At 52.3% G+C, this 57,671-nt stretch carries 39 protein-coding genes, 10 tRNA genes, 3 rRNA genes, 1 pseudogene and 1 riboswitch (1 of these 54 running past the window's edge); of the genes and pseudogenes, 37 read left to right on the forward strand and 16 right to left on the reverse strand.

The window, feature by feature from the left end:
* From dnaA to gyrB, 4 genes are read left to right on the forward strand one after another with little or no spacing between them, the layout of a single operon-like run.
* Positions 1 to 1,395 carry a chromosomal replication initiator protein DnaA gene (dnaA, locus tag L4174_RS00005; protein ID WP_248144724.1) on the forward strand — a complete coding sequence of 465 codons (1,395 nt, stop codon included), beginning with the start codon at positions 1 to 3 and terminating at the stop codon, positions 1,393 to 1,395.
* A gap of 1 nt (position 1,396) precedes the next feature.
* Positions 1,397 to 2,497 carry a DNA polymerase III subunit beta gene (gene dnaN, locus L4174_RS00010; protein WP_248144723.1) on the forward strand — a complete coding sequence of 367 codons (1,101 nt, stop codon included), beginning with the start codon at positions 1,397 to 1,399 and terminating at the stop codon, positions 2,495 to 2,497.
* Positions 2,498 to 2,499: 2 nt separating this feature from the next.
* Positions 2,500 to 3,579 carry a DNA replication/repair protein RecF gene (gene recF / locus L4174_RS00015; protein WP_248144722.1) on the forward strand — a complete coding sequence of 360 codons (1,080 nt, stop codon included), beginning with the start codon at positions 2,500 to 2,502 and terminating at the stop codon, positions 3,577 to 3,579.
* A 19-nt stretch (positions 3,580 to 3,598) separates the two neighbouring features.
* Positions 3,599 to 6,010 carry a DNA topoisomerase (ATP-hydrolyzing) subunit B gene (gene gyrB, locus L4174_RS00020; protein WP_248144721.1) on the forward strand — a complete coding sequence of 804 codons (2,412 nt, stop codon included), beginning with the start codon at positions 3,599 to 3,601 and terminating at the stop codon, positions 6,008 to 6,010.
* A 111-nt stretch (positions 6,011 to 6,121) separates the two neighbouring features.
* On the opposite strand, the gene L4174_RS00025 is transcribed toward gyrB, so the two are convergent.
* Complete coding sequence (locus L4174_RS00025) at positions 6,122 to 7,786, reverse strand: acyl-CoA dehydrogenase family protein (RefSeq protein ID WP_254589105.1); 1,665 nt, start codon at positions 7,784 to 7,786, stop codon at positions 6,122 to 6,124.
* A gap of 162 nt (positions 7,787 to 7,948) precedes the next feature.
* Between L4174_RS00025 and L4174_RS00030 the strand changes: the two genes are divergently transcribed.
* The 3 genes from L4174_RS00030 to L4174_RS00040 all read left to right on the forward strand — a co-directional run bounded on the left by L4174_RS00030 (position 7,949) and on the right by L4174_RS00040 (position 10,527).
* Positions 7,949 to 9,013, forward strand: coding sequence for an AraC family transcriptional regulator (locus L4174_RS00030; protein ID WP_248144719.1), 1,065 nt, complete (start codon positions 7,949 to 7,951; stop codon positions 9,011 to 9,013).
* Between the two features lie 214 nt (positions 9,014 to 9,227).
* Positions 9,228 to 9,695, forward strand: coding sequence for a small heat shock chaperone IbpA (gene ibpA, locus L4174_RS00035; RefSeq protein WP_248144718.1), 468 nt, complete (start codon positions 9,228 to 9,230; stop codon positions 9,693 to 9,695).
* A 232-nt stretch (positions 9,696 to 9,927) separates the two neighbouring features.
* Positions 9,928 to 10,527: a GNAT family N-acetyltransferase gene (locus tag L4174_RS00040; protein WP_248144717.1), complete on the forward strand. Its 600-nt coding sequence runs from the start codon at positions 9,928 to 9,930 to the stop codon at positions 10,525 to 10,527.
* Positions 10,528 to 10,620: 93 nt separating this feature from the next.
* Here the strand turns inward: L4174_RS00040 and L4174_RS00045 are convergent, their stop codons facing one another.
* Entirely contained in the window at positions 10,621 to 11,871 is a 1,251-nt protein-coding gene (locus L4174_RS00045; RefSeq protein ID WP_248144716.1) for a valine--pyruvate transaminase, read from the reverse strand.
* A 433-nt stretch (positions 11,872 to 12,304) separates the two neighbouring features.
* On the opposite strand from L4174_RS00045, the gene L4174_RS00050 reads away from it, so the two are divergent.
* Positions 12,305 to 13,597, forward strand: a complete 1,293-nt coding sequence (locus L4174_RS00050) for a DUF1835 domain-containing protein (RefSeq protein ID WP_248144715.1) — start codon at positions 12,305 to 12,307, stop codon at positions 13,595 to 13,597.
* A gap of 307 nt (positions 13,598 to 13,904) precedes the next feature.
* On the opposite strand, the gene glyS is transcribed toward L4174_RS00050, so the two are convergent.
* Together glyS and glyQ are read right to left on the reverse strand one after the other, a co-directional pair.
* Positions 13,905 to 15,977, reverse strand: a complete 2,073-nt coding sequence (gene glyS / locus L4174_RS00055; RefSeq protein ID WP_248144714.1) for a glycine--tRNA ligase subunit beta — start codon at positions 15,975 to 15,977, stop codon at positions 13,905 to 13,907.
* 9 nt (positions 15,978 to 15,986) lie between these two features.
* Positions 15,987 to 16,898, reverse strand: coding sequence for a glycine--tRNA ligase subunit alpha (gene glyQ, locus L4174_RS00060; RefSeq protein ID WP_248144713.1), 912 nt, complete (start codon positions 16,896 to 16,898; stop codon positions 15,987 to 15,989).
* Positions 16,899 to 17,173: 275 nt separating this feature from the next.
* Between glyQ and L4174_RS00065 the strand changes: the two genes are divergently transcribed.
* Entirely contained in the window at positions 17,174 to 17,866 is a 693-nt protein-coding gene (locus L4174_RS00065) for an OmpA family protein (RefSeq protein ID WP_248144712.1), read from the forward strand.
* 94 nt (positions 17,867 to 17,960) lie between these two features.
* A riboswitch (yybP-ykoY riboswitch) is annotated at positions 17,961 to 18,125 on the forward strand.
* A gap of 27 nt (positions 18,126 to 18,152) precedes the next feature.
* The gene (locus tag L4174_RS00070; RefSeq protein WP_248144711.1) at positions 18,153 to 18,710 is read left to right on the forward strand and encodes a TMEM165/GDT1 family protein; all 558 of its coding nucleotides are present in this window, start codon (positions 18,153 to 18,155) and stop codon (positions 18,708 to 18,710) included.
* 82 nt (positions 18,711 to 18,792) lie between these two features.
* On the opposite strand, the gene tusA is transcribed toward L4174_RS00070, so the two are convergent.
* Positions 18,793 to 19,041, reverse strand: a complete 249-nt coding sequence (gene tusA / locus L4174_RS00075; RefSeq protein ID WP_248144710.1) for a sulfurtransferase TusA — start codon at positions 19,039 to 19,041, stop codon at positions 18,793 to 18,795.
* 149 nt (positions 19,042 to 19,190) lie between these two features.
* Here tusA and L4174_RS00080 point away from each other — a divergent pair, with 149 nt between their 5' ends.
* A complete protein-coding gene (locus L4174_RS00080; protein ID WP_371929360.1) occupies positions 19,191 to 19,361 on the forward strand; it encodes a hypothetical protein in 171 nt (56 codons plus the stop codon).
* A gap of 144 nt (positions 19,362 to 19,505) precedes the next feature.
* On the opposite strand, the gene L4174_RS00085 is transcribed toward L4174_RS00080, so the two are convergent.
* The 3 genes from L4174_RS00085 to fadB form a co-directional block, all read right to left on the reverse strand.
* Positions 19,506 to 20,489: an MDR family oxidoreductase gene (locus L4174_RS00085; protein ID WP_248144709.1), complete on the reverse strand. Its 984-nt coding sequence runs from the start codon at positions 20,487 to 20,489 to the stop codon at positions 19,506 to 19,508.
* A 146-nt stretch (positions 20,490 to 20,635) separates the two neighbouring features.
* Positions 20,636 to 21,805 (reverse strand): acetyl-CoA C-acyltransferase FadA, encoded by a 1,170-nt coding sequence (fadA, locus tag L4174_RS00090; protein ID WP_248144708.1) that lies wholly within the window; start codon positions 21,803 to 21,805, stop codon positions 20,636 to 20,638.
* Positions 21,806 to 21,821: 16 nt separating this feature from the next.
* Positions 21,822 to 23,984, reverse strand: a complete 2,163-nt coding sequence (fadB, locus tag L4174_RS00095; RefSeq protein WP_248144707.1) for a fatty acid oxidation complex subunit alpha FadB — start codon at positions 23,982 to 23,984, stop codon at positions 21,822 to 21,824.
* 560 nt (positions 23,985 to 24,544) lie between these two features.
* Here fadB and L4174_RS00100 point away from each other — a divergent pair.
* The 14 genes and pseudogenes from L4174_RS00100 to L4174_RS00165 form a co-directional block, all read left to right on the forward strand.
* Positions 24,545 to 25,543, forward strand: a pseudogene (locus L4174_RS00100) (S8 family serine peptidase); the annotation flags it as partial.
* Between the two features lie 153 nt (positions 25,544 to 25,696).
* Positions 25,697 to 26,191, forward strand: coding sequence for a proprotein convertase P-domain-containing protein (locus tag L4174_RS00105; protein ID WP_248144772.1), 495 nt, complete (start codon positions 25,697 to 25,699; stop codon positions 26,189 to 26,191).
* A 6-nt stretch (positions 26,192 to 26,197) separates the two neighbouring features.
* Positions 26,198 to 26,680, forward strand: coding sequence for a hypothetical protein (locus L4174_RS00110; RefSeq protein WP_248144706.1), 483 nt, complete (start codon positions 26,198 to 26,200; stop codon positions 26,678 to 26,680).
* A 114-nt stretch (positions 26,681 to 26,794) separates the two neighbouring features.
* Entirely contained in the window at positions 26,795 to 27,421 is a 627-nt protein-coding gene (locus L4174_RS00115) for a YigZ family protein (RefSeq protein ID WP_248144705.1), read from the forward strand.
* A gap of 32 nt (positions 27,422 to 27,453) precedes the next feature.
* Positions 27,454 to 28,911 carry a TrkH family potassium uptake protein gene (locus L4174_RS00120; protein ID WP_248144704.1) on the forward strand — a complete coding sequence of 486 codons (1,458 nt, stop codon included), beginning with the start codon at positions 27,454 to 27,456 and terminating at the stop codon, positions 28,909 to 28,911.
* Positions 28,912 to 28,921: 10 nt separating this feature from the next.
* Positions 28,922 to 29,446 (forward strand): menaquinone-dependent protoporphyrinogen IX dehydrogenase, encoded by a 525-nt coding sequence (gene hemG, locus L4174_RS00125; RefSeq protein WP_248144703.1) that lies wholly within the window; start codon positions 28,922 to 28,924, stop codon positions 29,444 to 29,446.
* A 428-nt stretch (positions 29,447 to 29,874) separates the two neighbouring features.
* A 16S ribosomal RNA gene (locus L4174_RS00130) occupies positions 29,875 to 31,426 on the forward strand.
* A gap of 98 nt (positions 31,427 to 31,524) precedes the next feature.
* A tRNA-Glu gene (locus L4174_RS00135) sits at positions 31,525 to 31,600 on the forward strand.
* Between the two features lies 1 nt (position 31,601).
* Positions 31,602 to 31,677: transfer RNA gene (locus tag L4174_RS00140), tRNA-Lys, on the forward strand.
* Positions 31,678 to 31,706: 29 nt separating this feature from the next.
* A tRNA-Val gene (locus L4174_RS00145) sits at positions 31,707 to 31,782 on the forward strand.
* Between the two features lie 31 nt (positions 31,783 to 31,813).
* Positions 31,814 to 31,889 (forward strand) — tRNA-Ala (locus tag L4174_RS00150).
* Positions 31,890 to 32,156: 267 nt separating this feature from the next.
* Positions 32,157 to 35,041, forward strand: a 23S ribosomal RNA gene (locus L4174_RS00155).
* Between the two features lie 98 nt (positions 35,042 to 35,139).
* A 5S ribosomal RNA gene (rrf, locus tag L4174_RS00160) occupies positions 35,140 to 35,255 on the forward strand.
* Together the 16S, 23S and 5S rRNA genes with 5 tRNA genes alongside form the textbook arrangement of a ribosomal RNA operon.
* A gap of 41 nt (positions 35,256 to 35,296) precedes the next feature.
* A tRNA-Asp gene (locus L4174_RS00165) sits at positions 35,297 to 35,373 on the forward strand.
* A gap of 422 nt (positions 35,374 to 35,795) precedes the next feature.
* On the opposite strand, the gene L4174_RS00170 is transcribed toward L4174_RS00165, so the two are convergent.
* Positions 35,796 to 37,004 carry an NAD(P)-binding domain-containing protein gene (locus tag L4174_RS00170; protein ID WP_248144606.1) on the reverse strand — a complete coding sequence of 403 codons (1,209 nt, stop codon included), beginning with the start codon at positions 37,002 to 37,004 and terminating at the stop codon, positions 35,796 to 35,798.
* A gap of 9 nt (positions 37,005 to 37,013) precedes the next feature.
* Positions 37,014 to 37,886, reverse strand: a complete 873-nt coding sequence (gene ilvY, locus L4174_RS00175) for an HTH-type transcriptional activator IlvY (protein WP_248144605.1) — start codon at positions 37,884 to 37,886, stop codon at positions 37,014 to 37,016.
* 130 nt (positions 37,887 to 38,016) lie between these two features.
* Between ilvY and ilvC the strand changes: the two genes are divergently transcribed.
* Positions 38,017 to 39,501, forward strand: a complete 1,485-nt coding sequence (ilvC, locus tag L4174_RS00180) for a ketol-acid reductoisomerase (protein WP_248144604.1) — start codon at positions 38,017 to 38,019, stop codon at positions 39,499 to 39,501.
* 92 nt (positions 39,502 to 39,593) lie between these two features.
* Here the strand turns inward: ilvC and L4174_RS00185 are convergent, their stop codons facing one another.
* The 4 genes from L4174_RS00185 to L4174_RS00200 form a co-directional block, all read right to left on the reverse strand.
* Entirely contained in the window at positions 39,594 to 39,851 is a 258-nt protein-coding gene (locus L4174_RS00185) for an accessory factor UbiK family protein (protein ID WP_248144610.1), read from the reverse strand.
* A 157-nt stretch (positions 39,852 to 40,008) separates the two neighbouring features.
* Positions 40,009 to 43,125: a multidrug efflux RND transporter permease subunit gene (locus L4174_RS00190; RefSeq protein ID WP_248144603.1), complete on the reverse strand. Its 3,117-nt coding sequence runs from the start codon at positions 43,123 to 43,125 to the stop codon at positions 40,009 to 40,011.
* Between the two features lie 12 nt (positions 43,126 to 43,137).
* Positions 43,138 to 44,253 (reverse strand): efflux RND transporter periplasmic adaptor subunit, encoded by a 1,116-nt coding sequence (locus tag L4174_RS00195; protein ID WP_248144602.1) that lies wholly within the window; start codon positions 44,251 to 44,253, stop codon positions 43,138 to 43,140.
* 33 nt (positions 44,254 to 44,286) lie between these two features.
* Entirely contained in the window at positions 44,287 to 44,853 is a 567-nt protein-coding gene (locus L4174_RS00200; protein WP_248144601.1) for a TetR/AcrR family transcriptional regulator, read from the reverse strand.
* 175 nt (positions 44,854 to 45,028) lie between these two features.
* On the opposite strand from L4174_RS00200, the gene rep reads away from it, so the two are divergent.
* Positions 45,029 to 47,047, forward strand: a complete 2,019-nt coding sequence (rep, locus tag L4174_RS00205) for a DNA helicase Rep (protein WP_248144600.1) — start codon at positions 45,029 to 45,031, stop codon at positions 47,045 to 47,047.
* Positions 47,048 to 47,119: 72 nt separating this feature from the next.
* Here rep and L4174_RS00210 read toward each other — a convergent pair whose 3' ends face one another.
* Positions 47,120 to 47,530, reverse strand: coding sequence for a cytochrome c5 family protein (locus L4174_RS00210; protein ID WP_248144599.1), 411 nt, complete (start codon positions 47,528 to 47,530; stop codon positions 47,120 to 47,122).
* A 293-nt stretch (positions 47,531 to 47,823) separates the two neighbouring features.
* On the opposite strand from L4174_RS00210, the gene L4174_RS00215 reads away from it, so the two are divergent.
* From L4174_RS00215 to L4174_RS00255, 9 genes are all read left to right on the forward strand, one after another.
* Positions 47,824 to 47,900: transfer RNA gene (locus L4174_RS00215), tRNA-Arg, on the forward strand.
* A 41-nt stretch (positions 47,901 to 47,941) separates the two neighbouring features.
* Positions 47,942 to 48,017 (forward strand) — tRNA-His (locus L4174_RS00220).
* Positions 48,018 to 48,069: 52 nt separating this feature from the next.
* A tRNA-Pro gene (locus tag L4174_RS00225) sits at positions 48,070 to 48,146 on the forward strand.
* Positions 48,147 to 48,193: 47 nt separating this feature from the next.
* Positions 48,194 to 48,269, forward strand: a tRNA-His gene (locus L4174_RS00230).
* 5 nt (positions 48,270 to 48,274) lie between these two features.
* Positions 48,275 to 48,351: transfer RNA gene (locus L4174_RS00235), tRNA-Pro, on the forward strand.
* A gap of 819 nt (positions 48,352 to 49,170) precedes the next feature.
* Positions 49,171 to 50,889: an ABC transporter ATP-binding protein gene (locus L4174_RS00240; protein ID WP_248144598.1), complete on the forward strand. Its 1,719-nt coding sequence runs from the start codon at positions 49,171 to 49,173 to the stop codon at positions 50,887 to 50,889.
* A 145-nt stretch (positions 50,890 to 51,034) separates the two neighbouring features.
* Entirely contained in the window at positions 51,035 to 52,588 is a 1,554-nt protein-coding gene (locus L4174_RS00245; protein ID WP_248144597.1) for an ABC transporter substrate-binding protein, read from the forward strand.
* A gap of 66 nt (positions 52,589 to 52,654) precedes the next feature.
* Complete coding sequence (locus L4174_RS00250; RefSeq protein WP_248144596.1) at positions 52,655 to 53,632, forward strand: ABC transporter permease; 978 nt, start codon at positions 52,655 to 52,657, stop codon at positions 53,630 to 53,632.
* Positions 53,633 to 53,634: 2 nt separating this feature from the next.
* A complete protein-coding gene (locus L4174_RS00255) occupies positions 53,635 to 54,576 on the forward strand; it encodes an ABC transporter permease (protein WP_248144595.1) in 942 nt (313 codons plus the stop codon).
* A 625-nt stretch (positions 54,577 to 55,201) separates the two neighbouring features.
* On the opposite strand, the gene L4174_RS00260 is transcribed toward L4174_RS00255, so the two are convergent.
* Positions 55,202 to 56,569 (reverse strand): YjiH family protein, encoded by a 1,368-nt coding sequence (locus L4174_RS00260; RefSeq protein ID WP_371929362.1) that lies wholly within the window; start codon positions 56,567 to 56,569, stop codon positions 55,202 to 55,204.
* Positions 56,570 to 56,928: 359 nt separating this feature from the next.
* Between L4174_RS00260 and traF the strand changes: the two genes are divergently transcribed.
* On the forward strand, positions 56,929 to 57,671 hold the 5' portion of the coding sequence (gene traF / locus L4174_RS00265; protein ID WP_248144594.1) for a conjugal transfer protein TraF. 502 nt of this gene lie beyond the right edge of the window; the window shows 743 of its 1,245 coding nt (coding positions 1–743); the start codon lies at positions 56,929 to 56,931; its stop codon lies off the right edge, out of view.

Raw genomic sequence — 57,671 nt, forward strand, 5'->3', positions numbered from 1 at the left:
TTGTCATCTTCGCTTTGGCTGCAGTGCCTTCAACGCCTTCAGGAAGAACTCCCTGCCACGGAATTCAGCATGTGGGTTCGTCCGCTACAGGCCGAGTTAAACGACAACACCTTGACCTTGTTCGCCCCTAACCGTTTTGTACTGGACTGGGTGCGGGACAAGTACCTCAACAGTATCAATCGCCTGCTGAATGAATTCTGCGGGGCGGATGCCCCGATGCTGCGATTTGAAGTCGGGAGTAAGCCGGTGACAGTGCCGCCTCCCCAACCCACCGCTGCCGTGGCCGCGGTGGCTGCAGACGACAGAATCGATCCGCCGTCACCGACCTGGGAACCGGCACCTTCACCGGTGCAGCCGGAGTCTGCCAAAGGCTACCGCTCAAATGTGAATCCGAAGCACAATTTCAACAACTTCGTTGAAGGTAAGTCGAACCAGCTGGGTCTGGCGGCTTGTCGTCAGGTTGCGGATAACCCGGGCGCTGCTTACAACCCGCTCTTTTTATACGGCGGCACGGGTCTGGGTAAAACGCACTTGCTGCATGCGGTGGGCAATGCGATTGCGGACCGTAAGCCGAACGCCAAAGTGGTGTACATGCATTCTGAGCGGTTTGTGCAGGACATGGTTAAAGCGCTCCAGAACAACGCGATTGAAGAGTTCAAACGCTACTACCGCAGTGTCGATGCGCTGCTGATCGATGATATTCAGTTTTTTGCCAATAAAGAGCGTTCTCAGGAAGAGTTCTTCCATACTTTCAATGCGCTGCTGGAAGGCAACCAGCAAATTATTCTGACCTCCGACCGCTACCCGAGGGAAATCAGCGGGGTGGAAGACCGCCTCAAATCCCGGTTTGGCTGGGGGCTGACGGTTGCGATTGAACCGCCCGAACTTGAAACCCGGGTGGCGATCCTGATGAAAAAAGCCGAGGACCACCATATTCGTCTGGCTGACGAAGTGGCTTTCTTTATTGCCAAGCGTCTGCGCTCGAATGTGCGGGAGCTGGAAGGGGCGCTGAACCGGGTGATTGCCAACGCGAACTTTACCGGTCGGGCGATCACCATCGACTTTGTCCGCGAAGCGCTGCGCGATCTGCTGGCGCTGCAGGAAAAGCTGGTGACGATTGATAACATTCAGAAGACCGTGGCTGAGTACTACAAAATCAAGATGGCGGATATGCTGTCCAAGCGTCGTTCACGTTCCGTTGCCCGTCCGCGCCAGATGGCGATGGCACTGGCCAAGGAGCTGACTAACCACAGCCTGCCGGAAATCGGTGATGCTTTTGGTGGCCGCGACCATACTACAGTGCTGCACGCCTGCCGGAAAATTGAGCAGCTGCGTGAAGAAAGCCACGATATTAAAGAAGATTACTCCAACCTGATCAGGACACTGTCGTCGTAATATGAAATTTACCGTTGAACGTGAACATCTCATTAAACCGCTGCAACAGGTCAACGGGGCACTGGGCGGCCGTCCGTCGCTGCCGATTCTCGGTAACCTGCTGCTGAAGGTTGAAGCCGGCAGCCTGTCCCTGACGGCCACCGATCTGGAAGTGGAGCTGGTGGCGAAACTGGCGCTGGATGGTGAGTGGGAACCCGGCGCAGTGACCGTGCCAGCCCGGAAGTTTCTGGATATCTGCCGCGGCCTGCCTGACAGCGCTCAGCTGAAGATTGAGCTGCAGGGCGACCGGTTGCTGCTGCGCTCCGGCCGGAGCCGTTACTCACTGACCACCTTGCCGGCCAATGATTTCCCGAATATTGAAGACTGGCAGAGTGAAGTGGAACTGCATCTGGCTCAGGGGCAGGTCCGTCAGCTGATCGAAAGCACCCAGTTCTCCATGGCTCATCAGGATGTCCGTTACTACCTGAACGGTATGCTGCTGGAAACCGACGGGAAACAGCTGCGCTCCGTGGCGACCGACGGTCACCGGATGGCGGTGTGCACCGTCGATACCGAAGGCGAGCTGCCAGGTAAACAGATCATCCTGCCGCGTAAAGGGGTGATGGAGCTCGTGCGTTTGCTCGACAGTCCGGATGCTGAAGTCGTGCTTCAGATTGGTGAGTCGAACCTGCGTGCCGTGGTCAACAATTTCATTTTCACTTCCAAGCTGGTGGATGGACGTTTTCCGGACTATCGCCGGGTATTGCCGCAAAACAGCAGCAAGATCCTGCAGGCGGGCTGTGATGAACTGCGTCAGGCGTTTTCGCGGGCGGCCATTTTGTCGAACGAGAAATTCCGCGGCGTACGGGTGAATCTGGCGAACAACGAAATGCGCATCACCGCCAACAACCCGGAACAGGAAGAAGCGGAAGAAGTGCTGGATGTGAATTACCAGGGCGGCGAACTGGAGATTGGCTTCAACGTCAGTTATATCCTGGATGTACTCAATACCCTGAAGTGCGATCAGGTCCGGATTTCGATGTCCGATGCCACCGCCAGTACGCTGATTGAAGATGTGGCGGACAGTGACGCCCTGTACGTGGTGATGCCAATCCGGCTGTAACCATGGCGCTGACGCGATTTATTGTCAAAGACTTCCGAAATCTGGAAGCCTGTGATCTCACCTTGTCTGATGGCTTTAACTTTCTGGTCGGTGCCAATGGCAGCGGTAAAACCAGTCTGCTGGAAGCAATTTATTTCCTTGGCCACGGCCGTTCCTTTCGCAGCCACCTGACCAGCCGGATTATCCGTCATGGTCAGGATGAGCTGGTATTACACGGCCGGGTACAGACGGAAAGTGATCTGGAGCGGCCGCTGGGCATCCAGAAGCAGCGCGACGGGACGACACAGGTTAAAATAGCCGGCCAGACAGGCCAGAAAGTTGCACAACTGGCACAGATTCTGCCACTGCAATTGATCACGCCGGAAGGGTTCGAACTGATGGTTGGCGGGCCGAAATTCCGCCGTGCCTTCATCGACTGGGGCGTGTTCCACGTGGAACCCCGTTTTTATCAGGCCTGGAGCCGGGTAAAACGGCTGACCAAACAGCGGAATGCGCTGCTGAAAACCGCACGCAGCTACCGCGAACTCAGCTACTGGGATCAGGAACTGGCGCAGCTGGCCGAAATGATTGACGGCTGGCGCAGTGACTATGTGACGGCGCTGCGGGCGCAGACTTCGGCTTTTTGTGCCGACTTTCTGCCGGAATATGAGATTCAGCTCGGATACTACCGCGGCTGGGAAAAATCGACCCCTTACGGAGAACTTCTGGCAGCCAGCTTTGAGCGTGATGTGCAACTGGGGTATACCGTCAGCGGACCGCACAAAGCCGATCTCCGGCTGAAGGTGGCGGCAATGCCGGTCGATGATGTGCTGTCCCGGGGGCAGCTGAAGCTGCTGATGTGTGCCCTCAGGCTGGCACAGGGTCAGCAGTTACGACAGGCCACAGGCAAACAATGTCTTTACCTGATCGATGATTTTGCTTCCGAGCTCGACAGTGGCAAGCGGGCTTTGCTGGCCAAAGGATTACAAGATACGCAGGCTCAGGTGGTCATCAGTGCCATCAGCGAGGAACAGCTGGGCGACATGAAGGACGAAAAGGGCAAGATGTTTCATGTCGAACAGGGTAAAATAACCGCAGGATAAATAAAGCGAGAGTAACTCAATGTCCAACAATTACGATTCATCAAGTATCAAGGTATTAAAGGGTCTTGATGCGGTACGTAAGCGTCCGGGGATGTACATCGGCGATACGGATGACGGTACAGGTTTGCACCACATGGTTTTTGAGGTCGTCGATAACTCTATCGATGAAGCTCTTGCTGGTCACTGTGAAGATATCGTGGTGACGATCCACGAAGATGGTTCGGTTTCAGTCAGCGATGACGGTCGGGGGATCCCGACAGACATGCACCCGGAAGAAGGGGTGTCTGCGGCGGAAGTGATCATGACCGTCCTGCATGCCGGCGGTAAGTTTGACGATAACTCCTACAAAGTTTCCGGGGGTCTGCACGGCGTGGGTGTTTCTGTGGTCAACGCCCTGTCTGACAAACTGGAGCTGACAATTCATCGCCACGGCCATGTTCACCAGCAGGTTTACCATCTGGGTGAACCTCAGGCACCACTGGGTGTGATTGGTGATTCGGATCGGACCGGTACCCGGATCCGTTTCTGGCCGAGCGACACCATTTTTACTGACACCACCTTCCATTATGAGATTCTGGCCAAGCGACTGCGCGAACTGTCGTTCCTGAACTCAGGTGTGTCAATTAAGCTGATTGATGAGCGCGACAACAAGCAGGACCACTTCATGTATGAAGGCGGGATCCGCGCGTTCGTTGAGCACCTGAACCGGAACAAAACCCCAATCCATCCGAAAGCGTTTCACTTTGCGTTTGAACGCGAAGACGGAATTTCCGTTGAAGTGGCGATGCAGTGGAACGACAGCTTCCAGGAAAACATTTACTGTTTTACCAACAACATTCCGCAGCGCGATGGCGGTACGCACCTGGCTGGTTTCCGTGCGGCACTAACCCGGACCCTGAATAACTTCATGGATGCGGAAGGCTATTCCAAGAAAGCTAAAGTTGCGACGTCGGGCGATGATGCCCGTGAAGGTCTGACAGCTGTGGTTTCCGTGAAGGTGCCGGATCCGAAATTCTCCAGCCAGACCAAAGACAAGCTGGTTTCCAGTGAAGTGAAACCTGCCGTTGAGTCGGCGATGGGCGAGAAGCTGAGTGAGTTCCTGCTGGAAAACCCGAGCGACGCCAAGATTGTCTGTACCAAAATCATTGATGCATCCCGTGCCCGTGAAGCGGCCCGTCGTGCCCGTGAAATGACTCGCCGTAAAGGCGCGCTGGATCTGGCAGGTCTGCCGGGCAAGCTGGCGGACTGTCAGGAAAAAGACCCGGCACTGTCTGAACTCTACATTGTGGAGGGTGACTCGGCCGGTGGTTCCGCCAAGCAAGGCCGAAACCGTAAGAATCAGGCTATCCTGCCGCTGAAAGGTAAGATCCTGAACGTTGAGAAAGCCCGTTTCGACAAAATGCTGTCGTCTCAGGAAGTCGCAACGCTGATCACTGCGATGGGTTGCGGGATTGGCCGTGATGAATACAACCCGGATAAACTGCGCTATCACAGCATCATCATCATGACCGATGCCGACGTCGATGGTTCGCACATCCGTACGCTGCTGCTGACGTTCTTCTACCGTCAGATGCCGGAGCTGATTGAGCGTGGTCATATCTATATTGCTCAGCCGCCTCTGTACAAAGTGAAGAAAGGCAAACAGGAGCAGTACATCAAAGATGATGAGGACATGAACCAGTTCCAGATTGCGCTGGCGCTGGAAAATGCCTCACTGTTTACCAGTGACAGCACTCCGGCGATTACCGGTCTGGCGCTGGAAAACCTGGTGAAGCAGTACAATGGTGTCGTGAAACTGATCGAGCGGATGAGCCGTCGTTATCCGACGCTGCTGCTGAACGAGCTGACTTACCAGCCGCGTCTGGGCGAAGCGCAACTGTCTGATCAGGCACAGGTGGAAGCCTGGGCGAAAGGTGTGGTCGATGCACTGAATGCCAAGCAATCAGGTGAGAGTCATTACGGTTACGAGCTGTTCCAGGACAGCGAGCATGATGCCTGGTTGCCGAAGATTGTTGTGCGCACCCATGGTGTCGATTACCAGTATCCGCTGAGCTACGATCTGCTGCACTCGAAAGAGTACGCGAAGCTGGCGGATCTGTCGGAAGCCTTGTGTGATTTGCTGGAAGAATCTGCGTATATCCAGCGTGGTGAGCGCAAGCAGCCGGTATCTAGCTTCAAGGATGCACTGGATTGGCTGATCAAAGAATCGACCCGTGGTCTGAGCCGCCAGCGTTATAAAGGACTGGGTGAGATGAACCCGGATCAGCTGTGGGAAACCACCATGGATCCGGAATCACGCCGGATGATGCAGGTTACGATCAATGATGCGGTGGCAGCGGATGAGCTGTTTACCACTCTGATGGGTGATCATGTAGAACCGCGTCGTCAGTTCATTGAAGAAAATGCCCTGAACGCAAATCTGGATGTGTAATTTTTCCCGGTAACGGAACACCAAACGCCGCTCAATGAGCGGCGTTTTTTTATCGCTTCTGTTAAGGGAGTTGGCGCAGTGATTGCGTCATACTCTGGTTTGGCCGAGGTGTCAGAGTTTGACCAATGCACGTTCGACAATGAATTTTGCATCGACAGCCGGGGGCAACGTCCCGAACTGGTGAGATGGTTGATTGGAAAGACGTGCCAGTGCAAAGGCTTCGGCAATCTGTGGTTCGCCATAGGTGAAGAGGGTGGCGGCCTGCCAGATCACAGCGAGTTGCTCCATCAGTCTTCTTGCCCGCACTTCAATATCCTGCGGGTTGGTGAACTCAGCCTTCAGTGCGGCCAGTTTTTGATCATAAAGCGGGTGCTTTCCTTTAGCTTTTTCGAATTCACTAAATAATGTATTGAAGGTTTCCGGCTCACGACGCAGGACGCGCAGCAGGTCGAGACACTGCACATTGCCTGAACCCTCCCAGATCGAGTTGACTGGCGCTTCCCGGTACAGGCGGCTGGCAATATTCTCTTCGACGTAGCCCACACCGCCAATACATTCCATTGCCTCAGCCGTCTGCTGAATGGCGCGTTTACAGATCCAGTATTTTCCGATGGCCGTTGCACTGCGGATCAGCGCCGCTTGCTGGTGGTCTTCGTGATGATCCAGTGCATGAGCGATTCGCATCGTAATGGCCAGTGCGGCTTCGGCTTCCAGCGCCAGATCGGCCAGCACATTGATCATCAGCGGCTGGTCATGGAGATTTTTGCCGAAAACGCTGCGCCCCGACGTATGCCAGATGGTTTCTTTTACCGCTTGGGCCATCAGGGCACTGGAACCAATCATGCAGTCATAGCGGGTCAGGGCGACCATGTCGATGATGGTGCGGATCCCCCGGCCTTCTTCGCCCAGGAGCCAGCCGTGGGCACCATAAAATTCAATCTCAGAACTGGCATTGGAGCGGTTGCCCAGTTTGTTTTTCAGACGCTGAATATGGATTGGATTTTTGCTGCCGTCTTCCCGCCAGCGGGGAACCAGAAAACAAGAGAGTTGCTCGCCGGTTTTGGCCAGCACCAGGAACGCATCGCACATCGGTGCCGAGCAGAACCATTTATGGCCAAGCAGGCTGTATTGCTGGCCCGGTCCGGGTTCCTCGATGGGGACGGCGATCGTGCTGTTGGCCCGGACATCGGAGCCCCCTTGTTTTTCTGTCATTGCCATGCCGATGGTGACCCCGTCTTTTTCGAAGTAGGGTTTGTTGCTGCCATCGTATTTGGCCGCGAAAATTTTCGGAAGCCACTTGTCGGCGACATCGGGCTGGTGTCTGAGGGCAGGCACAGCGGCAAACGTCATGGTCAGCGGGCAACCTGAGCCGGGATCAGCCTGATTGTGCAGAAATGCCATCGCCACACGGGCAACATGGGCGCCGGGTTGTGGTCGGGTCCATGGCAGACTGGTGTGCCCGGCTTTGACGGCATGCGCCATCAGCTGATGATAGGCCGGATGGTAGTCGACTTGATCGATACGTTCACCAAAGCGGTTGTGAGACTGAAACTCTGGCAGATGTCGATTGGCGAGGAAACCTGCTTCCAGAAGTTCATGGCCAATATGCTGGCCAAAGTCTGACAGCAGGTCATTGGCCCACTGGCCGGAGAACTGGGTGACCCAGTAGTTCAGCACAGCATCAGTTTCAAAGGCATTGTAGTTCTCCAGCGGTGCAGGCTGGTTGCTGACAACATGGGTGTCCAGATTGAATGGTGCGGTCGGCTTATCAGTCATGGTTTTCTCCCTTGTGTCATGATTGCGGTCGTTAATTGTGATGCCGGGCAGTTACATTGCATTAACAACAAACTTTAACTGGCTTAAGATATTTTTCTATCGCTGCCCATGCCAATTTGTTGTTCAATCGCGCAAAGCAGCTGCCAGAGAACGGAACCGGGCGTGAGCCCCAACAGTCAGGTGGAGTGGGCATCAATGGAAGGCTATTACTCAACGCTCAGCAGCTGGATGATCCCCATGACCCGGGCGATGCAGCATCAGGGACTGGATATTGAAAAGGCACTGTCGGCGTGCGAGCTCGATCTCCGCCAGTTGCAACATCAGGACGTCCGGGTGCCAATCCGAAAGTTATCTGCATTGATTGATTACTGTAATCAGCACTTTCCGGCACAGGATTTTACTGTTCAGATGGCCCGTTTTTTCCATCCTGGTGTATTTCATATTCTGGGGTATGCCATGATGTCGGCTGATACGCTGGAAGATGCACTGTTACAGCTGGTGGAATATAACAGTGTGGTGTGCGATATCAGTGACCTGCGCTTGGTTGAAACCGATGATTTGCTGATACTTGATGTCAGTCTGCGGACTGCGGGGGAAGATCCGCAATGGTTATTACGCCCGCAAGAACTGGAGGCGTTTCTCGCGATGGTGGTGAGTTTTGCGCGGGATGTTGTGGCCGCTGAATACAGACCGGCTTCTGTAGCGTTCCATAATTTGTCGCCGTCGCAAGGGGCAGGGTATCTCAATGAATTCTTCCGTTGTCCGGTTTTGTTTGATCAGCCACGGAATCATCTTGCTTTCGACAAGCGGAGTGCCAGACAGAAACTGCTCACCGGGAATGCCGTTATCCGGCAGGGGCACGAAAAAATTCTCAATGAGTTCCTGGCGCGCATTGATCGCCATGACCTGATTCATCAGGTGAAATGTAAAATTCTCGAGCGCTTGTCGTTGGGTACTCCGGCTCAGCGTGATGTGGCTGAAGCGCTGGGGATGAGTCTGCGTAATTTGCAGCGGAAACTCAGCGAACTGGGTACTTGTTATAAAACCCTCCTGGAAAACAGCCGAAAGCGTCTGGCTTTGCATTATGTGCAGCGTCAGGATCTGGCATTGGGTGAGATCAGCTATCTGGTTGGCTTTGCCAGCGAATCGAATTTTCATCGCGCATTCAAGCGCTGGACCGGCCAGTCCCCCGGACAATACCGACGGAGTCTTCAAGGGCAGGAGTGATGATCCGGAGTATTCGGAATCACAAGCCTTATGGAAAGTTTTGGAGACGCTGAAATTTTTTTTGTTGTCCCCTTGATTGTTATTTTTCCGGCCTTATATCTATCTGTGAAGCAGGAGGTGCCATAAGCATGGGCCTTCAATGGTTTGTCCAAGAGGAAAACCCGCTTCAGTTTTTTTCACCGTAATAGTATTGCTTCACAGAAGGATAATGATTATGCGTACCTTAGATTTTTCTCCCCTGTACCGTTCTGCCATTGGTTTTGACCGTCTGTTCAATCAGATGGAACAGAATCTGAATAACAGTAATGGCGGATATCCTCCGTACAACATTGAACAGCAAGATGAAAATCATTACCGCATTACAATGGCGGTTGCTGGTTTTGCCGAAGACCAGATGGAAATCAGTCAGCATCAGAATCGATTGATTGTGACAGGAAAGCGTGCAGATGCCAGTGCAGATGAAAAGCGTCATTACCTGTATCAGGGCATTGCTGAGCGAGATTTCGAACGTAAGTTCCAGCTGGCCGATCATGTGAAAGTGATTGGTGCTGCCATGGAAAATGGACTGCTGCATATTGAACTGGAGCGTGAAGTTCCGGAAGAAGAGAAACCGCGCAAGATTGCAATCAATGGACAGCGCCTGATTGGCAGTGATGAGACTGTGGTCAGCGACAACATTTAAGTGATTGTTTCAGTGTGTATGGAAGGTCAGCCTTAGGGCTGGCCTTTTTTATTGGCGCTGAACAGGGATATTCAAATGAAATGTTTCACGTGAAACATCAAGATGGAACAGGACATCCCGTTGTGTTGTGCGCTTGGTTGGTTTCACGTGAAACACTGCGGCTGAGTTTGTGGCTTCAAAGACTAATCTTGCAGAGGGTAATTGGGGATTTCACGGATTGGAAAACATCATCATGGATAGCAAAGCACAGCCAGTGCAAAAGACGGTCAGGACTCGAATCGACTTATCGGTGGATCACGTGTGTTTCAGCAGATGTCGCCAGAGGGGCATTGTCTTCAGTGAAGTGGATGAACAACATGAAGCATTCATCTTTGCTCTGAAGAAAGCGGCTGAGCGGAATGCTGTGACACGTGTATTTGGTTGGGATGACGACTTGCAGTACAGGTTACATCAGGCGGAGTGGCAAGCCTGTAAACCCAATTTAATGCTGTTCGAAGGCAAAGTGATCGGCAGTGTGCTGCTGGAAAGTATCGCAGTCGTTTCTGAGGATGGTAAAACCGTCGAACGTTTTTTGCATTTGAGCCGTTTCTTTTTGATGCCTGAATGGCAGGGAAGTGGAATTGGCAGTGCGGTCCTGGCCGGTATCACAACGCTGGCCGATCAATTCAAGCTGGACTGCCATCTTCAGTACTTGCAGGGGAATCCGGTCGCGGCACTGTATCATCGCTTTGGTTTTAGGATACTTGCTCAGGACTGCCAGTTTGTCACCATGACTCGTCCGCCTGTGTGCACCAGTGAAAGATTTGCAGCCTTTGAAAATATGATGGGCTGAGGTTTCAGAAATAGGGCACTGTGAAAACCAAATAAAAAACAGGGCGGAGATTGGCCCTGTTTTCGTCTGAACGTTTAGCCGCGCTGGTGCTGTTTAAGCTTCTTGGTAAGCCTTTGCAACTTCTTCGGCAATGATGTGAATGCCTCGTTGCATCTTTTCATCTTCCTGAACATAGTTCATGCGCAGACATTCGTGGCCATGGCTCCAGTCTTCTTCCAGTCCGATAAAGAAGTACTCTCCGGGGACGATTAAGACTCCGCGGGCTTTCAAGCGTGAGTAGAGTTCCATGGTGGTTATCGGCAAATCTTTCAGCCACAGCCACAGGAACATGGCACCTTCAGGTTTATGGACCCGGAAGCGTGGATCCGGGATCGCTTCCTGCAGCCATTTTACCGCTTGCTGAGATTTGGCCTGATAGAAAGGTTTGATGACGTCTTCACTCAGTCGTAATAAGTCTCCGCGTTCAATCATCTTATTGGCAATCGCCGGACCGACACTCCCTGGCGCCAGGCTGAGGACACCATTCATATTGGCAAGCGCTGTGGTAATTTCTTCACTGGCGATGACAATGCCGCAACGCACGCCCGGCAAACCGAGTTTCGACAGGCTCATACACAGAATCGTGTTGTGGTTCCAGAAAGGAGTCACGTCTTCAAAGATGATATCCGGGAAGGGCATACCATACGCATTGTCGATGATCAGTGGAATGCCATGTTGCTGGGCCAGTTGATCCAGATGGCGGATTTCTTCGTCTGTCAGCACATTCCCGGTAGGGTTGGTTGGTCGGGAAGCGCAAATTGCACCGACGTTGTCATCGACTTTCAGCGCTTTAAAGTCGACGTTGTATTTGAACAGTCCGTTATCGAGCAGGGTGATCTCCGGTTTATAGGAGATAAACATATCCGGGCTGACGCCGGCATCGGCATAACCGATGTACTCAGGGGCAAGCGGCAACAGGATTTTTTTGTGGCTGCCATCCGGGAAATCTCCGGCAAGCAGATTGAACAGACTGAAGAAAGCACTCTGGCTCCCGTTGGTCAGACTGATATTTCGGCTGCTGATTTCCCAGCCGTAACGTTCACGCAGCAGGTCGGCAAGGGCATTGATAAAAGTATTCTTGCCTTGCGGGCCATCGTAGTTTGTCATGGCTGCCGCCAGCTCGCCACTTTCGTTCAGGTGATGGTTGAGCTGGGTAAAATAGTCTACCATCGCCGGAATTTGAGCCGGGTTACCACCGCCTAACATAATGGCGTCCGGGTTGCGCAGGCCATCATTCAAATCGTCCATTAATTGGGTAATGCCTGAGTAGCGGGCAAACTTGTTACCGAATGTAGAAAACTCCATCTTGCTTCGACCTCAGCGTGTGTCTTGTTTGTGATTATTTATTGTGGGTGAGTCAAACAACATACATCAATGATACGAACAGTGAAAGTGACTTTACCGACCCAAAATTCACGATGTCTTTCAGTTAGGTTTCACGTGAAACACCGAAGAAACCATCACTGTTACCTCTAAGTTTAGATGAAGCACACTGTCTTGATTGCAGTGGCATTTGATGTTTCTCGGTTGCATCGCAAACTTTCGGGCAGGGTGTTCAGGACCTTGAATTTCCCTTGTGTTCTCTGGATCCTGGTGTAACCTTGTGATGCGTTGCCCGCGCCACCTGCTCGCGGAAAGGATTCAATCCAGGGTTAACAAAATTGCTGCCTTTGCAGCGGTCAAGATTTTTTACCTTCTCTTCTGTCTGGCGGGCGCAGGAATCATTGAGAATGGTGAAATGATGCCTCTACAAAATTCTTTCTCGCTTAATCTGAGCGTTCTCAAATCTCAGGCCAAGCAACGACTTAAAACTATCCGTCAAGGCAATGCCGAAGCGCTTCTTTCGATTCAGCGCCATCATCCCAAACCGCATTTACTCAGCTCCGAGACAATTCGTCTGTCTGATGTCCAACTCGGGATGGCGAGGGAATTTGGCCTTTCCAGTTGGAGCCGCCTGAAGCTGCATGTGGAATCGCTCGGAGAGCACAGACAATTGATTGAGCGGGGGAGTGAACCGCTGGATCGTGAAATGTGTACCCTTCATGTACGGTGTGGTCATGGTATTCAACACAAACTCAGGGGTGCTGGTTTTGCCGGGGATTTCCTGCCATTTATCGATCCGTATTGTATCGGTCCATTAACCTCAAGCCCTGAATTTGAGATGCGGCGTGCTGACTTTATTCAACGTACGTTATTGAGTGAGAGTTTTGAGACCCGATCTGTTGAGCAGTTGATGGCAGACACACAGTCGATGCTGGATCAGATCCGCAACGAGCATTATCAGCGTTTGGTCTTCTGGGTTGAACATGACAACTATGATCAGCTCATGCTGGTCCGGTTGTTGGCATTTCTGGCCGATTTACCGTCTTCAACACGACGTCAGATTGAACTGATAGAGGTTGATCGCTTTCCGGGGCGAGAGCGGTTTATTGGTCTCGGACAGCTTCCAGCGGAAGGGCTGCGGTTACTCTGGCAACAACGCCAGAATCTCAGCCTGGCCAAGTTGCATCAGGCGCGTCAGATCTGGCAGGCGTTCTGTGCGTCGACGCCGCAGCCGCTCGTGGCTTTGTTGCACGCTGCTCAGCTAGCCAGATTTCCGAATCTCAAGAACGTCATCATCAGACATTTGCAGGAGTTACCGCGCTGTGGTTCGGGTTTGAGTCTGACACAAACACTGGCGCTCGATGTCTTGCAGCAGGCTGACAAGCCACTGGCTTTTCCGGATTTGTTTTCAGTTTATCAGTCAACGGAACCGTTGCCGTTTTTGGGTGACCTGATGTTCTGGGCATTGATCAAACCGCTGACTTTGGGAACCGCTCCGTTGATGATTATTGAACCTGATGAAAAATCAGAAAGCTGGTTCAATCAAAGGCTGGTAATGACAGATCAGGGCCGTCGCTGTCTGGCACAACAGGTGAGAGCTGAGTTACCTGTGAGTTGGGTTGGCGGAATGGTGATTCGACCTGAACAATGCTGGTGCTGGGATCATCAGTCGCTGAATTCACTGCGTTTTATCGATGGCAGAAAGTAAGCGGGGACAGACTGGTTTGTGTTTCACGTGGAACAATACCGTTGCGATGTCCATCTGTTGTTGCGGTTGTTATTGAGCGTGCTGGATGAATTCGGTCTGGTTGTCGTCAGTTGCAAATGTCCTGGTTCGTCATTTGCTGCAGAGTGCAGAGTGCAGGGTAAGAGCCTGAAGGACAGGATTAGATGGGCAAGAATGTTTCACGTGAAACATCGGATGCTCCACTGAATGTGACGGAACTTCAGTTCGAAAAAAGCCCGCGAGTGCGGGCTTTTAATGTCATGCTTGTTTCTCTGAAAACAAACTGCGTTTAGTTTTGCAGCAGAGAGATATCTGCAACTTTCAGGAACTCATTACGCAGTTGGTTCAGCATGGTCAGACGGTTCACTTTCAGTGCTTCGTCATCGGCCATGACCATCACGTTATCAAAGAAAGCATCCACAGTTTCACGCAGGGTTGCCAGCTCAGACAGGGCTTGCTGGTAGTCACCGGCTGCAAAAACAGGTGCCAGCTTCGCGGTCACGGACTCAACATCGTTCGCCAGTGCTTTTTCGGCGTCTTCGACCAGCAGGCTGCTGTCAATGGAGGCAGACAGCTGACCATCAAACTTCGCCAGAATGTTACCGACACGTTTGTTGGCTGCAGCCAGAGATTCAGCTGCATCCAGCGAACGGAAATGACTGACGGCTTTCACGCGTTTGTCGAAGTCAGAAGGTGAGGTCGGGCGACGTGCCAGCACGGCCTGAATCACATCGACTGTGTGGCCTTCGTCCTGATACCAGGCGCGGAAACGGCCGAGCATGAAATCAATCACGTCAGCTTCAACATCGTGGTTTGTCAGCTTGTGACCAAACAGTTCTTTGGCTTTGCGGATCAGGTCAACCAGATCCAGCTGATATCCTTTCTCGACCATGATGCGCAGGGCACCCAGTGCTGCACGGCGAAGTGCGAACGGGTCGTTGGCACCTTTCGGATGCTGACCAATACCGAAGATACCGACCAGGGTATCCATTTTATCAGCCAGTGCGACTGCCGCCGCAACGTCAGAACCTGGCAGCTCATCGCCGGCAAAGCGCGGCATGTACTGCTCGTTCAGGGCAACGGCAACATCTTCATGTTCGCCATCCAGACGTGCGTAGTGCATGCCCATGACACCCTGTGTATCGGTAAACTCGAAAACCATTGAGGTCATCAGGTCACACTTCGACAGCAGGCCAGCGCGCTCTGCGTGTTCAACGTTGGCACCAATCTGCTGGGCAATGTAGCCAGACATGGAAGTGATCCGGTCGGTTTTGTCACGCAGCGTGCCCAGTTGTTTCTGGAACAGAACGCTGTCCAGCTCGTGCAGACGGTCAACCAGGGGACGCTTGCGGTCGGTGTTGAAGAAGAACTCGGCGTCGGCCAGGCGAGGGCGGACCACCTTCTCGTTCCCTTCGATAATATGGCGCGGTTCTTTCGATTCGATGTTGGAAACGAAGATGAACTTCGGCAGCAGTTTGCCGTTCGCATCATAGACCGGGAAGTATTTCTGGTCACCTTTCATGGTGTAAACCAGGGCTTCTGCCGGAACATTGAGGAACTCTTCCTCGAACGATGCAGTCAGCACTACCGGCCACTCAACCAGCGAGGTGACTTCTTCAACCAGCTCGTCTTCCAGATCGGCGATACCGCCAACAGCAATGGCTGCTTCTTTGGCACCGGCAATGATATGCGCTTTACGGGTTTCGTAATCTGCAATGACCTTGCCGCGTTCTTCCAGAATAGCCGGGTACTGATCGGCATGCTCGATGCTGAATTCTGGCTCACCCATGAAGCGGTGGCCACGAACTGTGCGCGCAGATTCCACGCCCAGAATGGTGCCCGGGATCAGCTCGTCGTTCAGCAGCATGACCAGGGTTTTCACCGGACGGATAAACTGAGTTTCTTTATCGCCCCAGCGCATTGGTTTCGGAATCGGCAGTTTTGCCAGTGCAGCTGCAGCCAGCTCACATAGCAGTTCGGTTGCCGGCTTGCCTTTGACGGCTTCTTTGAACAGCAGCCATTCACCTTTGTCGGTTTTCAGACGTTCGGCCTGATCAGCGGTAATGCCGTTCCCGCGTGCCCAGCCTTCGGCAGCTTTGGTTGGGTTTCCGTCTGCGTCGAACGCAACGCTCACGGCCGGTCCGCGTTTCTCTACGACTTTGTCGGCCTGACCTTCAGCCAGCGCCGTCACTTTCAGAGCCAGACGGCGGGGAGCCGCAAACCATTCAATGTTCCCGAAGGCCAGTTCCGCTGCATTCAGTTCGGCAGCAAAGTTATCGGCGAACGCTTCCGCCAGCGTACGCAGAGCTTTTGGTGGCAGCTCTTCGGTACCCAGTTCAATCAGAAAATTCTTGTCAGCCATGCGGGATCCTTACTTGTCTTTTTTACACATCGGGAAGCCCAGCGCTTCACGAGAGGCATAGTAGGCTTCAGCGACCTGCTTGGTCAGGTTGCGAATACGCAGGATGTAGCGCTGACGCTCCGTCACAGAGATTGCTTTACGGGCATCCAGCAGGTTGAAGGCATGGCCGGCTTTCAGGATACGTTCATAGGCTGGCAGCGGCAGGGGCTGTTCTAACTCCAGCAGGGTTTTACATTCTTTTTCACACTGGTCAAAGAAAGTAAACAGGAAGTCGACATCGGCATATTCGAAGTTGTAGGTCGACTGTTCTACTTCGTTCTGATGGAAGATGTCGCCGTAGGTGACTTTCCCCAGCGGGCCGTCAGTCCAGACCAGGTCATAGACAGAATCAACGCCCTGGATGTACATGGCCAGACGCTCGATACCGTAAGTGATTTCACCGGTCACCGGTTTACATTCCAGACCGCCCACTTGCTGGAAGTAAGTGAACTGAGTCACTTCCATGCCGTTCAGCCACACTTCCCAGCCCAGGCCCCAGGCACCCAGCGTTGGGTTTTCCCAGTTGTCTTCTACAAAGCGAATGTCGTGAACCTGCGTATCAACGCCCAGGGCTTCCAGAGAGCCCAGATACAGTTCCTGAATGTTGTCCGGTGATGGCTTGATGATGACCTGGAACTGGTAGTAGTGCTGCAGACGGTTCGGGTTTTCCCCGTAACGACCGTCAGTCGGGCGGCGTGATGGCTGCACGTAGGCAGCAGCGATTGGCTCTGGTCCCAGAGCACGCAGGCAGGTCATTGGGTGCGAGGTTCCGGCGCCCACTTCCATATCCAGCGGCTGCACGATAGTACAACCTTGCTTGCCCCAGTATTCCTGAAGCGTCAGGATCATGCCCTGAAAGGTCTTAATGTCGTATTTTTGCATTGTCAGCTTCACGAGATCCGTTGATATAAGTAGAAAAGATAACAATCCAGTATACCTTGGCTGGCTTTGCGGGAGTAGGGGCCGCGCACGTTTTTTGCTCATAATGACAGCTTGTGTAAATTTTTGTCATCAGACTTCCGCCATAAGCAGAAACAGGGTAAAAAATTGACAGATTTTTGATATCCGATGGACACTCTTGTCTACAATGCAGCAAGATAGTGCTCAGTTGAAACGGGCGTCTCGCTGAGCTGACGAACAATAAATGGGGAACAAGCATGCAACAACACACTTCTGCGGCTTCACGTAAGTGGGTACGCGCTATCCTTTTCGCTGGTGTTACTTCAATGGTGGCGACAGGTTGTACGACTGTGAATCCTTACACTCGTGAAGATCAGACCGCGAAATCAACCAGCGGCGCATTGATTGGTGCTGTGGCTGGTGCGGCGATCGGTGTCGCTTCATCCAGTAAAAAAGACCGTGGTAAAGGCGCTTTGATTGGTGCGGCTTCCGGCGCGGCACTGGGCGGCGGTATCGGTTATTACATGGATGTGCAGGAAACCAAGCTGCGTCAGCAACTGGAATCCACCGGTATCAGTGTCACCCGTAACGGTGATCAGATTGTCCTGAACATGCCGAATGCCATTACCTTTGGTGTTGATCAGTCGAACCTGAGCCAGCAGGCAATGGATGCACTGCAAAGTGTCGCGATGGTAGTCAATGAATACGATAAAACTCAGCTGAACGTTTACGGTTTCACCGACAGTTCAGGTTCTGATTCGTACAACCTGCGTCTGTCTCAGGTTCGTGCCAGCGAAGTCAGTAACTATCTGGTCCGCAATGGCGTCGCTGCACAGCGCGTACTGGCGAAAGGCATGGGTGAAGCCCATCCGATTGCGTCGAATGCCAACCAGCAGGGTCGTGCACAAAACCGACGTGTTGAGATTGTGCTGAGTCCGCTCGAATCTTAATGACGTTTCGGCCAGTCACACTTTTCAAAGGGAAGCTTCGGCTTCCCTTTTTGATCACTTGAATCCCGGCAGGGTTCTGGCTATCATGCCGGTTCCTTTGGGGAGTAGCCTTCCGTTCTGACGGAACAATCATCAACATAATTGAAGCAAAATCTTCATGGTGATTGTGACTGACCATATCTCCGGTCGGTTTGGCGAGACCATAGGCAAACCGATATGAACCGGGGTGGGGCATGTCTGTTTGTCTTTGGTTTAAAATAATTATCCTCGCCCCAAAGAGCATGTCGTGAGCATTTTAGCTGTTTCTATTACTACTGTTGCATTGGCCGAAATCGGGGATAAAACCCAGCTGTTGTCATTGCTGTTAGCCAGCCGATACCGCAAACCAGTCCCGATTATTTTAGCGATCTTTTTAGCGACGATTTTGAATCATGCCCTGGCAGCCTGGTTGGGCGTTGTGGTGGCGGATTATCTGTCGCCGGAAGTTCTGAAATGGGTACTTGTGGTGAGTTTCGTGGCGATGGCGGGCTGGATTCTGATCCCGGATAAACTGGATGACGACGAGTCAATTTCCAGCCGCGGGCCATTTATTGCCAGTTTCATTGCTTTTTTCATTGCTGAAATCGGTGATAAAACGCAGGTTGCGACCACGATGTTGGGCGCAAAGTATCATGACGGTCTGATGCTGGTTGTATTGGGAACGACCATTGGTATGCTGCTGGCAAATGTGCCTGTGGTGCTGCTCGGGAAGTTATCGGCTGATAAAATGCCGTTGGGACTGATCCGCAAAGTGACCGCTGCGTTATTTGCGATGTTGGCTGTGGCTGCGGCGGTGGGTCTGTAATTCAGACAGAATGGGTGCACTGGGGCTCAGTGCGCCGGTGTAATCAAAATGTCATCAGGCAGCGCTAGGCTGCCTGACTCATTTATGCCTTGCCTTTCCGGATAAGAAAGCGATAAGGCAGAGATTCGGTATCCGCAGCCAGCAGGGTGTGATCCATAAAACGGCAGAAACTGGGAATATCGCGGGTGGTCGACGGATCATCGGCCAGCACCAGCAGGGTTTCGCCGTCGGCCATCTTGCGGACAGTTTTACGCACCATCATTACCGGTTCCGGGCAACGCAGTCCTTGTGCCTCCAGGCTGTGAGTGGCGGAATCAAAATTCGTGGTCATAGTCGTGCCATATCGTAAATGAGAGCCAGATCATACTCATGGATAATAAATAATCAACCAGGGGTTGGCAAAGGTAACAATTATGTGTAACTTAGTTAACAAGTTGTTAACTAAGTTGTCATCGCAGGGAGGCGGAGATGATTACTCAGATGGATAGACTGACTATTTACTGTGTGCTGTGCTTTATCGCTTTCTGCTCGATTGTTCTGCGCAACGTTGATGAATTAACTGTCTTCTCGCTGGCGGGCCTGGTTGCCGCAGCGATTGGACTCTGGCTCGAGCTCTCACATTCTCCGGAGCTTGAGGAAGAGGAAAGCTAACTTTCACATCTACTACACTCCCCAGTTTTCTTGGGCTTCCCCGCTATTATGGCGGGATTTTTTTTACCTGCTGATCGTGGAAAAAAAACTTCACCCGGTCAAACCGGATGAAGTTTTGGTAAATGTCTGTGAAAAAGCGATGCTTCAGGACAGCTTCACCAGTGTACGGCCGGTGACCTGACCCTGAATAATCGCCTGAGCCAGCTCCGGTACCTGTTCCAGTTTGACGGTCTGGCTGGCTTGCTGGTAAAAGCTGTCCGGCAGCAATTCACTCAGTCGTTGCCAAGCCTGTACGCGTTTGTCATAAGGGCAGTAAACCGAGTCGATCCCTTGCAGGCGTACATTCCTGAGAATAAAAGGCATGACGGTGGTCGGTAAATCAAAGCCGCCGGCCAGTCCGCATGCTGCCACGACGCCATTGTAGTCGAGCTGGCTCAGCACTTTCGCGAGAACCTTGCTGCCGACGGTATCAATGGCACCTGCCCAGCGTTGTTTTTCCAGCGGTTTGGCTGGTTCTTCCAGTTCGCTGCGCTCAAGGATGGTGGTGGCACCAAGTTGTTTGAGCAGCGCACCATTTTGCGAAGCACGGCCGGTGACGGCTGTAACGCGATAGCCCAGTCTGGCCAGCAAAGTGACCGCGACGGAGCCGACACCGCCGCTGGCACCGGTGACCAGTATCTCGCCGGACTCCGGCGTCAGGCCGGCATCTTCCAGGGCTTGCACACAAAGCATGGCGGTCAGCCCAGCGGTTCCGATCACCATGGTTTGCTCACAGGTCAGGTTTGCCGGTAAGGGAACCAGCCAGTCGGCTTTGACCCGGGCCAGTTCAGCCATGCCGCCCCAGTGGTTTTCACCGACGCCCCAGCCGGTCAGGACGACCTGATCGCCTGGCTGGTAGCGATTGTTGCTGGATGACTTGACCGTCCCGGCAAAATCGATGCCCGGGACCATCGGAAACTGGCGGATGATCTTTCCTGCACCGGAAATCGCCAGGCCGTCTTTGTAGTTGAGGGAGGAATAGTCCACCGCAACTGTCACATCTCCGTCCGGTAATTGACTGTCTTCCACATCGCCGACTTGCGCCAGTGTTTTATTATCTTGCTGGTTGAGGATCAGTGCCTTAAACATGGTTTTTCTCCGTGCGAAGTAAAAGCGGTAAAGCATGAGTGTAGTGAGTCAGCTTGTCTGAAATCTGAATCTCAGACAAATTTTCCTGAAATTTAACCGTAAAAAAGCCCGCAACCGGTGCGGGCTTCGTGTTTGTCAGGGAAGAATTAACTATCCACTCGTTCAAAAATGGTGGCAATCCCCTGACCCAGGCCGATACACATGGTCGCCAGGCCGTATTTGACGTCGTGATGTTCCATCAGGTTAATCAGCGTGGTCGAAATACGGGTACCGGAGCAGCCCAGCGGGTGACCCAGCGCAATGGCGCCGCCGTTGAGGTTCACTTTTTCGTCGACCACATCCAGCAGACCCAGGTCTTTGGCGCATGGCAGGGATTGCGCTGCGAAGGCTTCGTTCAGCTCAACCATGCCAATATCGTCAATTGTCAGACCGGCACGCTTCAGTGCTTTCTGGGTTGCCGGTACCGGGCCGTATCCCATGATGGACGGATCGCAGCCGGCAATCGCCATGGACTTGATACGGGCACGGATCTTCAGACCCAGTTCCTTCGCTTTGCTTTCGCTCATGATCAGCATGGCAGAAGCACCGTCAGACAGGGCTGATGACGTACCTGCAGTTACAGTACCGTTGGCCGGATCAAAGACCGGACGCAGGCCGGACAGGGTTTCCACTGTGGTTTCAGGACGGATGACTTCGTCGAAATCATATACTTTCAGGATACCGTTTTCATCGTGACCTTCAGTCGGCAGGATTTCTTTTTTGAAACGGCCTTCAATCGTTGCAGTATGGGCACGCTGGTGCGAGCGGGCGGCAAAGGCGTCCTGCTGCTCACGGCTGATGCCATGCATACGGCCCAGCATTTCTGCGGTCAGACCCATCATGCCAGCGGCTTGTGCCACAGATTTGGACAGGCCCGGGTGGAAGTCGACACCGTGATTCATCGGCACATGGCCCATGTGCTCGACACCACCAACCAGACAAATCTCTGCATCACCGACCATGATAGAGCGGGCGGCACAGTGCAGGGCATCCATCGATGAACCGCACAGACGGTTGACTGTGGTTGCACCTACGGTATGCGGAATACCGGCCAGCAGTGCGGCGTTACGGGCGACGTTAAAACCTTGTTCCAGGGTTTGCTGCACACAGCCCCAGTAGATGTCTTCAATCGCTGTTGGTTCGACCTGAGGATTGCGCTCCAGCAGGCCTTTCATCAGGTGTGCTGACAGATCTTCAGCACGTTTATTCCGGAATGCACCGCCTTTAGAACGCCCCATCGGGGTGCGGATGCAATCAACAATTACGACGTTATTCATGTGTTTATCCTCGTCCTTAAGCGTTTACGGGTGCGTTGTAATAGCTTTCGCCTTTCTCTGCCTTCTCACGAAGACCGGCAGGAACTTCGTAAACCGCGCCAAGATGAGCGAATTGATCAGCCATTGCCACATAGTTCGCCAGGCCGATGGTATCCAGGTAACGGAAAACGCCACCACGGAACGGAGGGAAGCCCACACCATACACCAGTGCCATATCTGCTTCTGCCGGGGTCGCAACAATGCCTTCTTCCAGACAGCGAACGACTTCGTTGATCATCGGAACCATGGTGCGGGCAATGATGTCTTCGTCACTGAAATCAGCGGTACGGCTGACCACAGGCGCCAGCAGTTCAGCCACTTCCGGTGCCAGATCTTTCTTCGGCTTGCCTTTCTTGTCGATGGAATAGGCATAAAAACCTTTGCCGTTCTTCTGGCCCAGACGCTGGTTCTCGAACATCACATCAACAGCATCTTTGTAGTCTTTGCTCATGCGCTCAGGGAAACCTTCAGCCATGACTGCCTGCGCGTGGTGCGCGGTATCAATACCAACCACATCCAGCAGATAAGCAGGGCCCATCGGCCAGCCGAATTTTTTCTCCATCACTTTATCGATCTTGGTGAAATCGGCGCCGTCACGCAGCAGCAGGCTAAAACCGGCAAAGTAAGGGAACAGAACCCGGTTGACGAAGAATCCAGGGCAGTCATTGACCACAATTGGGGATTTACCCATTTTGGCAGCGTATGCCACCACGCGGGAAATGGTTTCTTCCGAAGTGTGTTCACCCCGGATGATTTCAACCAGCGGCATGCGGTGTACCGGGTTGAAGAAGTGCATGCCACAGAATTTTTCCGGGCGTTTGAGTGATTTTGCCAGCACGTTGATTGGAATGGTCGAGGTATTTGACGTGATCACAGTGTCTTCACTCACACGTTCTTCAACTTCGGCCAGAACCGCGGCTTTTACCTTCGGATTTTCAACCACAGCCTCAACAATCACATCAGCATCTTCAATACCGGCGTAATGCAAGGTCGGCTGGATAGACGCCAGGATTTTTGCCATTTTCAGGCCATTGAGCTTGCCGCGCTCCAGTTGCTTGTTCAGCAGCTTGGAAGCTTCGGTCATCCCCAGATCCAGCGATGGCTGAGCGATGTCTTTCATCATCACCGGTACGCCTTTCAGTGCAGACTGATAAGCAATACCGCCACCCATGATACCGGCACCCAGTACGGCTGCACGTTGGGTGTCTTTGCCTTCTTTGGCTGCTTGCTTCGCTTTGCCTTTGATGTACTGGTCATTCAGGAAGATACCAACCAGTGCCGGAGCCACTTGGCTTTTCGCCAGCGCAACAAAGCCTTTGTTTTCGACTTTCAGTGCTTCGTCGCGGCTCATGCGCGCGGCTTCTTCAATACATTTGACCGCCGTGATCGGGGCAGGATAGTGCGGACCTGCAACTTGCATCACCATGCCTTTGGCCATGGTGAAACTCATGGAGGCTTCAATTTTGTTCAGTTTCAGCGGAGCCTGTTTTTGGGCACGGCGAGACTGCCAGTCCAGTTTACCGGCGATCGCATCTTTCAGCATGGTCAGCGCCGCGTCGTGCAGGGCTTCAGGTGCAACAACGGCATCAACCAGGCCAAGCTTCAGGGCTTCCGGAGCTTTCTTTGCTTTACCTGCGGCGATGATGTCCATCGCCTGATCGGCACCGATCAGGCGTGGCAGGCGTACGGAGCCACCCCAGCCAGGCATGATACCCAGTTTGGTTTCTGGCAGGCCGACCAGTGCGGTTGTGTCGGCAACACGAATGTCTGTCGCCAGAATACATTCGCAGCCGCCGCCCAGCGCAAAACCGTTAATCGCTGAAACGGTCGGGACAGAAATGTCTTCCAGGCGGTTAAAAATGGCGTTGGCGTCAGCCAGCCAGCTGGACAGGGTCTCAGCTTCCTGCGTCATGATGTCAGGGAACTCGGTCACATCTGCACCAACAATAAAAGCAGGTTTGCCGGACGTCAGGAGTACACCTTTCAGTTCGGTTTGCTGATACAGCGCATTGATAGCTTCACTGAGGTTTTCCAGGGTCTTGCGATCCAGCTTATTCACGCTGCCTGGCGCATTGAATTTGATTTCCGCAATGCCATCCTCCAGATAGCTTACGGACAGGGTTTCACCTTGGTAAATCATGTTCTATCTCCGTGAATACCGGTTCACTTGCCGGCTTGATTTTGACTGGTTTGACCTGCAACCAGGTTAAAGATTAGTCTGGACTTGTTGTAAATGGATTTCAACACCTATTTTAAACAATTGTTTAAACCTTGATGTGGGTGTGTTGCAAAAGGTGATATGCACCGAAGCTTCTTTGGGTTATTCGTGGCTGATTTATTGAGTGCAATCTTTTGCTTTTGCGAGGCATTTCATTCTGCTTATCTTTTTTCACTGCTTCGTGTAGCAATGATGATTGTTGTCAGTATACATCCTGACTTTATTCCATCACTGGAATATCAATGGAATGAATCATATGAAGGATGTATGCATGAAGACAGCGCTGAAATTATTGCCTGTACTGGTTACGGCGGCTCTGGTGCCGGGGATGGCCCATGCGGCGACCCTGGCACAAGCGGTTGTGGTCCCGGAGCCGGGTACCGGATGACTTCACCTCAGACCCGCTTTATCCGCACCAGTGGCACCTGCAAAATCATGGCCAGACGGCATTTTCCCGCTCAGCCGGGATTGCCGGGCAGGACATGAACCTGTACGTGAGCCATGCGACTGGCGTGCGTGGTCAGGGCGTTACTATTGCGGTTGTGGATGATGGTCTGGAGATAGGTCACCCGGATCTGGCACCGAATATCCGCCCGGGCTCACGGGATGTAGTGAATCACGATGATGACCCCTCGCCGGATGATCCGACCGACGGACACGGAACGGCGGTTGCCGGAATCGCAGCTGCCGCGGGCTGGAACGGTATCGGTGGCCGCGGTGTCGCGCCGGAAGCGGGTCTGAAGGGGTTCAACTGGCTGAACAATCAGTCGATGGAAGCCTGGCTGCTGTCACATGGGGAAGCGGAAAACACGGCTGATGTGTGAGTGTTTAACCAGAGCTATGGTTCGTCCTCTTTATTTCCCCGCAAGTATGACTTTAATGATCTGGATGTTGCCCTCAGAGAGCAGGTCTACGAACACGTAACACGTGAATCCCACCAGGGACTTGGCAGCCTGTTCGTGAAATCAGCAGGTAACAGCTATCACCGCTTCTCGATGAATTTTACCTCTTTGGGCCGGACGCGGATTCTACCGGGTGACTATTACGATCCGAATCGGGTTGGCCCGCCGAATAACGGCCTGCCCATGCAGGACAGCAATATTACCCCGGACAATGCCAACTACTGGAATATGGTGGTGTCGGCGGTCAATGCTGAGGGGCAACGTTCCTCTTATTCGTCCGTCGGTGCGAACGTATTTGTAGCTGCACCGGGCGGTGAGTATGGCACGGATTCTCCGGCAATGATTACCACAGATGTGAGTGGCTGTGATGCGGGTTACAACACCCTGACCCGGACCAACAATGCACTGCACGGTGGCACGGTTTTGGATCCGCGCTGTGAGTATAATGGCACGATGAACGGAACGTCATCGGCGGCACCGAATGCATCGGGTGCAGTTGCGATGGTGATGTCGGCGAATCCGAATCTGAACTGGCGTGATGTGAAGCATATTCTTGCGTCTACGGCGACGAAAGTCGATCCGAATCAGGCCGGGGTCAGCCTGACATTCCAGAATATCGCCAATGAAGCAACGACCTATCAGGCTATTCCGGGATGGCAGACCAATGCTGCGGGCTATGATTTCCATAACTTCTATGGTTTTGGCCGTGTGAACGTTGATGGTGCCGTGGCGATGGCGCTGGACTACGATACACCATTACCACCGCTGTCGATCACGCCATGGCAGCGTGTAACGGCACAAGCACCGATCCAGGATGCGACCTTGCATGGTGCTGTCAGTGCGTTCAACCAGCCGCAAGACTTTGTCGTCGAGGCGGTACAGGTGAAGGTAGATATTGATCACCAGCGTGTTCAGGACCTGGCGATTGAGCTGATTTCTCCGTCTGGTACCCGCAGTGTCATCATGTCACCACGCACAGGGATGGTCGGGCAGTCGATCAGCAACCGGGTGGCCGGTTTTGAACAGCAACTGCTGCTGTCGAATCATTTCTATGGTGAGTCTTCTCAGGGACGCTGGCAGTTGGTGGTGCGGGATACCAATCGGGATGAATCCAGCTGGATTGCACAACCGGCTGAAGGAGAGCGGATCACGGTCCGGCAGGCCAATAACACTCAGGATGGCGTACTGAAATCCTGGGATATTCGATTCTTCGGACACGAGGGGTAAGTCAACATGAAAACCATTGTTATGTTCGCGTCATTGCTGTTTGTTACCCCGGCACTGGCCGCCTTGCCTGCAGTTAAACTAGTAACTGAAGCAGAAGCGAGCGCCGGTACGTTGATCCTGAACGGTGTGGCCTATCAGCGTTTGACGGATAACCAACCTCAAACTCGCCAGAAACGCTCACTGTCGGCGCCTCTGGCATCGGCAGAAACCTCTGCACTATATAAGGGAGATAAGCTGCGTGCACTGGACAGTGTCGGCGACACCGTTGAGGTGACCGGCAGCTTTCTGATCCGCCTCGGGCAAGACAAGGATGCGGCCGGTTTTGCGGCGCAGCATCAGCTGGAACTGGTTTATGCCCGTGGCGGTATTGCCCTGCTGAAGGCAGAAGAAGGCCGCAACCTGCTGCCTGTCCTACAGTCGCTGGAGCACAGCTATCAGGTGGAGCAGGTGACGCTGGAACTGAACCGTCAGCAGAACCAGCCTCAATAAACCAGGTGCTGCCGTTCAGAATATAAGGAGCTTCGGCTCCTTTTTTGTGTTGTGAATCTGTACGCAGGGTTATGTTATTCTTGCGCCTTTCGATGATGTAAACGGACAAATGACATGGCACAGGCTCCATATCCCATCCCGGCAGCACCGGTGATTGCTGAAGAAGAAATCAAAAAGAGCCGGTTTATCACGTATCTGGCACATACGCCGGGTCTGGATGCCGCCAAAGCCTTTGTTCAGGAAATCAAAACGCGCCACGCCGATGCCCGTCATAACTGCTGGGCTTTTGTGGCGGGACGTCCCGACGATTCCATGCTGTGGGGATTCAGTGATGATGGAGAGCCTTCGGGAACGGCAGGCAAACCCATCCTGGCCCAGCTGAGTGGCTCGGGTGTCGGGGAAATCACAGCGGTCGTCACCCGGTATTATGGCGGGATCCGACTGGGCACCGGCGGTTTGGTGAAAGCTTATGGCGGCGGGGTACAGCAGGCGCTTGCTGTGCTCACCACCAAAGAAAAGGTGATTACTTCACCACTTTATATCAGCTGTGCGTATAATCAGGTGCCATTGCTGGAGGCTGTGATAGCCGAGCATGGTGCCGAGGTCGTTCATGCTGAATACGGTGCTGACGTCCGTATGACGCTTGAGTTCGACTGCCGTCTGGTCGATAACTTGAAAGTCATGTTGATCAATCGCAGTAGCGGCCAGATTCGCATTCAGGACGCAGATGAAACTTCTTAAAAGAACAAAATGAAGAGCGCCCGCTAGATATTATGCAAATTCGTTCGATTATCCGTATTGTTGGCCTGCTGCTGGCATTGTTTAGTTTTACCATGCTGGTGCCAGCTCTGATCGCGTTACTGTATCGTGATGGTGCGGGTTTTCCCTTTGTCGTAACATTTTTTATCTTGCTCGCCGGGGGCGCGGCATTGTGGCTGCCCAACCGGCACCATCGGCGCGAACTGAAAGCGCGTGATGGCTTCCTGATTGTGGTGTTGTTCTGGACGGTGATTGGCAGCGCCGGTGCGGTGCCTTTTATTCTGTCCAAAACCCCGGACCTGTCGCTGACCGATTCCTTTTTTGAGTCTTTTTCTGCCCTGACTACAACGGGGGCGACCGTGATTGTCGGGTTGGATCAGTTGCCGAAAGCGATTCTGTTTTATCGCCAGATGCTGCAATGGTTCGGCGGGATGGGGATCATCGTCCTGGCCGTGGCGATTTTGCCGGTTCTGGGTATCGGTGGGATGCAGTTGTACCGGGCTGAGATCCCGGGGCCTGTGAAAGACAGTAAAATGACACCACGGATTGCTGAGACGGCGAAAACCCTGTGGTTTATCTATCTGGCGCTGACGGTTGCATGTGCGGCTGCCTTCTGGATGGCAGGGATGGATCTGTTCAATGCCATTGCCCACAGTTTCTCGACGGTTGCCATCGGCGGTTTCTCGACGCATGATGCCAGTATCGGCCACTACAACAGCACCGCGATCAATATGGTGACGGTGCTGTTCCTGCTGATTTCAGCCTGTAACTTCTCACTGCATTTTGCGGCATTCTCTAATCGGGGAGTGCATCTGCGTACCTATTTAAGAGATCCTGAGTTTAAAGCCTTCCTGGTGGTGCAGCTGATCCTGCTGGTGATTTGTTACAGCTTGCTGATGAAGCACCAGACTTATGAGAGCTGGTGGTCAACCCTGGACCAGGCGCTTTTTCAGACCGTGTCGATTTCAACAACAGCAGGCTTTACCACCACCAGTTTTTCAGAGTGGCCACTCTTTCTTCCTGTGCTTTTGCTGTTCTCTTCCTTTATTGGAGGATGCGCCGGGTCGACAGGGGGGGGCATCAAAGTGATCCGCGTCTTGTTGCTGTTCCTGCAGGGAGTGCGTGAACTGAAACGACTGGTGCACCCGCGGGCGGTCTACACCATCAAAGTCGGGAACAAGGCATTACCACAACGCGTCGTGGATGCCGTCTGGGGTTTTTTCTCAGCGTACGCGCTGGTGTTCGTCGTTTGCATGCTGGTTTTGGTGGGGACTGGAATGGATGAGCTGACCGCATTCTCTGCGGTGGCTGCAACACTGAATAACCTCGGGCCGGGGCTCGGACAGGTTGCCGTGCACTTTGGTGAGGTCAATGATGCCGCGAAGTGGACGCTGGTTGTCGCGATGCTGTTTGGCCGACTTGAAGTATTTACCTTGCTGGTTCTGTTCACCCCGACATTCTGGCGTAACTAAGGAGAAGACTATGGAAAAGGTACTGATGCTGCACTCAAGCTGTGAAGGGCAGACCATCAAGATCCTCAAACATATCGTCCAGGACCTGGGCGCGGAATATCAATGTGAGATGCAGGATATTCATCAGCTGCCAGACATTAACTTCAGTGAATACGATAAAGTGCTGATTGGTGCTTCCGTACGTTACGGACACCTGAATAAAAAGCTCTATCAGTTTATTGAACGTCACCATGCATCGCTGGCCGCACAAAAAGCTGCTTTTTATTGCGTGAACCTGACAGCCCGTAAACCGGGTAAAGACATACCGGAAACCAGCGTCTATATGCAGACGTTTCTGAAAAAGTCATCCTGGCAGCCTGAATTGCTGGAAGTTTTTGCCGGAGCATTGCGGTATCCGCGATACAACTGGTTCGATCGCACCATGATTCAGTTCATCATGCGTATGACTGGCGGGGAAACCGACACCACAAAAGAAGTGGAATATACGGACTGGAAGCGTGTATCCGCCTTTTCTCAAGCTTTTAAACAACTATAGTGGGCAAAATTAGCTGCTTTTGATTAACTTTTATCCGAAAAACAAAAAAAAAGAAAATTTCTCAAAAATGCGCTTGCGCCATGAAAGAAAGTCCCTATAATGCCGCCTCACTGAACGGGATTACGGCGAAGAAAGCTGAAAACCAGAGGTTCACAGGAAAGTTGTTCCGAAATTGATTGAAAAAAGTGTTTGACACGGTTTTTCATTTCGATAGAATGGCTGCCCTGTCCACGATGAGCAAAGCGCGAATCTGGAAAAGTTCTTTAACAATTTGACCATGCAATCTGTGTGGGCACTCGACAATGATACAGTCAAAAGATTTTATCAGTGAACTGAGTGACCAATCGAAAGTTCTTTTTAAGAGCTTCGGCACAGTCAATTTATCAGTAATCACTGAGCCGCTTTTCTTCGGAAAGGCAACAAAATTCTAATTGAAGAGTTTGATCATGGCTCAGATTGAACGCTGGCGGCAGGCCTAACACATGCAAGTCGAGCGGCAGCGACATGACTGAACCTTCGGGGGACGTCCTGGGCGGCGAGCGGCGGACGGGTGAGTAATGCCTGGGAACATGCCTTAGTGTGGGGGATAACCATTGGAAACGATGGCTAATACCGCATAATCTCTACGGAGCAAAGCGGGGGACCTTCGGGCCTCGCGCGCTAAGATTGGCCCAGGTGGGATTAGCTAGTAGGTGGGGTAACGGCTCACCTAGGCGACGATCCCTAGCTGGTCTGAGAGGATGATCAGCCACACTGGAACTGAGACACGGTCCAGACTCCTACGGGAGGCAGCAGTGGGGAATATTGCACAATGGGGGAAACCCTGATGCAGCCATGCCGCGTGTGTGAAGAAGGCCTTCGGGTTGTAAAGCACTTTCAGCAGTGAGGAAGGGGTGAGTATTAACAGTGCTCATCTTTGACGTTAGCTGCAGAAGAAGCACCGGCTAACTCCGTGCCAGCAGCCGCGGTAATACGGAGGGTGCGAGCGTTAATCGGAATTACTGGGCGTAAAGCGCATGCAGGCGGCGTGTTAAGCCAGATGTGAAAGCCCGGGGCTCAACCTCGGAATCGCATTTGGAACTGGCATGCTAGAGTCTTGTAGAGGGGGGTAGAATTTCAGGTGTAGCGGTGAAATGCGTAGAGATCTGAAGGAATACCGGTGGCGAAGGCGGCCCCCTGGACAAAGACTGACGCTCAGATGCGAAAGCGTGGGGAGCAAACAGGATTAGATACCCTGGTAGTCCACGCCGTAAACGATGTCTACTTGGAGGTTGGTGTCTTGAACACTGGCTTTCGGAGCTAACGCGTTAAGTAGACCGCCTGGGGAGTACGGTCGCAAGATTAAAACTCAAATGAATTGACGGGGGCCCGCACAAGCGGTGGAGCATGTGGTTTAATTCGATGCAACGCGAAGAACCTTACCTACTCTTGACATCCAGAGAACTTAGCAGAGATGCTTTGGTGCCTTCGGGAACTCTGAGACAGGTGCTGCATGGCTGTCGTCAGCTCGTGTTGTGAAATGTTGGGTTAAGTCCCGCAACGAGCGCAACCCTTATCCTTGTTTGCCAGCACTTCGGGTGGGAACTCCAGGGAGACTGCCGGTGATAAACCGGAGGAAGGTGGGGACGACGTCAAGTCATCATGGCCCTTACGAGTAGGGCTACACACGTGCTACAATGGCGTATACAGAGGGCTGCCAACTAGCGATAGTGAGCGAATCCCACAAAGTACGTCGTAGTCCGGATTGGAGTCTGCAACTCGACTCCATGAAGTCGGAATCGCTAGTAATCGTGGATCAGAATGCCACGGTGAATACGTTCCCGGGCCTTGTACACACCGCCCGTCACACCATGGGAGTGGGCTGCACCAGAAGTAGATAGCTTAACCTTCGGGAGGGCGTTTACCACGGTGTGGTTCATGACTGGGGTGAAGTCGTAACAAGGTAGCCCTAGGGGAACCTGGGGCTGGATCACCTCCTTACCTAAAGACTGCGTTGTTATCGCAGTGTCCACACAGATTGCCTGGTCGAAATGTAGAGAGCCACTGGTGCTGCCCAACAGCATCAGTACGAATTAGAAGTCCCATTCGTCTAGAGGCCTAGGACACCGCCCTTTCACGGCGGTAACAGGGGTTCGACTCCCCTATGGGACGCCACGGGTCGTTAGCTCAGTTGGTAGAGCAGTTGACTTTTAATCAATTGGTCGCAGGTTCGAATCCTGCACGACCCACCATTCCTGCCACGGGAATGTAAAACATCCGTGGGCGATTAGCTCAGTTGGGAGAGCACCTCCCTTACAAGGAGGGGGTCACTGGTTCGAGCCCGGTATCGCCCACCATTCTTTCCTTCGGAAAGACACCCAGAACGACGGGGCTATAGCTCAGCTGGGAGAGCGCTTGCATGGCATGCAAGAGGTCGGCGGTTCGATCCCGCCTAGCTCCACCACTCTTTAAGGGTTTTCCCCGAGAATCTTTAGAAAGTGGTTATCTGTCGATAATTCACAATGCTCTTTAACAATCTGGAAAGCTGACTAGTAAATTCAATCTTTGAGATTGAATCAAACTGTTTCGAAAGAAACAGAGTTCTCAAGCAAAACACATTCAAGTGTCTTGTATTTTTTGTCTTCACTTTTGAAAAGTGAAAGCAAAGTGAGTCCGGCGAAACAAATCAAACCTTGGTTGTTTGAACATACGAAACCTCTTGGGGTTGTATGGTTAAGTGACTAAGCGTACACGGTGGATGCCTGGGCAGTCAGAGGCGATGAAGGACGTACTAACTTGCGATAAGCGGTGATGAGGCAGTAAGAGCCACTTGAGTCACCGATTTCCGAATGGGGAAACCCAGCCGCATAAGCGGTTATCATCAGGTGAATACATAGCCTGATGAGGCGAACCGGGGGAACTGAAACATCTAAGTACCCCGAGGAAGAGAAATCAACCGAGATTCCGGCAGTAGCGGCGAGCGAAACCGGATTAGCCCTTAAGCGTTTTTTGTGTCAGGTGAAGGCTCTGGAAAGTGCCGCGATACAGGGTGACAGCCCCGTAACCGACGATACCTTAAACGTGAAAACGAGTAGGACGGGACACGTGTTATCTTGTCTGAAGATGGGGGGACCATCCTCCAAGGCTAAATACTCCTGACTGACCGATAGTGAACCAGTACCGTGAGGGAAAGGCGAAAAGAACCCCTGTGAGGGGAGTGAAAAAGAACCTGAAACCGTGTACGTACAAGCAGTAGGAGCCCTTCGGGGTGACTGCGTACCTTTTGTATAATGGGTCAGCGACTTAATTTCAGTAGCAAGGTTAACCGTATAGGGGAGCCGTAGGGAAACCGAGTCTTAACTGGGCGTGCAGTTGCTGGGATTAGACCCGAAACCAGGTGATCTAGCCATGGGCAGGTTGAAGGTGAGGTAACACTTACTGGAGGACCGAACCGACTAATGTTGAAAAATTAGCGGATGACTTGTGGCTAGGGGTGAAAGGCCAATCAAACCTGGAGATAGCTGGTTCTCCCCGAAAGCTATTTAGGTAGCGCCTCGGACGAATACTACTGGGGGTAGAGCACTGTTAAGGCTAGGGGGTCATCCCGACTTACCAACCCTTTGCAAACTCCGAATACCAGTAAGTACTATCCGGGAGACACACGGCGGGTGCTAACGTCCGTCGTGGAGAGGGAAACAACCCAGACCGCCAGCTAAGGTCCCAAAGTATCACTAAGTGGGAAACGATGTGGGAAGGCTCAGACAGCCAGGATGTTGGCTTAGAAGCAGCCATCATTTAAAGAAAGCGTAATAGCTCACTGGTCGAGTCGGCCTGCGCGGAAGATTTAACGGGGCTAAGTGATACACCGAAGCTGCGGCAATGCGATTTATCGTATTGGGTAGGGGAGCGTTCTGTAAGCGGCTGAAGGTGTGCTGTAAGGCATGCTGGACGTATCAGAAGTGCGAATGCTGACATGAGTAACGACAAGGGGGGTGAAAAACCTCCCCGCCGGAAGACCAAGGGTTCCTGTCCAACGTTAATCGGGGCAGGGTAAGTCGACCCCTAAGGCGAGGCCGAAAGGCGTAGTCGATGGGAAACGGGTTAATATTCCCGTACTTCTTACTATTGCGATGGGGGGACGGAGAAGGCTAGGTGGGCCAGGCGACGGTTGTCCTGGTTCAAGGGTGTAGGCTGATGGTTTAGGCAAATCCGGACCATCTCAAGGCTGAGACCCGATGTCGAGTCACTACGGTGATGAAGTCATTGATGCCATGCTTCCGGGAAAAGCCTCTAAGCTTCAGATAGTAAGGAATCGTACCCCAAACCGACACAGGTGGTCGGGTAGAGAATACCAAGGCGCTTGAGAGAACTCGGGTGAAGGAACTAGGCAAAATGGTACCGTAACTTCGGGAGAAGGTACGCTGCCGGCGGTGAAGAGACTTGCTCTTGGAGCTGCTGGCAGTCGCAGATACCAGGTGGCTGCAACTGTTTATTAAAAACACAGCACTGTGCAAAATCGAAAGATGACGTATACGGTGTGACGCCTGCCCGGTGCCGGAAGGTTAATTGATGGGGTTATCTTCGGAGAAGCTCTTGATCGAAGCCCCGGTAAACGGCGGCCGTAACTATAACGGTCCTAAGGTAGCGAAATTCCTTGTCGGGTAAGTTCCGACCTGCACGAATGGCGTAATGATGGCCACGCTGTCTCCACCCGAGACTCAGTGAAATTGAAATCGCAGTGAAGATGCTGCGTACCCGCGGCTAGACGGAAAGACCCCGTGAACCTTTACTACAGCTTGGCACTGAACATTGACCCTACATGTGTAGGATAGGTGGGAGGCTTCGAAGCAGGTACGCCAGTATCTGTGGAGCCGTCCTTGAAATACCACCCTTGTAGTGTTGATGTTCTAACGTCGCCCCGTTATCCGGGGTGCGGACAGTGCCTGGTGGGTAGTTTGACTGGGGCGGTCTCCTCCCAAAGCGTAACGGAGGAGCACGAAGGTGGGCTAATCACGGTCGGACATCGTGAGGTTAGTGCAATGGCATAAGCCCGCTTAACTGCGAGAATGACGGTTCGAGCAGGTGCGAAAGCAGGTCATAGTGATCCGGTGGTTCTGAATGGAAGGGCCATCGCTCAACGGATAAAAGGTACTCCGGGGATAACAGGCTGATACCGCCCAAGAGTTCATATCGACGGCGGTGTTTGGCACCTCGATGTCGGCTCATCACATCCTGGGGCTGAAGTCGGTCCCAAGGGTATGGCTGTTCGCCATTTAAAGTGGTACGCGAGCTGGGTTTAGAACGTCGTGAGACAGTTCGGTCCCTATCTGCCGTGGGCGCTGGATGATTGAAGGGAGTTGCTCCTAGTACGAGAGGACCGGAGTGAACGAACCGCTGGTGTTCGGGTTGTGTCGCCAGACGCATTGCCCGGTAGCTAAGTTCGGAACAGATAACCGCTGAAAGCATCTAAGCGGGAAGCTGGCCCTGAGATGAGTCATCCCTGAGACTTTGAGTCTCCTGAAGGGCTGTTCGAGACTAGAACGTTGATAGGCAGGGTGTGTAAGCGTTGTGAGGCGCTCAGCTAACCTGTACTAATTGCCCGTGAGGCTTAACCATACAACACCCAAGGGGTTTTAAGTACGGACTCCATGAGCACTTGAATGATGTGCTGAGAACTTTAGTCAGATTTTTCCGAGATTGTTGAACAAATTTTGCCTGGCGACCATAGCGCTGTGGAACCACCTGATCCCATGCCGAACTCAGACGTGAAACGCAGCAGCGCCGATGGTAGTGTGGGGTCTCCCCATGTGAGAGTAGGACATCGCCAGGCGCCCTATTTAGAAATCAGATACAGTCTGGTTTCAGCCGTGTGGAGCGGTAGTTCAGTTGGTTAGAATACCGGCCTGTCACGCCGGGGGTCGCGGGTTCGAGTCCCGTCCGCTCCGCCACTTCTTAGAGAAACCCAGTCAGTAATGGCTGGGTTTTTTGCTATTCAGGGTTCTGATAATTTCTCACTGACGAAAAGCCTCAGACTAGGCGTCCCCGTCGAAAGACTGGGGCTTTTTTACGTTTGGGATTTATCCATTCCAACGTCTACCCCAAATTTCTTCTAATAATCGAAATCGCCTCAACCAGAGCACCTGTCTCTCTGGAAACAGCTGCAAGCCAGGTATGCCGGATTATATGACTAGAGGTTTAATGACTGCATCATGGCTGATGGGAGAACCGGAAAGCAGAGATGCTGCGATGTGTACGTCTGTCTGGCGCAGAAAAGACAACGGGAGACTGGAAAGTCTCGCTTTAAGCGCCAATAGAAGCTATGGCGCGGAGTGCTGTGAATGAAAGGGACGATGCCTGTATTGCAGATAACTTAACTGTAGTGATAGAAGAAGCGCAGCCATTGTTCGGCAATGAAGATTTCATCCTGAGCAGATAACGCCTGGATCCCGGCGGCGTAACTGTGGTTCTGGCTGGCAAGCTGCAGTCCGGCCAGCAGGTGGGCGGCTTCAAACAGATAGAGGGTTGGGTCACCCATCCCCGTCTTGAAAGGTGTGTTGGCAGACTCACCGCCAGCCAGTAAGTAGATGCTTGCCTCGTGCTGATTTTTGTATTCTTTGACGAGCGTATTCCCTCCGATATAACGAAGGGTGCCATTGTGCACAAGTTCAGGCAGATTCAGTTCATCATCTGCGGAAGTGACGGTTGCAACAAAGAGGTTTTCACGCCGGGACTGCAAGTGCGCCGTATGAAGTGCCCCATTGCCTGTACAGCAGAAGATCAGATTGCAGTGGTTGAGCATAGTTTCCGTCGAGCAGACCTGAATGCCGTTGCGCGGCATTGCGGTCAGCCGACGGGGATCCTGATCGCTGACGTAGAGGTCATGAATCCCTTTGCCTTGCAGGGTTTTGCAGATCCCGCGACCCAGATTACCGCTGCCGATGACCCCAATCGACAAAAATCCCTGGTTGTTGAGTTTCAGACCAAAGGCTTCGCGCAGAATCTGATCGGTATAGTGAACGATACACTCTGACGCTTCATAATCTGCCGGTGTTTTGATACTCAGGTGAGCGACAGAAACCAAGGGTTTGAGCAGGTGTCTGTTCCGGTATTTGGCGACGCCATTTGCTGTCAGTTCGGTAATCCCCACGCACTCTTTGCTGAATGCTTCTAATATGGCTTCAGCACCCTGAGCAAAATAGCCGCCGTGGTCCAGGATCAGAAAAGCTTGCCCCTCTTTGGTATATCGGCGGATCAATTCAACACAGCAGGCCGGGTCGCGTAAGGCGATTTTGTCGAATCCGGATTCGACCGTCTGACAGTTTTCAATGGTCTCAATGGTATTCAGGAGTGAGCTGTTGTTACAGAACGTGGCCTGCTTCGGGATAAATACGACGTGATCAGCCAGCTGGCACAGGACATTGAGATAAGGCAGTGTTCCTTCGTAACAATGCATGACTGAAAAAACGACCAGATTATCGGGCAGTGTGTAATCCTTTGCGATCTGCTCCAGAAAGCGAAAGCCTTTTTCAGCATAAAAGGCGGAATAGTAGCTGTGTGTCAAAGTATGCGATGACGTCATATGGACCTGCTATTTGAATAGTGCCAGCAGCGCCTGATAAAGCGGTTCCTTTTGCCGGCTTTGTTTACAACACAATCCCAGTATTAAAGGGTCTACAGTTGCTGTGGGCAGCTTTTGTATCTGGTCGCGAATCGGACTGTTCTCTATGACAACATCTGGCGCAATCCCTATGCCACATCCCAATGCTACCATACTAACAATAGCCTCATGCCCAGCAACTTGGGCATAAATGTTAGGCTTAATTTTATGAGATTTCATCCACTTGTCAGCGTTTTCTCTGGCACTGCCATGCTCTGGAAGGATAAAGGGAAGTTTTTCCCATTGAATTTCCGGCGTGAGCAAGACCTGAAGCGCGGGCGGTGGGGCCAGAGGGCTGATCAGTGACATAGAGACATCGCCCAGGTAGATAAAGGCCAGTTTTCCGGGAAGATTGGCCGGCAACGCTGAAATGGCGAAATCTGCCTCGTCCTGCATGACTTTATCAATCGCCTGCGCCGGATCACCGGTGACCAGCTGTATTTCGACTTGCGGGTAATGTTGCCGGAACTGGTTCAGGACTGCAGGCAAATGACTGTAACTGGCGGTGACTGAGCAGAAGAGCGTCAGTTTGCCTTTGAGCATCTGATCTTGCTCCGTCAGTTCCTGTTGCAGGTGCTGCCATTCGGCAACGATACGACTGGCGACGGGAAGCAGTTTGTGTCCGGCTGTTGTGAGTTCAACGCTGCGGTTGTCACGGATAAACAGCGGCTGGGCCAGCTCCTGCTCGAGGCGTTGGATCTGGCGGCTCAGTGCCGACGGACTGATATGCATTTTCTGCGCAGTCTGACTAAAGTTCTTGCTGTTACACAAATGAAGGAAGAACTGCAGTGATTTAATATTCATGATGGTGTTGCACTTTTTGCAATGTGATGTTGTGAATATATCACTTTGGACAACATGGCGCCTGATCTACTATCAGGTTATTCGGCAATGACGTGCCGACCAAGGATCAGATTTCACGGAGTAACTTGTTATGGCTAACTATTTCAATACCTTAAATTTGCGTCAGCAATTGGATCAACTGGGCCGTTGCCGTTTTATGGATCGCAGCGAGTTTGCTCAGGAAGCAGATTACCTGAAAGGTAAAAAAGTCGTGATTGTGGGTTGTGGTGCACAGGGCCTGAACCAAGGGCTGAACATGCGTGACTCCGGTCTGAATGTGGCGTATGCGCTGCGTCAGGCTGCGATCGATGAGCAACGTGCCTCTTTCCGCAATGCCAAAGATAACGGTTTTGAAGTTGGTAGCTATGAACAGCTGATCCCGCAGGCGGATCTGGTGGTTAACCTGACACCAGACAAGCAGCACACGGATGTTGTAACCACGGTGATGCCTCTGATGAAGCAAGGTGCTGCGCTGGGTTACTCGCATGGTTTCAACATTGTTGAAGAAGGCATGCAAATCCGTCCGGATATCACGGTTGTGATGGTTGCACCGAAGTGCCCGGGCACAGAAGTACGTGAAGAATACAAACGTGGTTTCGGGGTGCCGACCCTGATTGCGGTTCACCCGGAAAATGATCCGCAGGGCGAGGGTCTGGAAATCGCCAAAGCCTGGGCGGCTGCAACCGGTGGTCACCGTGCCGGTGTGCTGGAATCGTCTTTCGTTGCTGAAGTGAAATCTGACCTGATGGGTGAACAAACCATTCTGTGCGGAATGCTGCAGGCTGGTTCGATTGTTTGTTATGAAAAGATGGTTGCAGAAGGCATTGAGCCTGCATATGCCGGTAAACTGCTGCAATTTGGCTGGGAAACCATTACCGAAGCACTGAAATTCGGCGGCATTACCCACATGATGGATCGTCTGTCGAATCCTGCAAAAATCAAAGCCTTTGAATTGTCTGAAGAACTGAAAGATCTGATGCGTCCACTGTACAACAAGCATATGGATGACATCATCAGCGGTGAGTTCTCTGGCACCATGATGGCCGACTGGGCCAATGATGATGCAAACTTGTTGGGTTGGCGTGCTGAAACTGCTGAAACTGCTTTCGAAAACTATCCGCAGTCTGATTTGAAGATCAGTGAGCAGGAATATTTTGACAACGGTATCCTGATGGTCGCGATGGTGCGTGCCGGGGTTGAGCTGGCATTCGAAGCGATGACCGCTTCAGGCATTATTGATGAGTCAGCTTACTATGAATCACTGCACGAGCTGCCACTGATTGCCAATACCGTTGCCCGGAAGCGTCTGTATGAAATGAACGTGGTGATTTCCGATACTGCTGAATACGGGAACTATCTGTTCGCGAATGTCGCGACGCCACTGCTGCGTGAGCAGTTCATGCCGAAGGTTGGTACAGACGTGATCGGTAAAGGTCTGGGCGAAAGCAGCAACCAGGCGGATAACCAAACACTGATTGATGTGAATGAAGCACTGCGCAGCCATCCGGTTGAGCTGATTGGTCAGGAACTGCGTGGTTACATGACTGACATGAAGCGTATCGCTGTCGGTGACTAATCACCTGATTTTTCTTCCTTTCTAGTAACAAAAAGCCCGGCAATCTTGCCGGGCTTTTTCATGTTCGGAGCGGTGTTCAGGCGAAACGCTGATTATTCCGCTTTGTCGGACAGCTGGGCTTCCAGCTGAGCTACTTTTTGTTCCAGCTCATTCAGTTTCTGGCGGGTACGCAGCAGGACCTGAGTCTGCACATCAAACTCTTCGCGGTTGACGACATCCAGTTTGCTCAGCTGTGCCTGAATGGTTTGACGCACTTTCTGCTCAACGTCCTGACCAAGCGCTTTGACCGGCTGAGGCATCGCATCCTGAATCTGCTTTGCAACCTGCTCAAGTTTCTTTGGATCAAACATACGCGGGTTTAACTCCATGAAGGTATTGTGATACTTGACGTTAGTGTACACCAATTTCACCCTGCCGCAGGCAGGAATCCTGGGATCAGCGACACGTGCCTTTCTCTCCAAAAAAAGGCCGCTTGCGCGGCCTGAAGAATCAAAGTGAAAATGGTGGTTAATTTTCACGGGCTCTGAGAGCTAGTCTCGCTTCATCAGCCCGTTTGAGCTTTTCCAGGTCTTTGTCCTCGACAAAGACAGGCAGCGGTTTATGCGTGCTGGCCAGATACGTGTAAATGACTGGCAGAACGAACAAAGTAAACAGGGTCCCGATCGTCAGACCGGCCACAATTACGATACCGATACTGAAACGCTGTGCTGCACCAGCGCCGGTGGCGAACAGCAGCGGGATCAGACCGGCAATCATCGCGGCAGTGGTCATCAGAATCGGGCGAAGACGAACTTTCGCTGCTTCCATCACCGCAGACATTTTGTCCTTCTGGTGATTGAGCTGCTCTTCTTTGGCAACCTCACAGATCAGAATCCCGTGCTTGGTGATCAGACCAATCAGGGTAATCAGACCCACCTGAGAGTATATGTTCATCGACGCCAGACCCCAGCCCAGAGCGACCAGAGCGCCACAGATTGCCAGCGGTACAGAGACCATGATGACCATCGGGTCGCGGAGGGATTCGAACTGAATCGCCAGAACCAGGAAGATGACCGCCAGAGCGAGGCCAAAGGTCGCGAACAGTGCGTTGCCTTCAGTCACGTACTGACGGGCTTCGCCCATGAAGTCATACTGGTAACCGACAGGCAGATTGCTGGCGCCTTCCGATTTGAACCAGTCGATGGCGTCTCCCATGGCGATTTGCGGATTCGGAACGACACCAATGGTGGCGGAGTTCAGCTGGTTGAAGTGCGGCAGGGCGCGAGGCTCTGCGATCACATCAATACTGATCAGACTGCCCAGAGGCACCGAATTACCGTCAGCAGCACGGACATAATACGTATTCAGCGACTCCGGATTCAGACGGTACTTTCGTTCCACCTGCGGGATGACTTCGTACGAGCGGCCATTGAGGTCAATCCGGTTGACATAACCGTCGGCCATCATGGTACTCAGGGTGATCCCGATATCCTGCATGGTAACGCCATAGGCTCCGGCTTTGTCCTTATCGATGTTGATCTTCATGGTGGCTGAATCAAAGTTCAGATCCAGGGTTGAATAGACGAACATCGGGTTCTTGCTGACATCAGTCAGGACGGCCGTTGCAACCTGGAACAGACTTTCGAAATTGTTCGGTGTGGTGATGACGAACTGGATCGGCAGACCAGAACCAGCGCCCGGCAGCTCCGGCATCTGGAATGCCGTTACGGCCATGCCCGGGACATCGTTCACCAGTTTGGTGACCCGGCCAACAACTTCGGCCTGGCTGGCTTCACGCTGACTCCAGGGCACCATGGACGCAATACCGAATGCCTGGTTCGACTGGGGCACACCGGAGAAGACCTGAGCGAAAGCAACTTCCGGCTGATCACTCAGCATCTGGTTCACTTCGCTCATGGTGTTTTCGATGTAGTCCAGGTTGGCTGTCGATGGGGCAGTACCCATCATCATCAGAACACCTTTATCTTCCGCTGGTGCCAGTTCGCTCGGGATGAACTTGAACAACACGGGCAGGACGGCAAAGACGATCAGGGCAAATACAATCACAACCGGCCGGAAGTTCATGACAGTGCCCAGCACTTTCTCATAGCCGGCCGTCATGCGATCCAGCACGCTGTGAACCGTGTCTTCAAAGCGGTTTGGCTTGTCGTGTGCTTTGAGGATCTTGGAACACATCACTGGCGACAGCGTCAGGGCGATGATCCCGGAGATGAAAACGGAGCCGGCCAGCGTCAGCGCGAATTCCTTAAACAGCGAACCGGTGATCCCACCCATCAGCGCGATCGGCGCGTATACCGCACCCAGCGTCAGGGTCATGGCAATGACCGGCACCGCAATTTCCCGTGTCCCGATAATGGCAGCACGGAACGGCGATTCACCCAGTTTGATGTGGCGGTCGACGTTTTCCAGGACCACGATGGCATCATCGACCACCAGACCGATGGCCAGAACCATGGCCAGCAGGGTCATCAGGTTCCAGGAGAACCCGAAGCCCTGCATCAGCATCGCCACACCAATGAGTGACAGCGGGATGGTAATGATCGGGATCAGCACGGCCCGGAATGAACCCAGGAACAGGGTGATGACGACTAATACGATCAGTGCAGCTTCACCGATGGTTTTGATGACTTCCTGAATAGACTCGTTAATGGCAACAGTGGAGTCGTACAAGATGTTCATCTTGATGTTGCTCGGCATGTTGCGCTGAATTTCAGGCAACAGCTCCAGCACATCGGCAGCGATGTTAATCGGGTTGGCACTCGGAGCAGCATTGATTGCGGCAACCACGGCTTCCTGACCGTTTGCTGTCGCCCGGTAAATGTCGTGGCTTTTCTCCAGGGTGACTTTGGCTATGTCACCCAGTCGAATGACCTGGCCTTTCTGGGTTGAAACAATCAGCTTCTGCAGCTCATCTGTGGTCTTCACCTGTGTATCGGCCGTGCCGTTATACAGTACAAACTCGCCATTAGCCTGACCCGTGGCAGACTGGTAGTTGTTGGCGTTCAGGACGGTCATCACATCGGATGCGGTCAGGTTATACGCAGCCATCTTGGCCGGATCCAGCCAGACACGCAGTGCGTATTTCATCCCGCCGTACAGATCGACCTTGGAGACACCATTGACGGTGAACAGCTGTGGGTTGAATACCCGCTCTAGATAATCTGTGATTTGGCTGGAACTCAACTCGTCACTGGTGAAACCAATGTACATCACCGCCGTGGTTGAACCGGTCGACATGGTCACCGTCGGGTCTTCGGATTCACGCGGCAGCTGAGAACGGACCGAGTTGGTTTTGGCCAGAATATCAGCCAGCGCTGCGTTTGGATCCGTATTCAGCTTCATGGTGACCGTAATGGTCGATGAACCCAGAACAGACGACGATGTCATGTAGTCGATGTTATCCGCCTGCGCGATGGCCTGTTCCAGCGGCTGGGTAATAAAGCCCTGGATCAGATCGGCACTGGCACCGTAATAACTGGTGGTCACCGTGACGACAGTGTTTGTCATTTCCGGATATTCCCGGACCTGCATTTTGAAAATGGCCTGGAAACCGAGCAGGGCAATCAGAATACTGATTGAGACGGCAAGGACCGGCCTTTTTATGAATATATCAGTAAAGCGCATTTAACCTCCGAATCACAGCATTGGTGTTTCAGCCGGGGTTTTCAGGGCATCGTTGTCGACAATGCGGATTTTCACATCATTACTCAGGCGGATCTGACCCGTCGTTACCACCTGGTCGCCCGGTTTGACGCCTTCCAGGACATGAATGTTGTCGCGCTTGCGTTCACCGGTTTTAACCACAGACTGACGCACACGCAGGTCGCCTTTGTCGTCTTTGTAAACGATGTAGACGTTGTTGCCGTACAGGGTGTAGGTGATGGCGTGTTGCGGCAGAACAACCTGGTTTTCCTGCGTTGGCAGGATGATGTGGGCACGGGCAAACATACCGCTGCGCAGACGACCATCATTGTTTGGAATGTCAGCCTGAACCTGAACCAGACCGCTCTGATAGTTCACCGCTGGTTCAATGGCGCTGATTTTGCCCTGGAAGTTTGCTTCCGGGTAAGCATCAATCGCGATATCCACTTCCTGCCCGATATGAATATCTGCCAGATCGGTTTGCGGGATCGTAAAGCGCAGTTTCATCAGGGAAGTATCTTCCAGACGGACGATATCCGTACCGGGCTGGATGTACTGACCCAGGAACACATTCCGTAGACCGACCTCACCTGAGAATGGCGCGGTAATAATACGGCGATCGATCGTTGCTTTCAGGCTTTCAATATCAGCCATCAGCGAAAAATAACTTGCCTGTGCATCGTCGAAAGCTTCCTTGGAAAGGGAACCTTTTTTATAAAGATCCTGATAACGGATGTATTTTGCTTTGGCGGCAGGCAGTCGGGCTTGTGAACTCTTGAGGTTGGCTTCTTCAACATCAGAGTCCAGTGCCAGCAGGCGCTGACCTTGCTTGACCGACATACCCGAGTCAAAGTTCAGAGTCTTGATGACACCTGAGACTTCAGTTGTGATCGTGACACCCTGATTCGGTTCAATAAAGCCAATGGCTTCAATAGCTGGTACCCAATTGGTGGCTTTCACATCCTCGACAGTGACCGGAAAGTCCGGTTCTGGCCGGTTTGCGAAATACGCCTTCATTCCTGCGGATTGAACATTTTTCCACGCGAATAGTGCGCCAAAGAGTAAGGCAACGATGACGAGCATGATTAACCATGCTACCCATTTTTTCATTTTCTTTGCTCCGGAGTCTTAGTTAATGCGTTATCAATGTGTAATTACTGCATCCCAGCAAGCGTTGATGGCAGCATCCCGCGCTTCGTCACTTACCGTAAAGGTGCCGGTCAGGTGTTTGCGTGCCAGCGCAGCGCTGGGTTCCAAACTGAGAGCGGCGAGTATCTCGTTGTCTAAAGGCTTAAACAGCCCCTGAGCTTTCCCCTCTTCAAACATCCTGTCGATCGGGGCAAAGAGTGTTTTTTCTAACGCTTTCTTGTACTGCTTTCCGCGATGCGGCATGTTTTCAAACTGGCCCTGATTAATCAGCGGTGCTTCGTTGTCCGTGGCCATATTCCAGATGTTCAGCCACATGGTACGAAACCGAAGTTCCAGCGGCATGACATCAGAAATGTTCTGCGTGATTTTTTGGGCGACAATGGTCAGTATATGATCGTGAAGCTGGTACAGCAGGTCGTCTTTATCCGTGAAATACCTGTAAATCGTACCTGTTGCTACCTTAGCTTCTTTCGCCACCATGTTCATCGACAGACCGTGAAAACCATGTTTTGCCAGCAATTCTTCGGTTGCCTGCAAGATACGTTCTTTTTTATCAGTCATTGCTACTCACAAGGTGAATGAACGTTCATTCATTATTATTGACGCTTAAATTCTGTGCAACTTACTTGTTACTCATTTTTTGTGACCAAAAACACGGGAGCTGTCTGAAATAGACACGAGGCGAGATCAGGTTACAATGCGGCAGCTGAATCAAACATGACTCACAGGGTAAATCATGAAACTCAATCCCAGACAAAATGAGGCAGTGCGTTACGTGGCCGGGCCGTGTCTGGTACTGGCTGGCGCCGGTTCAGGCAAAACGCGGGTTATTACCAATAAAATTGCCTATCTGGTCCAGCAATGTGGGTACAAAGCCCGGAACATTGCGGCGCTGACCTTTACCAACAAAGCTGCCCGGGAGATGAAAGAACGGGTGGGCCAGACGCTGGGCCGTCAGGAAGCCAAGGGTCTGACGGTATCGACCTTCCACACTCTGGGGCTGAATATCATCCGTCGCGAATATAAGACGCTGGGTCTGAAGGCGAGTTTCTCCCTGTTTGATGATCAGGACCAGATGGCGCTGCTCAAGGAGCTGACGGAAGCTCAAATTGACGGCGATAAAGATTTGCTCAAACTCCTGTTGTCATCGATTTCCAACTGGAAGAACGACATGAAATCGCCGACACAGGCCAAAGCCGAAGCCCGCAGTGAGCGTGACCAGCTGTTTGCCCATTGCTATGAGTTGTATCAGCGGCAGATGAAAGCTTACAACGCGCTGGATTTCGATGATTTGATTCTGATGCCGGTCCTCTTGCTGCGGGATAACGAGGAAGTGCGTCTGCGCTGGCAGAACAAAATCCGTTACCTGCTGGTGGACGAATATCAGGACACCAATACCAGTCAGTATGTGTTTGTGAAGCTGCTGGTGGGTGAGCGGGCTAAATTTACCGTGGTGGGAGATGATGACCAGTCGATTTATTCCTGGCGTGGAGCCCAGCCGGAAAACCTGGCATTGCTGAACAAAGATTTTCCGACCCTGAGGGTGATCAAGCTGGAGCAGAATTATCGCTCAACCAGCCGGATCCTGCGAACCGCTAACATTCTGATTGCCAATAACCCACACGTGTTCGAGAAAACCCTGTTCTCGGAAATTCCGGATGGCGACATGCTGAAGGTCATTACGGCAAAAAATGAAGAGCATGAAGCGGAGAAAGTGATCGGTGAACTGATTGCCCATCGCTTTCTGAATAACACCGATTACAAAGATTACGCCATTCTGTACCGGGGCAACCATCAGTCCAGACTGTTTGAGAAGGCGCTGATGCAGAACCGGATTCCTTACAAAATCTCCGGGGGAACCTCATTTTTCTCCCGTACCGAGATCAAGGACATCATGGCTTACCTGCGCCTACTGACCAATCCGGATGACGATAATGCTTTCCTGCGCATCGTGAACACGCCGCGGCGTGAGATTGGCCCGGCCACCCTGGAGAAGCTGGGCACTTATGCCAATATGCGGGGCAAGAGTCTGTTTGATGCCAGTTTTGAGCTGGGCCTGGAACAGCACCTGACCGGCCGCGGATTAGACAGTCTGCGCCAGTTTACCCGCTGGATTGTCGAGCTGGCCGATAACGCTGAACGCGGTGATGCGGTTGCGGCAGTCCGCCAGCTGATCCGGGACATTCATTATGAGGACTGGCTGTTTGAAACTTCTGCCAGTCCGAAAGCTGCTGAGATGCGGATGAAGAATGTGTCGGATCTGTACAGCTGGGTGACAGCGGATCTGGAAGGGGATAATTACGACAACGAAGTGCGTACCCTGAAAGAAGTGGTTCAGCGGATGACGCTGCGGGACATGATGGAACGCGGGGAAGATGACGATGAGGCAGATCAGGTTCAGCTGATGACACTGCATGCCTCAAAAGGTCTGGAGTTTCCGTATGTCTATCTGATTGGCACCGAGGAAGGTATTCTGCCGCACCAGACCAGCATTGATGAAGACAATGTTGAGGAAGAGCGACGGCTGGCCTATGTCGGGATCACCCGGGCGCAGAAGGCACTTACTTTTACGTTGTGTAAGGAACGCCGTCAGTACGGGGAGTTGATCAAGCCGGAACCGAGTCGATTCTTATACGAGTTGCCTCAGGATGATCTGGATTGGGAGACGGAGCGTAAACCGGTTTCTGCGGAAGAACGGATGCAACGTGGCCAGGCACATATCGCGAATCTCCGGGCGATGTTCAATAAGAAATAAGCACACGTGGCCTCAGATCAAACAAAAAAGGTTAGCTTGCGCTAACCTTTTTTCATGTAGGGTAAGTGCGTCTTACAGGCCTTTGGTCATGTGCTCGATGGCAGCAACGATTTCTTCATCGCTACAGTCCATACATGTCCCTTTCGCCGGCATGGCATTAAATCCGTTCAGGGCGTGGTTGGTCAGGGTATCCATGCCTTTCGCGATCCGTGGTCCCCAGTCCGCTGCGTTGCCGGATTTTGGTGCGCCCATGACGCCGCTGCTGTGACAGGCCACACAGAAGGTGCCGTAGACTTGATCGCCGGTACGCGGACCAGAAGCGGCGGCAGTTGCAGCCGGTGCATCACCTTCTTTGTAAACTGAGCCGACTGGCTTGATGCGATCTGCGATCGCTTCGTCAGACATATCTGCCGCGACGGCTGAGCCGCTGATGGCAAGGGTGGCGACAGCTGCGACCATAAGTTGTCGAAGAGAAAATTCCATTGAGCTCACCTTAACACTCCCAGATTATTTGCTCGGATAACACAGCCATCCTGTAGATTGTTGTAAATATGACGTTTTGCGACAGGCTGTGAACCATTTATTAGTGGTTTTTCTGTTAAAAAACTGAGTGATTATATCTGTTAATGGGGTGGTGATAAACAGAACGGCTGTGTTTGTATGATGCGAATCAACCCAAAGATGGTTACAAATGAAGCGAATACAAATTTTTTTGCAAAAAAGACTAGACGACACGCATGCTGATCCGTAATATTCACCACCGCCGATAGGGCAAGGCGCCCGTAGCTCAGCTGGATAGAGCGTTGGCCTCCGGAGCCAAAGGTCACAGGTTCAAATCCTGTCGGGCGCGCCACTCCGGAACGGCAAGACGGCACTGTTGGCGTTGAAATATTGGTGGCTATAGCTCAGTTGGTAGAGCCCCGGATTGTGATTCCGGTTGTCGCGAGTTCAAGTCTCGTTAGCCACCCCATACAATTTGGTATGGAGTTTTTGATTAAACTCGGTACGCAAAAAATAAAAGTCGGTGAATAGCGCAGTTTGGTAGCGCATCTGGTTTGGGACCAGAGGGTCGGGGGTTCGAATCCCTCTTCACCGACCACTTTTCAGTTCAGAAGATCAGGTTCTTCTGCACGCACCATCTTGATGGTGGCTATAGCTCAGTTGGTAGAGCCCCGGATTGTGATTCCGGTTGTCGCGAGTTCAAGTCTCGTTAGCCACCCCATATTTCGGTGAATAGCGCAGTTTGGTAGCGCATCTGGTTTGGGACCAGAGGGTCGGGGGTTCGAATCCCTCTTCACCGACCACTTTCGAAAGCCCGCTCATTGAGCGGGCTTTTTTGTATCTGTTGTTTTCCGATGGGCGGTATTTTCTGATGTACGGGACTCGCTGACTTTACTGGTCAGGTACGAAGTCTGATGTGTGAAAATGCCCGCTGCACTTCCTCTCACGCTACCATTCCTTTTGAAAACCCGCTGATTGAACGTTTTTTTTGTACCTGCTTTGAATACAAAACATCTGTGCCTTGCTGATTGAACCGGGGTAGTCGCCGTATGGAGGTGATGACCATCCTGTTTTGTTCTCTTTTTGCCTGTCTTTCTTCTGTCGTTTGTCCTTCGTCGCTTTGGGGTTCTCTTGGGTCGGGATATGCCAGTCACAGTTATTTATTCATGTTTTTCTGTGCTGCCAGGGTCTTAGAAGTCGGTGTGAAATTTTGGTTTCGGCTATTCTTGTGGCGGCTTATACCAGTCTTTCTCAGCGCTCTGGTCTAATGTCTGGGTATGTTAATGGCATGTTTAACAATGTGTGGTTTTTTATTCAGGGTGTCATGGTGGTTGATGTCGCATAAATATGCGCATTTTTATGTGCGATATCGATTTTGTTCTATGTTTAGCTAGGTTTATCGTAGTGAATTTCTAGGTTGTATGTTTATTTTTAGCTATGCAACTAGTGATTATTTATGCTTGTTTTGTGCTGTAGTACAGTTTTGTAGCATGAAATGTTGATTTTTCGTGAAATGTTTGCCAGATTGATGGCACTTAACGTGGCCGGTTTTTTAATTGGCGCATTTGAATGGAAGCAATTGCAGGCGGGCAGGCACACTGCCAGGTTGTTGAGGTCTGAACATGGCATTATTGGAAGTTAAAAACCTTCGTATTGAATATCCGTCACGTCACGGTGTCCACGCTGCGGTCAAGTCGCTGTCATTTACGATTGATCGCGGTGAAATTGTTGGCGTGGTGGGTGAGTCCGGGGCGGGTAAGTCGACCGTGGGGAATGCCGTGATCGATCTGCTGAGCCCTCCGGGTAAAATTGCCAGCGGCGATGTCTACCTCGATGGCGAGAAGATTTCAGGTCTGAGCCCTGAAGCCATGCGTCGGGTCCGTGGTGCCAAAATCGGTTTCATTTTCCAGGACCCGATGACCTCTCTGAACCCGTTATTCACGGTAGAGCGCCAGCTGACGGAAACAATCATTACCAACCTCAAAGTCAGCAAAGAAGAGGCCGTGCGCCGCGCCATCACGCTGATGGAGCAGGTGGGTATTCCGCAACCTGAAGTTCGTATCAAACAGTATCCGCACCAGTTTTCCGGCGGGATGCGTCAGCGGGTGGTGATTGCCATTGCGCTTGCTGGTGAACCGGACCTGATTATTGCCGATGAACCGACGACGGCACTGGATGTGTCGATTCAGGATCAGATTCTGAATCTGATCCGTGAGCTGTGCGTGAAGAAAAATGTGGGCTGTATGCTGGTCACGCACGATATGGGCGTGGTCTCGAATGTCACGGACCGTGTCGCTGTGATGTACCGGGGTGATCTGGTTGAAATTGGTCCGACAGCACAAGTGCTGGGTCATCCGAACCATCCTTACACCAAAAGCCTGATTTCTGCAGTACCGCGCTCGGATATCAAACTCGACCGCTTCCCGCTGGTGAATTATATCGAAGAAGCCGGTGAAACGACTCAGCTGGACGTGAAAAATCACTGGCTGGGACAGAGCGAAGACCAGCGTAAGTACACGGGAGCGCTTCTTCAGGTGGAAAACGTCAATCTGCGTTTTGTGACCAAAGATTCTTTCTTCGAAAGCCGCCGGGAGTATGTTCAGGCGTCCAACAATGTCAGCTTTGAAGTCTTTGAAGGGGAAACCTTTGGTCTGGTGGGTGAGTCAGGTTCCGGTAAATCGACCATTGCCCGGGTGATTGCCGGTTTGTATCCGCCGAATTCGGGCAAAGTCGTGTTTGAAGGCATTGACCTGACCGCGCTGAAAAATGAGAACGAACGTCGCCCATTGCGTCGTCAGATGCAGATGGTGTTCCAGAACCCGTATTCGTCCATGAACCCGCGGATGAAGATTTTCGATATTATTGCCGAGCCGATCCGTTTCCATAAACTGGCGGACAGCGAAGGCCAGGTGCGGCAGATAGTCGCGGACCTGCTGGATCATGTCGGTCTGGGCCGTGCATCGGGCGTGAAGTATCCCCATGAATTCTCAGGCGGTCAGCGTCAGCGGATTTCAATTGCCCGTGCACTGGCAACCCGTCCACGCCTGCTGATTTGCGACGAACCAACCTCAGCGCTGGATGTTTCGGTGCAGGCTCAAATCCTGAACCTGCTGAAAGATCTGCAGGATGAACTGAACCTGACGATGTTGTTTATCAGTCACGACCTGCCGGTGATCCGCCAGATGTGTGACCGTATTGGTGTGATGCAGAAAGGGACTCTGCTGGAGGTAGCTCCGACAGAGCAGCTGTTTACATCGCCACAGCATGAGTACAGTCAGCAATTGATTTCGCTGATGCCTGAATTTAAGGGAATGAGTCAGGAAGGTCTGAAGCTGGCCTGACAGTTATTCAGTTTGCCCGCCGGCCGCTAATGTAGCGGCCGGCATGGCTCTGTTTCGGGAGCCGGGCTTTTGTTGCTTACCTAAATCAATAATAAGCAAACATAACCATCTGGGAGTTCACTCCCTGCATAAAGGAGCTATGCGAATGAAAACCTTCAAGAGCAAGTTAGCCGTTGCTTTAATGGCTGCTGGTCTGAGCTTCGGTGCTGCCGCCGCGAATCTGAATCTGGCTTATGATGCGGACCCTGTGTCTATGGACCCGCATGAGCAACTGTCCGGCGGTACGCTGCAACTTTCTCACATGACTTTTGATCCACTGATCCGTTTTACTCAGTCGATGGAATTCGAACCGCGCCTGGCAACATCCTGGGAGCGTGTAAACGACACCACCATGCGTTTCAAGCTGCGTGAAGGTGTGAAATTCCACTCCGGGAATGACTTTACCGCAGATGACGTTGTCTGGACTTTCAATCGTCTGAAAACTTCGGCCGACTTCAAAGGGATTTTTACCCCGATCGTGGAAATCAAGAAAGTCGATGCACACACAGTGGACGTGGTGACGGATGGGACTTATCCATTGATCGAAAACGTGATGACGTATGTTTTCCCAATGGACAGCAAGTTCTACACCGGTAAAACCGCAGATGGAAAAGACAAAGCTGAGCTGAAGAAAAACGGTTCGACCTTTGCCTCAACGCATATTTCAGGGACCGGTCCTTTCAAAGTGGTCAGCCGCGAACAGGGCGTGAAAGTTGAGTTTGAGCGTTATGCCGATTACTGGGACAAAGACAGTGAAGGCAACGTCGACCACATCACCCTGCGTCCAATCAAAGAAGATGCGACCCGGGTTGCAGCCCTGCTGTCTGGCGACGTAGACATGATTGCGCCGGTATCGCCAAACGATTATCAGCGTATCCAGAGCAACAACAAGCTGGATCTGGTGACCATGCCGGGTACCCGTGTGATTACGTTCCAGATGAACCAGAAAGTTGCAGAGCCGCTGCGTGATGCCCGTGTTCGTCAGGCCATTGTTTATGCCGTAAACAATGAAGGGATCGCGAAGAAAATCATGAAAGGTTCGGCAACGCCTGCGGCTCAGCAGAGCCCGGTGGGTTATGCGGGCTACAATGAGTCTCTGAAACCGCGTTATGACCTGAAAAAAGCCCAGCAGCTGATGAAAGAAGCCGGTTATGAAAATGGCTTCTCAATTACGATGATTGCGCCAAACAACCGTTATGTGAACGACGAGAAAGTCGCTCAGGCTGTGGCGGCGATGCTGGCGAAAATCAAGATCAAAGTCGACCTGCAAACCATGCCGAAGGCGCAATACTGGCCTGAGTTTGATAAGTGTGAAGCAGGAATGCTGATGATCGGCTGGCACCCGGATACAGAAGATTCAGCGAACTTTACTGAGTTCCTGACCATGACGCGAAATGCTGAGACCGGTAAAGGTCAGTACAACTGCGGTCATTACTCAAACTCAGAAGTGGATAAACTGGTCGAAGCGGCAAACACCGAGACAGATCTGGAAAAACGCAGCGCAATGCTGAAGAAAGTTGAAGAGATTCTGTATAACGATGCTGCCTTTGTCCCTCTGTACTGGCAGGACCCATCCTGGGCAGCCAAGAAGAATGTGGACATCAAACCGATTGTGAATGGTATGGACACCCCGTTCCTGGGCGATCTGGTGATCAAGTAATCCCCTCCGTAACTCAGGCTCCGGCATCAGCCGGGGCCTCCTTATGGAAGTCGAAAGAGGCAAGGAATGTTTACGTTTTTGGTCAAGCGCCTGGTGCAGGCACTGGTAGTGATGTTTGTGATCAGTCTGGTGGCGTTTGCTATCCAGGACAATTTAGGCGACCCGCTGCGTGAGCTGGTGGGGCAGTCTGTGTCGGAAGCCGAGCGTGATGCGCTGCGGACTGAAATGGGCCTCAATGATCCCTTTATGGTGAAGTATGGACGCTTTATTTCAAAAGCCGTACACGGGGATTTAGGCAACTCTTATTTCTTTAAGCGTCCTGTGGTGGACGTCATCCTCGATAAACTGGTAGCAACCCTGGAGCTGGTGTTTGCTGCGTCATTAATTATTGTGGTGGTCTCGATCCCGCTTGGGGTCTATTCGGCCATACATCCGAACAGCGCCCTGACGAAAGTGATCATGGGCTTCAGTATCGTGGGGATATCGGTCCCGGTGTTCCTGACGGCCATTATGCTGATGTATGTTTTCTCGATTGAACTAGGCTGGCTGCCTTCATTCGGACGGGGTGAAACGGCGAACCTGCTGGGATGGAACTCCGGTTTCTTTACCCTGGATGGTTTGGCGCACCTGATCCTGCCGAGTATCTCGCTGGCCTCGATTATGCTGCCGCTCTTTATCCGTCTGGTCCGTTCTGAAATGCTGGAAGCGCTGAGTACCGAGTACGTGAAATTTGCCCGTGCCAAGGGTCTGGCGCAAAACAAGGTGTACTATCAGCACGCGCTGAAAAACACCATGCTGCCGGTCATCACTGTCGGCGGTGTCCAGATTGGTACCATGGTGGCTTACACCATTCTGACGGAAACGGTGTTCCAGTGGCCGGGCACAGGCTTCCTGTTCCTGGAAGCGGTCAACCGGGTTGATACGCCGTTGATTACTGCCTACGTCATCTTTGTGGGTCTGATTTTCGTGGTGACCAACACCCTGGTCGACCTGTTGTATGGTCTGATCAACCCAACTGTGAACCTGACTGGCAAAGGAGCGTAATTATGACGACTAAGACGACCGACGCGCCTTCACGCTGGCAGCGTTTTATGCACTCGGATTTCATTTATTTCTTTAAGAAAGACAAAGTGGCAATGGGCAGCTTTGCGGTGTTCATGCTCTTTGTGCTGGCGGCTGTATTTGCCCCATTGATTTCGCCGACGAATCCGTACGATCTGAACAGTATCGACATTATGGATGCCGAGCTGGCGCCGTCCTGGATGGACATGGGGGATGCCCGCTTCCTGCTTGGGACCGACGATCAGGGCCGCGATATTCTGTCGACCATTATGTATGGCTTGCGGATCTCACTGGCGATTGGATTGTTTGCTGTCGCACTGCAGCTGTTTATCGGCATTATCGTCGGCCTGTGTGCCGGTTACTTTGGCGGCCGGATTGACAGTTTCCTGATGCGGATTGCGGATGTTCAGCTGTCGTTCTCAACCATGATGGTGGCCATCATTGTCTCGGCGATTTTCAAAGCCAGTTTCGGCAGTGATTTCTACAGCCAGTACGCGATTGTGATGCTGGTGGTGATCATCGGGATTGCGGAATGGCCGCAGTATGCGCGGACTGTTCGTGCATCGGTTCTGGCCGAGAAGAAGAAAGAGTACGTGGAAGCGTCTCGGGTGATGGGCCTGAAATCGCCGCGTATCATGTTCCGTCATATTCTGCCGAACTGTCTGTCACCTATTTTGGTGATTTCCACGGTTCAAGTGGCAAATGCCATCATGTCGGAAGCGGCGCTGTCCTTCCTGGGACTGGGCATGCCGGTGGATCAGCCATCGCTGGGTTCCTTAATCAGCATCGGTTTCAACTACATCTTCTCCGGCTCTTGGTGGATTACGGCCTTCCCGGGCATTGTGCTGGTGACGCTGGTTCTGGTGATTAACCTGCTGGGTGACTGGCTGCGGGATGTCTTCAACCCGAAAGTTTACAAAGGCTAAACTTTACCTCCGATTTTTCCTTCCTCCAGCCCCTGCTCAGCAGGGGCTTTTTTATACCGGTCGTTTCATCGGACTAGCTTCTTCTGGCTGCTGAAACTGTTCTCAGTTTCTCTGGGTTTGGGTACGACGACAGCATTGGTGTCACCCTATCAAATTGAGCTTCCCCGGAAGCGGATGTATTTGTTGAATCGGCAAGGCGTACGTATCTGCGGACTCAGAGAATCAGGGCGTTGCCTGAGCAAGCCGGTACGGGCTTAAAAGCATCAGTGCGCCATATCCATCATCGTACTGGTGTTCGCCGGATGGAACACAGGCATGAAGATAAGGATATGAGAATAAGCACTGAGCTAGGGACAATAGTTTGCCCGGCGTCGGTGATTGAACTGGATATATAAGTTGTAGCCTGCAGTGCGGTGTGACAGAAGCTGTGAGGTTCGACTAAATGGCTGATGAAAAGGTTAGATGCCTGGGCTGGGAAATAGGAGGGGCAGCTGTTGCTGCGTTGGGCGCTACCCAGCTTGTGGCGCCATGGGAACGCAACCCGTAAGCTGCAATGACGGGCGCAGGGCATAAAAAAAGCGGCTGAGGTCAGCCGCTTTTGATGTGTTCTGAAGTTTAATTCTGATTAGAAAATCAGGTGTGCCATCAGTGCGATAACCGGCAGGGTAACCAGGGTCCGCAGGATGAAAATGGCGAACAGTTCCCAGGCTTTGACCGGGATCTTACTGCCCAGCAGCAGAGCACCGATTTCAGACATATAAATCAGCTGGGTGACCGACAGGGCGGCAATCACAAAGCGCGTCAGATCGCTCTGGATATCGGCTGCCAGAATTGCAGGCAGGAACATGTCCGCAAAGCCAACCACAATCGTTTTTGAGGCTTCAGCCGCTTCAGGAATTTGCAGCAGTTCCAGCAGCGGGATGAATGGTTTGCCCAGCCAGTTGAAGACAGGAGTGTACTCAGCAATCACCAGTGCCAGCGTACCAATCGCCATGACCACAGGCAGAACGCCGAAGACCATATCAACCGCTGCTTTCACACCATCATTGACCACTTTGCGCATGCTGGTGACTTTCTCGGCACGCTCAAACGCTTTTTCCAGGCCGTAGCTCATCACCGTGTGGCCGTCTGGCAGCGCATCCATGTTTTCCGGTGCAGCGGTACCGCACACGTATTCATCACGCTTGCGGCTCAGTGGCGGTAAACGTGGCACAACAATCGCTGCAACTACACCGGCCAGACAGACCGTGGCATAGAATGGCAGGAACATGTGCTCCAGTTTTACCTGTGCAATGACCACCAGGCTGAAGGTAATGGAGACGGCGGAGAAGGTAGTTCCGATCACGGCCGCTTCACGCTTGGTATAAAAGCCTTCTTCATACTGTTTGCTGGTCAGCAGTACACCCACACTGCCGTCCGCCAGCCAGGAAGCCATGCAGTCGATGGCTGAACGGCCTGGCAGCTTAAAGAGCGGACGCATGATTTTGGTCAGCATCGCACCGAAAAATTCCAGCAGACCGAAGTTGGTCAGCAGCGGCAGGAAGAAACCTGCACACAGGAATACAGCAAAGAGAACCGGCAGCAGGTCGTTCAGGACCAGACCGCCTGTATTGCCATTGTAAATCTCAGCCGGACCGACTTCGAAGAACGTCAGGTTCGCAAAGACTGCACCCATTAATTGAACGATGAACCAAGGCAGGCTTGGTTTAAACAGGTTGGCAAGAAAAGGTTTGCGTTCAATAAAGCGAGGCTTGGTCAGGCGGACCAAGACTGAGCACAATGCTGTCATGGTAATGACGGTTGTGACAATCGCCGTCAGGCTGCCTTCAAACAGGCTCTGAATGGCTTTGGCCATCAGGGCAATCGGGATCGTAATTTCGCCATTGATACTGAGAGGCGCCATAAAGAGCAGGACACCAATGAGAGACGGCAGAATAAACATGAGCCAAGGCGCTTTATGAGTTTTTGCGCCAGTTATCACTTGTTCTGACATAATTGACCTTTAAGTAACTGATACAACGTGTTTTTATGATGGCTAAGTGAATGGGGCCAGCATGAACATGCAGTTATTGGTAATATTATTCAAACGCAGGTTACATTTTTTATTGCTGCAATGGAATACTTTGCTGAAAGGATCGTCTAATTATTCATTGTAAATTAGAGGTTATGATAAGTAACTCACGTTTAACAACGATAGATCTTGCATTACATTCTGCTGTTGTGTTGTTGCTCAATAAGTTTTTGGGACAACCTCACTGTCCGGGATTTTGTCATTGTTTAGCAGGCTTCTGCTTATATAATGACCTCTCTTTATTACTTTTTTGACATACTCACAGCAAGTAGTTACCAGACATGATGAAAATACAATTGCAGGGACTTTCACTGGCTGTTGCGGCAGCACTTTCAGTGAGCACTTTTTCGAGTCAGGCCGCTGTTAACGGAGCTGACGCACGAAGTGTTGGGATGGGAGGCACGGGGGTTGCTTCAGCGAGTTATCTGACCGCTGGCTTTTATAACCCGGCGCTGGTTGCCCATTACAAACAGAACGATGATTTTGGCGTGCTTCTGCCAGCTGTTGGGATCAGCGTGCATGATCCGGATGACTTGAATCAGAAAGTGGACGATTTCCAGAAAGTGAATGATCAGCTGGAAGCGGCCATTAATAGCAGCAACGGTTCACCGGTCTCAGACGCTCTGGTCGATAAGTGGAAAGCGGCGCTGATGGCAATGGATGAAGGGAAGCTGAAAGCTGATATCAGTGTCGGTGCAGCCGTGGCGGTTCCGAACCGTTATCTGAGCATGAGCCTCTTTACACAGGCGCAGATTGTCAGTCTGGCAAAAGCGAATATCGACCCGGCTGATCTGGCTGGCGTGGACGGTTCGAACCCGCCGGATATGGATAACCTGCAGTCTGATGTACTGGGTGTTGCTGGTGGTATTGTGGATGTGGGTCTGGCAATGGGTAAGTCGTTTGATTTGCCGATGGTTTCCCTGCCGGAGCAGCGCGTATCTGTCGGGGTATCACCGAAAATTCAGCAACTGATTGCTGTGAGTTTCCAGAACACGGTCAGTCAGTTCGACGACAGTGACTTTGA

Origin of the sequence: Photobacterium sp. CCB-ST2H9, assembly GCF_023151555.2 — a bacterium.
Lineage (GTDB): Bacteria > Pseudomonadota > Gammaproteobacteria > Enterobacterales > Vibrionaceae > Photobacterium.

Excerpts from the sequence above, each read along its gene's own strand:
- L4174_RS00170 (WP_248144606.1), bottom strand. The coding sequence starts at position 37,004 with ATGACGTCATCGCATACTTTGACACACAGCTACTATTCCGCCTTTTAT.
- L4174_RS00045 (WP_248144716.1), bottom strand. The coding sequence starts at position 11,871 with ATGGAGTTTTCTACATTCGGTAACAAGTTTGCCCGCTACTCAGGCATT.
- ibpA (WP_248144718.1), top strand. The coding sequence starts at position 9,228 with ATGCGTACCTTAGATTTTTCTCCCCTGTACCGTTCTGCCATTGGTTTT.
- tusA (WP_248144710.1), bottom strand. The coding sequence starts at position 19,041 with ATGACCACGAATTTTGATTCCGCCACTCACAGCCTGGAGGCACAAGGA.
- glyQ (WP_248144713.1), bottom strand. The coding sequence starts at position 16,898 with ATGCAAAAATACGACATTAAGACCTTTCAGGGCATGATCCTGACGCTT.
- L4174_RS00185 (WP_248144610.1), bottom strand. The coding sequence starts at position 39,851 with ATGTTTGATCCAAAGAAACTTGAGCAGGTTGCAAAGCAGATTCAGGAT.
- fadB (WP_248144707.1), bottom strand. The coding sequence starts at position 23,984 with ATGATTTACCAAGGTGAAACCCTGTCCGTAAGCTATCTGGAGGATGGC.
- L4174_RS00025 (WP_254589105.1), bottom strand. The coding sequence starts at position 7,786 with ATGACTGATAAGCCGACCGCACCATTCAATCTGGACACCCATGTTGTC.
- L4174_RS00210 (WP_248144599.1), bottom strand. The coding sequence starts at position 47,530 with ATGGAATTTTCTCTTCGACAACTTATGGTCGCAGCTGTCGCCACCCTT.
- hemG (WP_248144703.1), top strand. The coding sequence starts at position 28,922 with ATGGAAAAGGTACTGATGCTGCACTCAAGCTGTGAAGGGCAGACCATC.
- L4174_RS00190 (WP_248144603.1), bottom strand. The coding sequence starts at position 43,125 with ATGCGCTTTACTGATATATTCATAAAAAGGCCGGTCCTTGCCGTCTCA.
- L4174_RS00115 (WP_248144705.1), top strand. The coding sequence starts at position 26,795 with ATGGCACAGGCTCCATATCCCATCCCGGCAGCACCGGTGATTGCTGAA.
- rep (WP_248144600.1), top strand. The coding sequence starts at position 45,029 with ATGAAACTCAATCCCAGACAAAATGAGGCAGTGCGTTACGTGGCCGGG.
- ilvY (WP_248144605.1), bottom strand. The coding sequence starts at position 37,886 with ATGAATATTAAATCACTGCAGTTCTTCCTTCATTTGTGTAACAGCAAG.
- recF (WP_248144722.1), top strand. The coding sequence starts at position 2,500 with ATGGCGCTGACGCGATTTATTGTCAAAGACTTCCGAAATCTGGAAGCC.
- L4174_RS00250 (WP_248144596.1), top strand. The coding sequence starts at position 52,655 with ATGTTTACGTTTTTGGTCAAGCGCCTGGTGCAGGCACTGGTAGTGATG.
- fadA (WP_248144708.1), bottom strand. The coding sequence starts at position 21,805 with ATGAATAACGTCGTAATTGTTGATTGCATCCGCACCCCGATGGGGCGT.
- L4174_RS00105 (WP_248144772.1), top strand. The coding sequence starts at position 25,697 with ATGGCGCTGGACTACGATACACCATTACCACCGCTGTCGATCACGCCA.
- L4174_RS00050 (WP_248144715.1), top strand. The coding sequence starts at position 12,305 with ATGATGCCTCTACAAAATTCTTTCTCGCTTAATCTGAGCGTTCTCAAA.
- L4174_RS00080 (WP_371929360.1), top strand. The coding sequence starts at position 19,191 with ATGGATAGACTGACTATTTACTGTGTGCTGTGCTTTATCGCTTTCTGC.
- L4174_RS00120 (WP_248144704.1), top strand. The coding sequence starts at position 27,454 with ATGCAAATTCGTTCGATTATCCGTATTGTTGGCCTGCTGCTGGCATTG.
- L4174_RS00065 (WP_248144712.1), top strand. The coding sequence starts at position 17,174 with ATGCAACAACACACTTCTGCGGCTTCACGTAAGTGGGTACGCGCTATC.
- L4174_RS00195 (WP_248144602.1), bottom strand. The coding sequence starts at position 44,253 with ATGAAAAAATGGGTAGCATGGTTAATCATGCTCGTCATCGTTGCCTTA.
- L4174_RS00040 (WP_248144717.1), top strand. The coding sequence starts at position 9,928 with ATGGATAGCAAAGCACAGCCAGTGCAAAAGACGGTCAGGACTCGAATC.
- L4174_RS00085 (WP_248144709.1), bottom strand. The coding sequence starts at position 20,489 with ATGTTTAAGGCACTGATCCTCAACCAGCAAGATAATAAAACACTGGCG.
- L4174_RS00245 (WP_248144597.1), top strand. The coding sequence starts at position 51,035 with ATGAAAACCTTCAAGAGCAAGTTAGCCGTTGCTTTAATGGCTGCTGGT.
- L4174_RS00200 (WP_248144601.1), bottom strand. The coding sequence starts at position 44,853 with ATGACTGATAAAAAAGAACGTATCTTGCAGGCAACCGAAGAATTGCTG.
- ilvC (WP_248144604.1), top strand. The coding sequence starts at position 38,017 with ATGGCTAACTATTTCAATACCTTAAATTTGCGTCAGCAATTGGATCAA.
- dnaN (WP_248144723.1), top strand. The coding sequence starts at position 1,397 with ATGAAATTTACCGTTGAACGTGAACATCTCATTAAACCGCTGCAACAG.
- L4174_RS00260 (WP_371929362.1), bottom strand. The coding sequence starts at position 56,569 with ATGTCAGAACAAGTGATAACTGGCGCAAAAACTCATAAAGCGCCTTGG.
- L4174_RS00255 (WP_248144595.1), top strand. The coding sequence starts at position 53,635 with ATGACGACTAAGACGACCGACGCGCCTTCACGCTGGCAGCGTTTTATG.
- L4174_RS00110 (WP_248144706.1), top strand. The coding sequence starts at position 26,198 with ATGAAAACCATTGTTATGTTCGCGTCATTGCTGTTTGTTACCCCGGCA.
- glyS (WP_248144714.1), bottom strand. The coding sequence starts at position 15,977 with ATGGCTGACAAGAATTTTCTGATTGAACTGGGTACCGAAGAGCTGCCA.
- L4174_RS00240 (WP_248144598.1), top strand. The coding sequence starts at position 49,171 with ATGGCATTATTGGAAGTTAAAAACCTTCGTATTGAATATCCGTCACGT.
- gyrB (WP_248144721.1), top strand. The coding sequence starts at position 3,599 with ATGTCCAACAATTACGATTCATCAAGTATCAAGGTATTAAAGGGTCTT.